Here is a 56,613-nt window from a genome sequence, read left to right as displayed (position 1 = left end):
GCCAGTCGGGCATCTCCAGCGTGCCGACGGAAAGCGGCATGCTGACGCGCAACCGGCCCGACGGCTTGCGCCGCTTGTCGGTCACGTCTTCCGCGGCGGATTCCACGCGTTCGAGGATATCGACGCAGGCCGCGTAATAGCGTTCGCCGGCAGGCGTGAGCGAGAAGTGCCGCGTGTTGCGGTTGACGAGCTGGACGCCGAGCTGCGCTTCGAGCAGCTTCAGCTGACGCGAGACGGTGGAGTGGGTCGTGTCGAGACGCGCGGCCGCGGCGGAAAATCCCTTCGTGTCGACCAGGCATCGATAGATGCGCATCGCGAGCAATTGATCCATGCTGAAACCGCGTCCGGATGGGCCGCGCCCGCGACGGCGGGCACGGCGGGGTTCGTGATCAGCGAACCAGCCTGACGATCCGGTCGGTCGTCATCACGTCGCCGAAGGTGTCCTCGATTTCCGCGAGCGCCGCGCGATGCAGCGTGTCCTTGTCGATCGACTGACCGTCGTCGCGGACGATGCCGCGCGTCGCGGAAGCGTCGGATGCTACCACGACCTTGTAGCCGAGCGGCACCGCGTCGCGCGCCGCGCCGGCAACGCATGCATGCGTCATCAGGCCCGCGATCACGAGCGTATCGATGCCATCGGCCTTCAGGCGCTTGTCGAGATCCGTGCTCGCGAACACGCTGACGGTCCGCTTCTGCAGCACGGTGTCCGTGGCGCGCGGCCTCATCTGCGGCACGAACTCGACGGTCTTGCCGCCGAGCGCGAACAGCGGCGAATCCGCGGGCGCGACGTGCTGGATCTGGAACACGCGGATGCCGTGCGCGTCCGCGAATTCGATCAGCCGCTGTGTATTGGCGATCGCACGCTGGATGTCGGGGATCGGCATCTTGCCGTTCAGATATTCGTTCTGGAAATCGATGACGACGAGCGCGGTCGATTTCGGCACGAGCTGGTCGATCGGCTTCGCACCGGCCATCGCGCGGATCGTCGGCGTGGCGGGAAACGCGGGTGCGGCGCTTGCGGCCGGCATCATCGCGGCGGCCGACGCGAACAGGGCGAAGCGCGCGAAGTTGCGGATCGAGAAGGTAAACATCGATGTGTCTCCAGGGAGTCAAAGGGTGATCGAACTGTACGTTCGATCGGCGACCATGGCGACATCGAGCCAGGCACAGTTCCTGTGTGTACGGTGCACAAGTCACGAACGCAGGACTATCTCGGCCCTGCGATAAAAGATACGGAAAGCGGTGCGAATTCAATAACAAGGGGCCCAGTCGCCTGGCCGCGAGTCGGTCAGGGGCGGCCCGGCCGAAGCGGTCGGCGAGCCGATGCTGAACGTGCAGATCCGTCGCCCCGGCGATTTGTCGCGAGTCGCGAACGGACCGCCGCGCGCGGATGTCTTGCCGGCCGGTATGACGTTTGCCGATCGAACTTACTACATCCTGCGCGGGTCGACGGCGTCTGCCGGACGATTTCGTGATCGGCCGCGTCCACCGGCCATCGCCGCACGGATCCCGTATCGTTTTCACGTACGGCAACGCGTGCGGCGATCAACCCGACCCCGGGGTTGCGCCGGAGTGACACAACCCCATCACTCCACCGTCACCGATTTCGCCAGGTTCCTCGGCTTATCGATATCCGCTCCGCGCAAACACGCCGCGTGATACGCAAGCAGCTGCAACGGCACCACATGCAGGATCGGCGACAACAGTCCGTAGTAATCCGGCATCCTCAACACCGACACGCCTTCGCTGTTGTCGATCCGCGTATCGGCATCGGCGAACACGTAAAGCTGCCCGCCGCGCGCCCTCACTTCCTGCATGTTCGACTTCAGCTTCTCGAGCAGCGCATCGTTCGGCGCGATCGTCGCGACGGGCATCGTATGGGTGACGAGCGCCAGCGGCCCGTGCTTCAGCTCGCCCGCGGGGTACGCTTCCGCGTGGATATACGAAATCTCCTTCAGCTTCAGCGCGCCTTCGAGCGCGATCGGGTAATGCAGCCCGCGCCCGAGAAACAGTGCATTTTCGTGCTGCGCGAATTCCGCCGCCCAGCGCTCGATCTGCGGCTCCAGCCTGAGCACGTCGTCGAGCGCATCGGGCAGTCGCCGCAACTGCATGGTGTAGCGTGCGAGCTGCGCATCGTCGACATAGCCGCGCAGCCGCCCGAGCGTCACGGCGAGGATGAACAGCGCGACGAGCTGCGTCGTGAACGCCTTGGTCGACGCGACGCCGATTTCCGGGCCGGCCCGCGTCAGGAACCGCAGGCCCGTCTGACGCATCATCGCGCTGGTCGGCACGTTGCAGATCGCCAGCGTGTCGATATGGCCGAGCGCCTGCGCGTACTTGAGCGCGGCAAGCGTGTCGGCGGTCTCGCCGGATTGCGACACGCTCACCACCAGCGTGTTCGGTGTGGCGAGCGCGTCGCTGTAACGGTATTCGCTCGCGATTTCGACCTGCGCGGGCACGCGCGCGATCGTTTCGAGCCAGCGGCGCGCGGTCAGGCCGGAATAGTGGCTCGTGCCGCACGCGAGAATCAGCACGTTGTCGATCTGCCCGAACGCCCGCGCGGCGTCAGGGCCGAATACGGCCGGATCGAACAGCCCCGCATCCGGGATGGTCGCGGCCACCGCCTGCGGCTGTTCGAAAATCTCCTTCTGCATGAAATGCCGGTACGGCCCGAGTTCGACCACGCCTTGCGCGGAGGAAACGGTTTGTATCGCGCGCTCGACCAGCGCGCCGCTGCGATCGAGTACCCGCACGCCGCCCGTCGTCAACTCGACGACGTCGCCTTCCTCGAGAAAGATGAAGCGGTCGGTGATGCCGGCGAGCGCGAGCGCGTCGGACGCGAGAAAGCACTCGCCGTCCTTCACGCCGACGACGAGCGGGGAGCCGGCCCGCGCGCCGATCAGCCGCTGCGGCTCGTGTTTGCTGAACACCGCGATCGCATAGGCGCCGTGAAGCTGCGACGTCGCATCGCGCACGGCGGCGAGCAGGTCGCCGCGATACTTGCTGTGGATCAGGTGAGCGACGACCTCGGTGTCGGTCTGGCCGTCGAACTCGTAGTGCTTGTCGGAAAGTTGCTTGCGCAACGTTTCGTGGTTCTCGATGATGCCGTTGTGTACGAGCGCGATTTCGTCGCGCGAGAAGATCGGATGCGCGTTGCAGGTTGCCGGTGCGCCATGCGTCGCCCAGCGGGTGTGCGCGATGCCGGTGCTGCCGGTCAGGCCGGTGCTGCGCACGTGCGCGTCGAGATCGGCGACGCGCGACATGCTGCGTTCGCGGCGCGCCTGGCCGTCGACGACCGTTGCGACGCCGCATGAATCGTAGCCGCGATATTCGAGGCGACGCAAACCTTCAATCAGAATCGGGACGATGTCCCGTTGCGCGACCGCGCCGACGATGCCACACATTAGACTTCTCCTTCCCTTTTGATCATCATGAACCGCGCACCCTTGCATCAGCGCGACGCGGTTGCCGTTGCCGCCGCCGTCGTGAATCCGCATCGAGCGGGTGTGACGGGCTCCGCCATCCGGCTTTCGAAGGCCAGATAAAGCGATTCCTCCAGTACGTTCCAGTGTGCGCCGTGACGGTATGGGCCCGATCGCGCATGCCAGCAGGCGACCGTGCTCCAGTCGTTCATCTTGAGCGCGACCAGCGCGATCAAGCCCCACGGATAATCGGTGCCGGCGAGTTGATGCCATGTCCTGCCGTACTTCTGCATCCATTGCGCATAGATCATCTCGTTGGATTGTTCGGGAACCTTGATATCGGACAGGAGCGGGAAAATCTGCGCGACTTTCGCCGGATAAAAACTCGTACCGCCGACTTGCTGCGTGCTGGCGCGAAAGCCGGATTGCGCGCCGCGCCAGAACACCTTCAGGATCGCCGACGCGAGCTGGTCGGCACGCTGGCTCCACGGGCCCGCGTGCATGTAGTCGGCGCGCCGTACGTAGTACGCCGCGAGCGCCCGGAACGCGCCGTGCACCTCGACGTTGTCCATCAGCAGCGCGACGTGCAGCGACGACGAGATCTGATAGATGCCGGCAGGCTTGTCGAGCAGGGTGTCCAGATGCGCGCCTGCGCGGCTCAGGCTGAGTTCCCATGCGGCGGGCATGCCGTCGGGCGGCGCGAAGCGGGCGAGCAGTTCGATCCAGGTCGCCATCATCGCGTCGTCGGCGTCCGCTTCAGCGCATGCGCTGTACTGGCCGTTCTGCACACAGTAGCGATCGAAGCCGCCGTCCAGACGCTGGCGCGGCAACAGCCAGGCGATCCATGCGAGTGCGGCCTGATGTGCGTCGAGTCGCGCATCGGACGCGGCGAGCAGCGCCTTCGCCGCGAAATAAGGATCGATGCCGGCACCGTTCAGGCGCACGGTGATCGCTCCGTCGGGGCGTTGGTACAGCCCGTTGAGCAGGAGCTCGGCGGCGCTCGCGTGCAGCGCGAAGCCGCACGCGGCGACACAGCAGGCGATGCGCCACAGGCGGCGCAGCCGGGCGGTGGCCACCGCGCATGCGCGTGCAGCCGGGAAAAGCGCGGGCCGGTTCATGATCGGGGGCTCCTGCGCGGTAGTCCTTCGCAATCGTCGCCGGATGCGGCGTTGGCCGCGTCGCGCCCGGCGAGCGTGTCGACGTTGTGGCTCAGTGCACCGTGGTGCCGGTGAACTTGAGGCTGGTGCCGCCATTCGCGCTCACGGGCCGGTTCGTCGCATGAGCGCTTGAAGGCGGCCCGCGGATCGCGCGGATGTCGACGGGAAACGACGGCGCGTTCGTCGCGCGGGGGCGGCTGTCTTTCGCCCCGGGCGGACGCGTCGCGTCCCGGCTTCGTTGCTTCGGCGCCTCCGTCTGTCCGCTGTCGTGCGAGTACTTCGGGACACACCTGTCCGGTATTAAGCAAGGCGTGAGCCATCGGCCGCGATGCACCGTGCAGCAAGGGGCGGGAGGGCGGGCTGAGAATGCGGACCGGGGGCGGCGGCGGGTTTTGATTCACCGACGAATCAGCTCATGCGCAATCGGTGCGATCGCACGCGGTCGACGTTGCGGCCCGCACGCGCCATGCGGCGGGCGATTTGTCTGCCGAACCGGTGCCACCTTGCGGGGGGCGGCTTTGCGAGGTCGGCGCATCACGCGCTATTCGCTGCATATGCATAGGTCGGGAGGCCGGGGCGATGCCCGCTACCGCGAGCGCAGGATGGACCGGACTCGGATGTAACCGCCGGTTCCGGATTTGCGTTACACATTCGCAACATTTCGCTCTCGCGGACTCATGCGGCGCAAACGACGCCGCATGTCGGGAAATCCTCCGTGCGCGACCGTGGCCGAGCGGTCGATTGCACGCCGCGCACTGCACGGACAAAGGTTGCGAAGCGAGGCGACGCAAAGCGTTTCGAAAGATGCGCGAGGTCCGGGGCGCAATGGGTGCTCGACATGAATTCGTTATTTATCGGACGACGTCGCCGGATGGATCGTGCGACCGACCGGATGTTTATCCATGCCGCGCTCGCCGGGCGATGCGACGCTCGTAGCAGTTGTGAAACATTCCGCACGCGCGGCATGTGCGCCGCGCGCGCCGAACGAACCGGACCCGGCCGCAGGGCGGTTGGTTTGATTATTGCTGTAGTGGTTGTGGCGTGACGAACAGACGTGACGCACGGCCCGGCGAGGAACGACTCATGACGTGACCGATCAAGTGCAACGGGACGCCGGTAGTACGACGATTCGCGTGGCGGAGACCGCGCGGACAGGATGGCGCGCTCGCCCGCGACACCGCTGCACCGCGTGCGCGGACGGGAGGCGCCGCCTGAATACATGCTTCGCGCCACGAGCAGGGTCATTCGGCGCGAGGCGGCTAAACGAGGATAACGATGAAAAAGATCTTGCTTGTGTTCGGGACTCGGCCGGAGGCCATCAAAATGGCGCCGCTGGTGCGCGCGCTGAAGGCGCAGACGGATGTCGACGTCAAGGTATGCGTGACCGCGCAGCATCGGGAAATGCTCGATCAGGTGCTGACGTTGTTCGACATCAAGCCAGACTACGATCTCGACCTGATGCGTCAAAGCCAGACGCTGACCGACGTGACGACCAGTATTCTTCAGGCGATCGGCTCGGTCTTCGACGAATTGCGCCCGGACGTCGTGCTGGTGCACGGCGATACGACGACCACACTCGCGGTCAGTCTCGCGGCGTTCTATCGCTACCTGCCGGTCGGGCACGTGGAGGCCGGTTTGCGCAGCGGCGACATCTGGTCGCCGTGGCCGGAGGAACTGAATCGCCGCGTGACCGATGCGGTATCGTCGTGGCATTTCGCGCCGACCGGGAAGGCGCGCGACAACCTGCTCAGCGAGGGCGTGCCGGGGGCCGCGGTCGTGCTGACCGGCAACACCGTGATCGATGCGTTGCACGAGGTCAAGCGCATGCTGGACCACAACGACGAGCTGACGGAAAAGGTTGCCGCGAGTTTTCCGTTCCTCGAACCGTCGCGTCGTGTCGTGCTGATCACCGGCCATCGCCGGGAGAGCTTCGGCGAGCCGTTCCGGCATTTCTGCGAGGCGTTGTGCGCGCTCGCGAACCGCTATCGCGATGCGCAGTTCGTCTATCCGCTGCATATGAATCCGAACGTGCGGGAGCCGGCGCGCGCGTTGCTTGGCGGCGTGCGGAACATTTACCTGATCGAGCCGCAGGAATATCTGTCGTTCGTATTCCTGATGTCGCGCGCGCATTTCATCATCACCGATTCGGGCGGCATTCAGGAGGAAGGGCCGGCGCTGGGCAAGCCGGTGCTTGTCACGCGCGACACGACCGAGCGGCCTGAAGCGATCCAGGCCGGCACCGCACGGCTCGTCGGCACCAATCAGGAGCGGATCGTCTGGGAGGCGTCGCGGCTGTTCGACAACGAAAGGGCATACGAGGAAATGTCGCGCGCGAGCAATCCGTATGGCGACGGGCATGCGAGCGAGCGGATCGTTCACGCGCTGATGCGTACGCCGGGGGCGACCGCGAAGACGACGAGTTTTTCGATGGGGGCCGCGGAAATGCCATATAACGCGCTCACGCTGGGGTTGCAGGCGTTGAGGTCGCGTTGAACGTGATCGCGCGGTTCGGGCGGTAGTGTCCGAACCGTTCGATGCGGTCGTGCGAAGGTCCGGTCCGGCCGGGAGGCCGGCCGGACCTTTGCATTTGTGCGATTTCGCGATCGACCATTTCCGGGTCCTCGGCCCGTTGATCGCGCCGGGCGGCGTGCGAGAACGAGAAAGAAACGCCTTCCGCCGCGCATCGGGACGCCGACACGCAAGCCGCCGGCAACATCGCCGACAGGCATGACCCATCGCAACCTCCCTTTCCAGGCTGAACCTCCTTCCCCCGATTGCCTAAAACTCTCGAATCGCCTCGATCCGACGGCAAATTCGAAATGGTTCGATAATGCGATCGGCGATCCATGCGGACGAGCGGTTGACCGGGATGTCATCGAAAGGTTGCGAAGGCAACCGGAAGACAGCGTCGTTTGCGGCATCGGCCCGAGCGTGTCTGCAGGCGACACGGTCCACGAAACGGCGCCACGCCTGCCTGGTTGTTCGGAATGTGCGCCGCGCCGTTCGAATCCCCACTCGATGCCTGCCGGACGCGGGCGTCGCAACCAGGAGGTGAACGATGATCACGCTGACCGTCAACGGTAGCGAACAGCATTTCGACGGCAATCCCGACATGCCGTTGCTGTGGTATCTGCGCGATGTCCTCGGCCACACCGGCACCAAGTTCGGCTGCGGCATGGCGCTGTGCGGCGCGTGCACGGTGCATCTCGACGGCGTCGCGATCCGTTCGTGCATCACGCCCGTCGCGGCCGCTTCCGGCAAACGCGTGACGACGATCGAGGGACTGTCGACGGACCTGACGCACCCACTGCAGCAGGCATGGCAGGAACTGAACGTCGCGCAATGCGGCTACTGCCAGTCCGGGCAGATCATGCAGGCCGCGTCGCTGTTGAAGACGAATCCGCATCCGAGCGACGCCGACATCGACGATGCGATGTCCGGCAACATCTGCCGCTGCGGCACCTATACGCGCATCCGCGCGGCAATCCGGCTGGCCGTGCGCCGCGGAGGTGCCGCATGAGCGCGCCCGAACTCTCCGTCCACAACGAAAGCCGCCGCGCGCTGCTGCTCGGCTTCGCATCCGGCGGGCTGCTGCTCGCGTTCGGCGTGCCGTCGCTCGCGCGCGCGGCCGCGCCGGTGCAGCCGCCCGTCAGCGCGAATCCGCAGTACGGTGGCGCCGGGATGCCGCACGGGTTGCGCGACGATCCGCACCTGTTCGTTGCGATCGCACCGGACGGCACCGTCACCGTGACCTGCATCCGCTCCGAGATGGGGCAGGGCGTGCGCACGAGCGTCGCGCTCGTGGTGGCCGATGAACTCGGTGCGGACTGGGCGCGCGTGAAGGTCGCACAGGCAGTCGGCGACGAGCCGCGCTACGGCAACCAGAACACCGACGGCTCGCGCAGCCTGCGGCAGAGCTTCGCCGCGCTGCGCCGCGCGGGCGCGGCCGCGCGCACGATGCTCGAGCAGGCTGCCGCGACGGCGTGGGGCGTCGACGCGCGCCAGGTCAAGGCGACGGTGCACGAGGTCGTCGATACGAAGAGCGGGCGCAAGCTCGGCTTCGGCGAGCTCGCGGCGAAAGCGGCCGCGCTGCCGGTGCCGGATCCCGCCACCGTGATGCTGAAGGCGCCGGCCGAATTCCGCTATATCGGCAAGGGCAAAACCGCATTGATCGACGGCCGCGACATCGTCGGCGGCCGTGCGCACTACGGGATCGACACGCGGCTCGACGGCATGCTGTATGCGGTCGTCGCGCGACCGCCGGCCTATGGCGACACGGTGGCGTCGTTCGACGCATCGGCCGCCGAGAAGCTGCCGGGCGTCGTCAAGGTCGTGCAGCTCGCGTCGACGGCGCTGCCGTCCGGCTTCCAGCCGCTCGGTGGCGTAGCCGTCGTCGCGCGCGACACGTGGACGGCCATCCAGGCGCGTGCGCAATTGAAGATCGACTGGAAGCACGGGCCCAACACGAACTACGACTCGGCCGCGTATCGCAAGACGCTCGAAGCGGCCGCCGCGCAGCCGGGCGACGTGATCCGCAACGACGGCGACGCGGCCACGGCGCTCGCCGGTGCCGCGAAACGCGTGCGCGCGACGTACTACATCCCGCATCTCGCACACGCGACGATGGAGCCGCCCGCGGCCGTCGCACGAGTGGCGGACGGCCGCTGCGAAGTATGGACCTGCACGCAGGCGCCGCAGACCACGCGCGACGAGATCGCGAAGGCGCTCGGGCTGCCGGCGGAGCACGTGACGGTCAACGTGACGCTGCTCGGCGGCGGTTTCGGCCGCAAGTCGAAACCGGACTACGTGGTGGAGGCGGCATTGCTGTCGAAGGCGGTCGGCGCGCCGGTCAAGCTGACGTTCACGCGCGAGGACGACATCGCGCACGACTATTTCCACGCGGTGTCGCTCGAAGCGTTCGACGGCGGGATCGATGCGTCGGGGAAGGTGGTCGCGTGGCAGCATCGCACGGTCGCGCCGTCGATCCAGTCGACGTTCAGGGCCGGCGTCGTGCACGAGCAGCCGGGCGAGCTCGCGCAAGGGATCGCGGATCTGCCGTTCGCGATTCCGAACGTGCGGATCGAGAATCCGGCCGCGCAAGCGCACACGCGGATCGGCTGGTTCCGCTCGGTCTACAACATTCCGCATGCGTTCGGAGTCCAGAGCTTCGTGTCGGAGCTTGCACACGCGGCCGGCCGCGACCCGAAGGATTTCCTGCTCGAGCTGATCGGGCCCGCACGGCGTTTCGAGCCGCACATCACGGTGAAGAACGTGAACTACGGCGAGGACCCCGCGCTGTATCCGGTCGACACCGGGCGGCTGCGGCGCGTGGTCGAGACGGTCGCGCGCGAAGCCGGCTGGGGACGCAAGCTGCCGAAGGGGCACGGGCTCGGGATCGCCGCGCATCGCAGCTTCGTGTCGTACACGGCCGCGGTGTGTGAGGTGCAGGTCGGCGCGGACGGCAAGCTCTCGGTGCCGCGCGTCGACATCGCGATCGACTGCGGGCCGCAGGTCAATCCGGAGCGCGTGCGCTCGCAGCTCGAGGGGGCGGTGGTGATGGGGCTCGGCATCGCGCTGCACGGCGAGATCACGTTCAAGGACGGGCATCCTGAACAGAGCAACTTCAACGGCTTCCAGGTGCTGAGAATGAACGAGGCGCCGCGCGAAATCCGCGTGCATCTCGTCGCGCCGGACGACTTCGCGACGCCGCTCGGCGGCGTCGGCGAGCCGGGCCTGCCGCCCGTCGCGCCGGCGCTGACCAACGCGATTTTCGCGGCGACCGGCACGCGCATCCGCAGCCTGCCCATTGCGGATCAGCTTGTGAAGCAAAAGGCGGGCTGATGAACCGGTGCGCGCCGGTTCGCGATCGTCCGGCGCGCAGTCGTGACAATCCCCTCGGCGGATGCCGCGGCGCTTATGCGCGCCGTGGCAGCGTCGCCGTATTCGCGGGATCGCTGAGGCCGTTCGCGGCCCGCGCCGGCGCGTCGCCCGGCAAGTCGGGCAGTGTCAGCGCCGGCAGCGTGATCACGAAGCGCGCGCCGCCGAGCGGCGAATCGTCGAGCCGGACGTTGCCACCATGCACGAGCGCGACGCGCCGCACGATCGCAAGCCCGAGGCCGAATCCACCCGTCTGCCGGTCGCGGCTCGAGTCGAGCCGCTGGAACGGTTCGAACACGCGCGCGCGCTCGACGGCCGGAATGCCGGGGCCGTCGTCGTCGACGCTCAGCACCAGCATGCCGGACGCGTCGCTCGTCGCGGACAGCCGTACCGTGCGCGTCGCATAGCGCGCGCCGTTGCGGATCAGGTTCAGCAACGCACGCGCGACGAGCTTCGGATCGCATACGTAGGTGGCGGGCGCACCGCACGTCGACACGTCGAGCGTGATCCCGCGATCGGCGATGTCGTTCGCGACGTTGCCGGCGACGCTGTCGATCAGCGCATCGACGCCGATCTCCATCGGCGCGAGCTGGCTCGCGCCCTGTTCGAGCCGGCCGATCGTCAGCAGCTCGGTGACGAGCTCGTCGAGTTCGCGTACGTCGTGCCGCAGCGCGTCGCGGCGTTCGCGCATCCGTCCCGTTTCGTCGGGTTCCGCGAGCAGCGCGAGCCCGAATTCGAGCCGCGCGAGCGGCGTCTTCAGTTCGTGCGAGATGCCGTGCATCATTTCGCGCTGCTGCTTGATCGACGCCTCGATGCGCTCGGCCATGTCGTTGAACTGCTGCGACAGTTCGTAGATGTTCGACCGGCCCGACAGCTTCACGCGCGTCGACAGGTTGCCCGCGCCGAACGCGCGAGCGGCCTCCTGCAGCCGGCGCAGGTCGCGCCAGTGATACGAGGTCCACAGTGCGACGGCGAACAGCGCCGCGAGTGCGATCACCAGGTACGCATAGATCTTGATGTCGAGGTCGGCGGGTTCGATCGGGCGTGCATGGAGCACGGACCCGTCGGCGAGCGGCATGTAGTAGTTCTTGCCGTTGTAGCTGATCGCGATCCTGCCGGCGTCGAGGTCGCGCAGCGGCGCACCGCTCAACTGGCTGCGGGCGTCGGCCATCGTCACGAAACCGAATCGCTCGTTGCCGTGCTGCGCGAGTTCACGCAGCGCGAGCGTGCGCTGCGCGCCGGGATGGCGTTCGAGGTAGTCGTTCAGCACGAACGCGTAGGTGGTCAGCGAATCGCGCTGTGCCTGCGCCACACGCTCATAGAAGATTCGGTTGAACGAGTATTGAATCAACATGATCGATGCGGCGCAGCACACGATCACGATGAGATACAGCTTGATCAACGGGCGCAGCATTTACTCGTCCCACGCGGAAGGGCTGAACAGGTAGCCTCGGCCCCAGATCGTCTTGATCCGGTGCGGCTCCGACGAAGCATCCTCGAAGCGGCGGCGCAGCTTCGAGATGCCCGAGTCGACCGAGCGGTCGAGCCCGTCGAACTCGATCCCGCGCAGCTGCTTCAGGATGTCGTCGCGGCTCAGCACCGTGCCGGCCGCACGCGCGAGGATCAGCAGCAGATTGAATTCGGCGGTCTTCAGGTCGACGAGTTCGCCGCGCCACGTGACCGTGCGGTTCGGCGGCGAAATCGTCAGCTCGCCGAACACGAGCGCGTGCGCCGGCGCATCGGCCGGCGATTCCGGTGCGGCGGGCTGCGCGCGCCGCAGCAGCGCACGCGCACGGGCGACCAGCACGCGCGGCTCGATCGGCTTCGTCACGTAGTCGTCGGCGCCGAGTTCGAGGCCGGCGACCTGGTCGTAGACGTCGGCGCGCGCGGTGAGAATCAGCACCGGGACGTTGGTGAATGCGCGAATGCGCCGGCACACTTCCATCCCGTCGAGATTCGGCAGCATCAGATCGAGTATCACCAGCGCGGGCCGGTGTTCGCGCACCGCGGCGACCGCGAGATCGCCGCGTCGCACGACCGTCACCGCGAATTCATAGCCGTCGAGATATTCGCGCACGAGCTGCGCGAGGCGGTCGTCGTCCTCGATCAGCAGCACACGGTATTTGAGCGGATTGTCGTTCATGGTCTTCCCGAAATGCTCGCGTCGTCCGGCACTCCGGCGGGCGGGCGCGCGACGCGGCACTCGAATTCTATCCGCGTTGCCGCGGCCTGAGCCACCGCTAGACAATCGGGAACACTCGAACACAATTGGGCACAGATTCACCGCAGATTCCGGACAGTTCCGCCGCGCGGCCGCACCTAGACTTCGGGCTTCGTCATTCTTATCTCGATATTGTGCGTCCATTCCTCCACTTCTCCCGCTATTGCATGCCGCTTGCCGGCCTGACCCTGGCCGCCGTCGCCCACGCCGAAAACCAGTACGCGATATCGCTCGGCGGCGGCGTCGCGCCGCGCTACCAGGGGAGCAACCAGTATCGCGGCGTCGTTGCGCCGTCGTTTTCGGCGATGTTCGGCAACGGCTTTTTCATCGGCACCAGTGGGGGGGCCGGCTACCGGCTGAACCTGCCGAACGGCGCGTTCGTGTCGGCGGCGGTGGGCTACGACCCGGGCCGTGCGGACGAAAACCGCTTCGATCTGCCGGGCTCGGACCACCTGAAGGGAATGGGCCGCGTTCCGGGCTCGGTGCTGGTCGGCATGCGTGCGGGCGTGAAGTTGCTGGACGGCGGCGAACTGAGCGTCACGGTCGACGCGCCTGTCACGCATACGTCGCGCGGCCTGTCCGGGCACCTCGATCTCGCGGTGCCCGTGTTCAAGGCCGGGCGGCACGAGATCGTCGTGACGGGCAGCGTGCACGCCGGCACGGGACGGTATATGCAGACGTTCTACGGCGTGACCGATGCGCAGTCGATGACGAGCGGATTCCGCCCCTACTCGACGAGCGGCGGCGTCGACAGCGCGACGATGTCGGTCGCTTGGAACTGGGACGTGTCGCGGCACTGGTCGGTGCACGCGACCGGCAGCTTCACGCGGCTGCTGGGGCGCTACGGCGACAGCCCGATCGTGCAGACGCGCAGCAACTATTCCGGAATGACCGGCGTGACGTACAAGTTCTGAGCGCGGCCGACGCCGATGCGCTGCGCGGTTCGATCGCGCACGCGCGGGCGAAGCGGGATTCGGCGTCGCGTCGTCATGGTCAATCGCGTGCGGTAACATGCTCGAGGCTTCGGCATCGCGCCGGACCCGTGACGGTGCCGCTTCGGCAATGCAGGTTGCGCGCGCAACCGGTCACGGATGGAACAGGCCCGGTTGGCCGGAACGTCGCGCGTTCGCCGGCCGGGCATAACGGAGAAATCGATGAAGAAAGCGATCACGATGATGGTTGCGCTCGTTGCGGGCGCAACGTTTGCGGGATGTGCGGACATGAACACGAAGAACGCGAATGGCGGCGGCGCTTCGGCGAACGCCGGGCAGCCGGGCGTGTCGCGCGCATGCAAGGCAGACGCGGGGCCGGACGACGCGCTGATCGGCAAGAGCGAGGCCGAAGCGGCCGCATTGCTCGACGGCTGCCTGTGGCGCGTGCTCGAGCGTGACGGCAAGTCGTTGCCGGGCACGATGGATTATCGGGAAGAGCGTCGCGATCTCGGCATTCGCGACGGAAAGGTGGTGTGGGTGCGGCGCGGGTGATCGACGCGGTCGGCGGGAGGCGCGTTCGCTGCCGGCATCGCTCACACTATCCGCGTGTGATCCGGATGAACCACGGCACGGCGGAACGGCAACCGGCGGACCGCATGAGCGCCATCGAATGGCGGCCGGCCATCAAGCGGCGATCGCCGCGACCAGTGTGCAGCCGGCAGCGCGGGTGCGCTATTTCGAGATGTACCACAGCGCATCCGTGCTGACGCGCGCCGGCTGAGCGGCCGCAGCCGGCGCCTTGGTCGTTGGGGTCGGCGGCGGCGTATTCGACGTCACCGCAGTCGGCCACGTAGCGGCCGTATTCGGCATATTGGCCGTACTCGGTGTATTCGACGCCGTCGCCGTCGCGCCCGACGTCGACGACGTGTTCAGATACCACAGCGCATCGGCCGACGCCGTACGCGGCGCCGGCTTATTCGCAGCCGTTTTCGATGCGGACTGCGCCGAAGTCGAAGCCGCAGCCCCGGGCCGCTGCGTCCCGGCCGCCTGTGCCGTCATCCCGGCCGCGCCACGCTGCGCGCGCGCCTCGAACGGTCCGAGCTGGAAGATCAACGTTTGCGCGGGGCGCGTCAAGACGGCATACGGAAACTGCAGCTCCCACGACATCAGCACGCGGCCCGACGACGTTTCGGTGAAGATCGCCGGCACGTGCTTCATGTCGCTGAACTGCACGTAGATCCGTGCACCGTCGTCGAACACCTGGGTCGGCTTCGCCTGGTCCGCGCCCGTGACCGTCCATCCGAAGTTGTACGTACCGGCCGGACCGGCAGGCCCGCCTTGCGGCGGAGGAGGAGGCGGGGCCGGCGATACCGTGCGCGCTCGCGTGACCTGCGGCGCCGCGACGCTCAGGCTCGCGAACGGGTTGTACGCCTGTTGCTGTTGCGGCGGCGTAAAGGAAGGCGGAAGGATGGGCATGGGAGTATCCGGCGAATCCGGCATGGTCCGGATTGCATCATAGACTTTGCGCGCATACGCGAGGCGCTTGTCGGGCGACGCGGAGTTGTACGCGCCGATCGCGTTCCAGTTGGGGCCGAGCTGGCGGATGTTCTGCGACAGGATCCACGCGCCGACATACGCGTTCGTGCATGCATCGAACAGGCTCTCCCGCGTGATGCCTTCGCGCGCGAGCGTCGGCAGCCACGTGCTGTTGATCTGCATCAGGCCGATGTCGACCGTGCCGTTCGTATTCGTATTGACGGCGTTCGGATTCATCCCCGATTCGACCTGCGCGATGCCGCGCATCAGGGCGACGCTCACGTGCTGGAACGCGGCAGCGTCGTCGAGGCAATCGGCGCGCGCGACGCCGTGCAGTACGCACGACATCGCGATCGTCGAGGCGACCTTCAGCGTTTCGCGGCTGATCGAACGGGTTGTCTGACGCGGCATGGCAGGATGGGGCGGAATCCGGCCGCCCGGTGCAAGGAAATGACGAGAGACGCGAAGTGTGCCATAGCGAGCAGACAAATGGCTCGCGTCAAACTTTCCTTTGCAATTGCCCAGGCGCTCGCCCCGCATTTTTATCGCGTCGGATCATCGGTCGCGATGACGGTGGATCGGTAAAAATGGCCGCCATTTCTGCGAATGCCGGTGCAATGGTGATGCGCTGAATACTGACGTATCGCGTCAGTCATGCCGGGAGAACCGCGCTGAATCAAGCGGAATGGAAATCGCCCGGCAATCGGTGTCCGGGCCGGAAAGGGCGATGAAAAGACGACCGAAAGACGACGGCGGCCGAAGCCGCCGTGCGGGTGCATGCGGTTCCGGCCGGCCGCGCGGCGCGCAACCGGCCGCTTCGCATCAGAAGCGGTGACGCAGGCCGAGGTTGACCATCGTCTGGGAGCTCGTGCCCGCATAGCCGTACGAACCGATCGATGCCTGTGCGGCCATCGAGCCCCCGTTGCCGTCGCCGGTCTGGCCGCTCGCGTGCTGGTAGGCGGCGGTCAGGTAGACGTCGGTGCGCTTCGACAGGTTGTAGTCCGCGCCGGCCGACACCTGGTGATAGGTGGCCGACGTGTCGCCGCCCGAGCGCGTGTAGCTGTAGCCGACGCCGACGAGCAGCGCGTTCGTCGCCTGGTAGTTCACGAAGCCTTGCCCTGTGTTGTAGTGCTCGTTCGAGCCGAACACCGAGCTCGCGTCGCGGCGGTACTGCGCGTTGCTGTAGCCGAGGCCGAACGTGAACGGGCCGGCGACGTACTGGCCGGCGATGCGCGCGATGCCGATCGAGTGCGCGCTTGCATAACCGTTGTTGATCGGGCCGTCGAACGTGCCGTCCGACGAGCTGGTCCAGCCGCTGCGCAGGCCGTTCGACGCGGGGCTGTTGGTCGCGTGGAAGTAGCCGCCCGCGACGCTGAACGGGCCGTTGTTGTACGACACGGCGGCCGAATACGACTGCGCGGAGCCCGTGCTGCCGGCAATGCCGCCGAACGAGTACATCGCCGCGAACTGCAGGCCCGAATAGACGGCCGACGTGTACTTCACCGCGTTGTCGACGCGGAAGCTGTTGTCGTAGTTGTCGACGTCGCCCGGCGTCGCGAATACGCTGCCGAGATAATTGTCGGCGGTGATGCCCTGCACGAGGTCGACGAGCGGATCGTACTGGCGGCCGAACGTGAGCGTGCCGTAGCGGTCGCTCGTCAGGCCGACGAACGCCTGGCGGCCGAACAGGCGGCTGCCCTGGCCCTGCCGGCCGTTGCTCGGGTCGAAGCCGTTCTCGAGCTGGAACAGCGCCTTCAGCCCGCCGCCGAGATCCTCGGTGCCTTTCACGCCCCAGCGGCTGCCGGCCAGGTTGCCCGCGCTGCTGTTGCCGAGCATCCACGCGTTGTCCTTGCCCTGCGCATGGTTCACGTAGGTGATCGACGTGTCGATCACGCCATACAGCGTGACGCTCGACTGCGCATGCGCGACGGGCATTGCCGCGAACGACGCGACGGAAATCAGCGAGAGGGTCGTGCGTTTCATTTCATCTCCTTGCGCATTGGCTTGTGTTCGTGATCCGAATGGCAGGAGACTACAGATCCGGAATAAAACGGTAAAAATGAAATTCTCTTTTGTGGCCTGAGGCAGACAGATACGTACTGCGGAATTCATTATTGAGGGATCTGAATTATTCGGAATCACGTATCAATTGGTTGCAATTTCGAAATTTCGTTACTTCGTTGTGCGGATTTCGTTAATAATTTGCGGCGATTCTCAGGGAGATTGCGGCGATCGGGACATTGTTATTGATCCGTCAATTAATTATTTAATGAATTGAATTGGTTGGGCTGTAACGAATGTGTTAACGCAGCGCCGTTCGTGGTTCGACGCGGCCGTCGACTGGGCGGCCGGGCGGCGCTGATCCGCAACGGCTACGCCGTCGCCGGGCGTGCGACTCAGGCCGCCTGCGACGGCGGGCGCCGCCGCGACGCCTCTTCAATCAACCGGGCCAGCATCTGCGCCGGCTCCGACATCGTCCGCCGTGCGCGATGCACGAGCCCGATGTCGCGGTGGAACGTGTGGTGTCCGAGGTCGATCGCGCGCACGCCGGCCGGCCAGCGGCGATACACGGCGGTCTGCGGCACGATCGCGATGCCGACGCCGTTCTCGACCAGCTTGACGATCGCGTCGAGCTCGTCGAGTTCGCAGGTGTCGCGCACCGCGATGTGCATCTTCCGCAAAAAACGATCGACCTGGCGGCCGCCGAACGACGCGCGGTCGTAGCGCACGAACGGCTCGTTCGCGAGCAGCGCGGCCCAGTCCTTGCCCTTCACGCCGCGCGGCACGATCAGCCGGAACGGCTCCTGCGCGAGCGTCGTCCAGTGCAGGTCGCTCTGCAGCGAAAACGGCGGCCGGATGATCGCGGCCATGTCGATCTCGCCCGCGTCGACGCGGTTGACCAGCTCGATCGACAGCCCCGGTATCACGCGTGTGCGGCACGCGGGATGCCGGCGATGGAAATCGGCCAGCGCGGCCGGCAGCAGCGCGCTCTGCACCGACGCGATCGCGCCGATCGTCACGCGCACGGCGGCCGGCGAGCCGGGCGCGGTCGAGCTCAGGTTCTCGTACAGGCCGATCAGCGCCTGCGCCTGGTCGAGCACGTGATGGCCCATCTCGTTGAGACGGGCCGAGCGGCCTTGCCGGTCGAACAGCGCAAAGCCGAGCTCGGCTTCGAGACGCTGCATCTGCGCGCTGACGGCCGCCTGCGTCAGCCCGATACGGTTGCCCGCAGCCGCAAACGTGCCTTCACGGGCGACGGCGACAAGGGTTTTCAGCTCGCGGATCATTGATCAATTCCGTTTGTGAATCGCAAAACTATATATTGATTTAATTTTTGCCTGGCGTTGTCTACCATGGTGCGATCCTCGCGCCATGCGAGCGTACCTTCACGAGGCAACCATGAGTCTTTCCCCGTTTCACCTGGCGATTCCGGTCTACGACCTGCCGGCCGCGCGCGATTTCTACGGCCGCGTGTTCGGGCTGGAAGAGGGGCGTTCGAGCACGCAGTGGGTCGACTTCGACTTCTACGGGCACCAGCTCGTGATTCACGAGCATCCGAAGACGGCGTCGCAAGAAGGCGCGCATACGAATGCCGTCGACGGTCACGACGTGCCGGTGCCGCATTTCGGGATCGTGCTCGACTGGGCGAGCTGGGAAGCGCTGGCCGAGCGGTTGAAATCGTTCGGCGTGACCTTCGCGATCGAACCGTACGTGCGGTTCAAGGGGCAGGTCGGCGAACAGGCGACGATGTTCCTGTTCGATCCGTGCGGCAATGCGCTCGAGTTCAAGGCGTTCCGCGACATTGGGCAACTGTTCGCGAAGTGACGGATCGGGCGAGTCTGCGCCGATTGAAAATGGGTGCGAGAATGCGGCCTCATGCCGGGCCGCGTGCAGGCGCGCCGGCCTGCGCCGCGCCGCACGGCATCCGTCCGTGCGAGCCGTTCTCCAAGGAACCCGTATGGACAGTCACATCGCTCCGGTGGAGCTGAAGAAAGCCTACCGTCTCCTCAACCACGGCCCGACCGTGCTCGTGTCGGCCCGCCACGACGGCGTCGACAACGTGATGGCCGCCGCGTGGGCGTGCGCGCTGGACTTCCTGCCGCCGAAGCTGACGGTCGTGCTCGACAAGTCCGCGAAGACGCGCGAGCTCGTCGAGCGCAGCGGCACGTTCGTGATCCAGGTGCCGACGGCCGCGCAATTGCAGCTCACGCACGCGGTCGGCAGCCACAGTCTTGCCGAGCGGCCGGACAAGCTGCGCGAAGCGGGCGTTACGCTGTTCGACGTCGACGGCCATGACCTGCCGTTCGTCGCCGGCTGCTCGGGCTGGCTCGCGTGCAGGCTGATTCCCGAGCCGCACAACCAGCAGACCTACGACCTGTTCATCGGCGAGGTGATTGGTGCGTGGTCCGACACGCGCGTGTTCCGCGACGGCCACTGGTATTTCGAATCGGCCGACCCGGCGCTGCGCAGCCTGCACTACATCGCGGGCGGCAATTTCTATGCGATCGGCGAGTCGCTGCACGTCGATCCGGACGTGCAATAAGCGTTACGCAGGCTTTCTTTCCCGGTCCGGGCGCGCGGTTCACTCGCGCTTTTTCAATTCCGCCAGCATCGCTTCGGCGAACGCCTGCGCGACGCGCGGCAGCGTGCGCCCGCGTTTCGTGACGAGCGCGATCGGCCGCACGAACGCGGGATCGTCGATCGGCTTCGCGACCAGCTCCGGTTCGGCGCGCACCTCGCGCGCGGTCGCGGGCAGGATCGTCACGCCGAGGCCGCCGCGCACCATCGCGACGGCCGTCATCATGTAGGTCGGCTCGCACGCGATGTCGGGCGTGCAGCCGGCCGCTTCCAGCGCGGCGTCGACGACGCTGCGCACGCTCGTGCCCTGCGCGGTCAGCACGAGCGGCACGCCCGCGACGTCGGCGGTGCTTACGCGGCGCTTGCGCGCGAGCGGATGATCTTTCGGGCACACGACGACGAGCCGGTCGGCGCCCGTGTACAGCACTTCCAGCGATGCATCGAACGCATCGCCGCCCGTCAATCCAAGATCGGCTTCCTCGTTGCGTACGAGCGCGGTGACGAGGCTCGCGACGCCGTCGCGAATCTCGAAGCCCGCGCGCGGCACGTCGCGCCGGAATGACTGGATCAACTCAGGCAGCACGCTGGACGCGAAGGTCGGCAGGCACGCGAGCCGCACCGTGCCGCTCGTGCCTTCGCCGAGCGCGCGCGCATCGCGCAGCACGCGCTCCATGTCGTCGAGCGAGCGCTGCAGCAGCGGCAGCAGCTCGCGCCCGGTCTGCGTGAGCGCGACGCTGCGGCTGTTGCGGTCGAACAGCCGCGCGCCGACGATTTCCTCGAGCCGGCGGATCTGCACGGTCAGCGCCGGCTGCGACAGGTGCAGCCGCGCGGCCGCGCGCGTGAAGTTGCCGGCGTGCGCGACGGTGACGAAGGCGCGGATGTCGCGAAGATTCAGATCCATAACGATTCGTGATTGCTGCGATCAAATCATTTCAATTGTGCTATCGCTGCGCCGACCTTACGCTCGTCTCCAACAAAAGACAAGGTAGGAGACACGGATGCTGCCGTTACTCGGGCTTGGCACGATCGTCGTGCTGCTGGCCGCGATTCTGTCGAAGCGGATGTCGCCGCTCGTCGCGCTGATCGTCGTGCCGATCGCGGCGTCGCTGATCGGCGGTTTCGGGCTGCACACCAGCAAGTTCGTGATCGACGGGCTGAAGGGCCTCGCGCCCGTGGTCGGGATGTTCGTGTTCGCGATCCTGTATTTCGGGACGATCACCGACGCCGGCACGCTCGACCCGATCATCGACCGCATCCTGCGTGCGGTCGGCACGCGGCCCACGCGCATCGTGATGGGCACGACGCTGCTCGCGCTGCTGATCCATCTCGACGGCTCGGGCGCTGTCTGCTTTCTCGTGACGATACCGGCCGTGCTGCCGCTGTACGACCGGCTGAAGATGGATAGGCGCGTGCTGGCCGCGGCCGTGTCGATGGCCGCGGGCATCAACTTCCTGCCGTGGACGGGGCCGATGATCCGCGCGTCGGCGTCGCTGCACCTGCCGGTGTCGGCGCTGTTCAACCCGCTGATCCCGGTTCAGGCGATCGGGCTCGTGTTCGTGTTCGGCGTCGCGTGCTGGCTCGGGCGGCGCGAGGAGAAGCGGCTCGGCCTCACGCGCGACGATGCATCGATCCCGCTGCCGAAGCGCGAACTGACGCCCGACGAGCAGGCGCTGCGCCGGCCGCACCTGTTCTGGTTCAACCTCGTGCTGACGCTCGTCGTGCTGGGCACGATGGTCGTGATGGGCGAGAAGATCCCGCCGGCGATCATGTTCATGGTCGGGCTGTGCATCGCGCTGATGGTGAATTACCCGGACGTCGACATGCAGAGGAAGCGGGTCGACGCGCATGCGCGCGCGGCGCTGATGATGGCCGGCATCCTGCTCGCGGCCGGCGTGTTCACGGGGATCATGCAGGGCAGCGGGATGCTGAAGGCGATGGCGCAGGCGGCGGTCGGCTTCGTGCCGCCGTCGATGGCCGGCCATATTCCGGTGGTGCTCGGCCTTGCGTCGATGCCGCTCAGCATGCTGTTCGATCCCGATTCGTTCTACTTCGGCGTGCTGCCGGTGATCGCGGAGGTGGCCGGCCAGCTCGGCGTGCCGGCCGTGCAGGTCGGGCAGGCCGCGTTGCTCGGCCAGATGACGACCGGGTTCCCGGTCAGCCCGCTGACGCCCGCGACGTTCCTGGTCGTCGGCCTGTGCGGCATCGAGCTGGCCGAGCATCAGAAATTCACGTTCCCGCTGCTGTTCGGCGCCTCGATCGTGATGACGATCGCGTGCGTCGTGCTGGGCATCTTTTGATTTTTCCCGGCGGCGCGCCCGCCGGACGACGGTACGGACATGACAGCAAAGCAACCTGAACGGCGCGTGCGCATCGGCGCGGGCGCCGGCTACTCGGGCGACCGGATCGAGCCCGCGGTCGAGCTGGCCGAACACGGGCAGCTCGACTATCTCGTCTTCGAATGCCTGGCCGAGCGCACGATCGCGATCGCGCAGCAGGCGCGCCGCAAGGATCCGGCGCTCGGCTACGACCCGCTGCTCGACGCGCGCATGCGTGCGGTGCTGCCGGTCGCCGTGCCGAAGGGCGTGCGCATCGTATCGAACATGGGCGCGGCGAACCCGCGCGCAGCGGCAAGACGTACCGCGCAGATCGCGCAATCGCTCGGTATTGCTCAATTGAAAGTCGCGGCTGTCGAAGGCGACGACGTGCTCGACGTCGTGCTGCGCGGTGCATTCCGTTTCGAGGAATCGGGCGACGAAGTCGCCGCGTATCGCGACCGTATCGTGTCCGCGAACGCGTACCTCGGCGCCGCGCCGATCGTCGACGCGCTCGCGGCCGGCGCGGACGTCGTGCTGACCGGGCGCGTCGCCGATGCGTCGCTGTTCGCCGCACCGCTGATCCACGCGTTCGGCTGGCGGATGGACGACTGGGACACGCTCGGGCAGGCGACGGTCGTCGGCCATCTGCTCGAATGCGCGGGGCAGGTGACGGGCGGCTATTTCGCCGATCCCGGCTACAAGGACGTGCCGGATCTCGCTCGCCTCGGGTTCCCGATCGGCGAAGTCGCGGCCGACGGCTCGGTCGTGATCACGAAGGTGGCGCACGCGGGCGGCCGCGTGAGCGCGGCGACCTGCAAGGAACAACTGCTCTACGAGATTCACGACCCGGCGCGGTATCTGCAGCCCGACGTCGTCGCGGATTTCACGCGGGTCGCGGTCGCGGAGGAAGCAACGGACCGTGTGCGCGTGACGGGCGGGCGCGGCACCGCGCGGCCCGATACGCTGAAGGTGTCGGTGGCGTACGTCGACGGCTACATCGGCGAAGGGCAGATCTCGTACGGCGGCCCCGGCGCGCTCGAACGCGCGCGTCTCGCGCTCGACATCGTCCGCGAGCGGCTGGCGCTGACCGGCGTCGCCGCGACCGAGTTGCGCTTCGACCTGATCGGCGTCGATTCGCTGTATGGCGACGCGACGCCGGCCGTGCGCGGCGAGCCGGCCGAGGTGCGCGTGCGGGTGGCCGGCCGTGCGGCGAGTGCCGACGAAGCGGTGCGGATCGGCAACGAAGTCGAGACGCTCTATACGAACGGGCCGGCCGGCGGCGGCGGCGCGTTCAAGTCGACGCGCGAGGTGATCGCGGTGCAGTCGGTGCTGCTGCCGCGCGCGGCGGTGACGCCGTCGTTTTCATTCGTGGAGGCATGATGCAACTGCGTGAACTCGCGCACGCGCGCACCGGCGACAAGGGCAATACGCTGAACGTGTCGGTCATCTGCCGCGATCCGCGTCATTACGACCATCTGCGCACGCATCTGGATGCCGGCAAGGTGAAGGCGTGGCTCGCGGGCATCGTGCACGGCGACGTCGTGCGCTACGAATTGCCGGCGCTGGGTGCGTTCAACTTCGTGCTGCGCGATGCGCTCGGCGGCGGCGTGACGCGCTCGCTCGCGCTCGATGCGCACGGCAAGTCGGTCAGTTCGGCGTTGCTGGCGATCGAGGTGCCCGACCCGGCGTGACGGACGGCGTCGGCGCCGGGGGGGCGGGCACAAGGTCACGGAATCAGCAGCTCGCGGCGCCCGTCCGCGTGTTCGATGCGCTAGCCGGCGATGTGCAGGCGCTGATCCTTTCGATAATCGTAGATTGCGCGCGACGCGGCGAGCTGGTCGAAATCGAGTTCGACCGCGTGACGCGATTCGGTGTTGCCGGCTTCGAAAATCACGTTGCCGAACGGATCGACCGCGAGGCTGCCGCCCGCGAACACGACGTCGTGCGTGCTTTTGCCTGCCCGGTTTCGCTTTTTTTCTCCGGTCCGACCAGTCCGACCTCAAGTTGCGTCTCGCGCGGTCGTTAAGGACGATTGAGTGCCCATTTGACCAATCGAAAACAACGCGGCAACCGGAGATCACCGTCATCATGCTGTCATCGATTCGCGCCCGAATTCTGGCGACCTGCGTCGCCATCGTGGTCACGGCCCTGGCCGTGACAGGCGGCCTTGTTTACTACGTCGTCAAGCAGCACAACGACGCAACCATCGACCAGAACCTGCAGTCCGTCCTGACCGGCCACGCGCTCGCGCTCGACGAATGGGTCGCGAGCCGCGCTCAGCAGACCCAGGCGCTCGCGGACACGCTGGCGCCGGGCGAAGGCGATCCGCTGCCGGCGCTGACGCTGCTCGGCAAATCGGGCGGCTTCCAGGTGCTCACGCTCGGCCTGCCGGACCGCACGGCGTTCTCGAACGTCCCGCTCGCGGCCGGCTACGATCCGACCGCGCGCCCGTGGTTCAAGCAGGCGGTCGAGGCCGGCCGGCTCGTCGTCACGGCGTTGTACCGCGACGCGTCGACCGGCAAGCCCGCCTTCGCGTTCGCCGCACCGATCGTGCGCGGCGGCACGCTGAAGGGCGTGCTCGCGGCGAGCCTCTATATGGAGCGCGCGAGCGCGATCGTGGCATCGATGCACCCGACGCCGTCGAGCTTCGCGTTCCTGGTCGACAAGAGCGGGCGCCTGATCGCGGGCGCGAAGACCGATCTGATCATGAAGCCGGCCGTCGAACTGTCGCCCGAACTGACGCCGGAGCGCCTCGCCGGCCTGCAGGCGGCGACCGAACCGGTGGCGATCGACGTGGACGGCGTGACCAAGCTGCTCCGCGCGCGCCCGATCGCCGGGACGGACTGGTCGCTCGTGATGGCGCTCGACCGGTCGGACGTGACGGCCGGCATGCGGGCCGTCGCGACGACGACGCTCGTTGCGATCCTCGTCGTCGCCTGCGTCGCGGCAGCGCTCGTCGGCGCGCTGACGAACGCGGCGTTCAAGCGCGTGCTGCTCGTGCGCGACGCGCTGACCGACGTCGCGAGCGGGAGCGGCGACCTGACGAAGCGGCTGCCGGCCGACGGCCGCGACGAGGCCGCGCAGATCGCGCACGCTTTCAATATGTTCGCCGAAAAGATCAGTGCGATCCTGCTGCAGATTCGCGGCTTCAGCGAATCCGTGAACGTGGCGAGCGCGGAGATCGCGCAGGGCAACCAGGATCTGTCGAGCCGCACCGAACTTGCGGCATCGAGCCTGCAGGAGACGGCGGCCGCGCTCGAGGAGATCGCCGGCACGGCGCGCAACTCGGCCGATGCGGCCACGCAGGTGAGCCGGCTGGCGGAATCGGCGTCGGGTGTCGCCGTGCGCGGCGGCGAGGTGGTGAGCGAGGTGGTCGCGACGATGGACGAGATCACGAAGGCGTCGGCCGAGATCTCGAACATCATCGGCGTGATCGACGGCATCGCGTTCCAGACCAACATCCTCGCGCTGAATGCGGCCGTCGAGGCGGCGCGCGCGCACGAGCACGGGCGGGGCTTCGCGGTGGTCGCGGGCGAGGTGCGCACGCTCGCGCAACGCAGCGCGGTGGCGGCCAGGGAAATCAAGCAGTTGATCCAGTCGTCCGTCGAGAAGATCGAGGGCGGTTCGGGGCTCGTGCAGACGGCCGGTGCGACGATGGACGAGATCGTCGAGGGCGTGCGCGGCATCACGAGCGTGATCGCGGAAATGACGGTCGCGGCGAACGAGCAGAGCACCGGGCTCGCGCAGGTGAACCAGGCCGTGTCGCAGCTCGATCACTCGACGCAGCAGAATGCGGCGCTCGTCGAGGAATCGGCCGCCGCCGCGGCGCTGTTGCGCGAGCAGGCGGCGCAGCTCGCGCAGACGGTCGGCGAATTCAAGCTCGCGGGTTCGCACCGGGCCGAAACGGTATCGGCGTGATCCGGCCGCGGTCGCCGAAGGCTGCGAGAGGGATGCACGAAGGGGGAGCGGCGGAACGGGCGCCGTGCGTGTACGCTACGGGCTCGCGGGTGCATGCCCGCGCGCGCGGCGCGGGCCGCGCGCATCGACCGGGTCCTGCAATGAAGAACGAAATCGTAACGCCGGCCGGCGCGAATGGCGAGGCCGGGCGTCGTCGCCGGTTCGCGGCCGTCGCTGTGCTCGCCGCGCTGGCGTGCATGGGCGTGACGGTCGCACAGGCTGTTGCTGCCGCGCAGCCGGCATCGTGCGACGAGCAGTTGACGCAACTGATCGTGCCGGCGCTGCGGCAGACCGCGATGGACCGGCGCGCGATCCACGCCAATGTGGATGAGCGCGACGGCAACATCTTGCGCATTCGCTTGTTCGTCACGCCCGACCACCCAGGCACGCCGAACCGCGATGCGACGATCGGCTGGGTGACGCTCGATACGCAAGCGATGCGTGCGCTCGACGTTACGCGCGACCCCGACCGGCCGGACGTGCTCGTGATCGACCGGCGCGCGTTGGCGCGCTTCGTGTCCGCGTGTGCTGCACCGGCCGCACCCCTGCACGGCGCCGTCGATTGCGACGCATTGAATCGCCGTGCGCAAGCGCAGGGCGATTACGTGACGGGCAGCGATGCGGGCCGCGTCGTGACGGGCAAGGGGCGCCTGCCGTTCTTTTCCGCGCCTGATGACGCATGCCGGATCGACGGATTGTTCATCCGTAGAGCATGACCACGTCGATGCGCGAACCGACTACGGCCGTTTCACGTCGGTCGTCTATTTGAATCCGCGCACGAACGGCATTGCCGAAGGGTGGGTGCAAACCGCGCGGCTGAAGCCGGACGGCAACGGCAGCGTGCCGCGGCGACCCTGATCGTGTGCGCCCGCAACCATCCGTTACACGCTTTTCCAATCCGACCGGACCTCGTCATGACTGTCCAGCACCGAAAAAAACGCGGCAAGCCGTTCGCGGCTTCGCCAGCCGCATTTGCCGCACTCACGGTGCTCGCCGCGCTCTCCGCGTCGTCGCCTGTCTCCGCGGCCGATCCGGTTCATCCGGACCGTCAGTTGCAGAAGTTCATTAGCGACAGCTACGGCACGTGGCGCGCGGACCGCAAGGGCTGGCAGTCGGACGCGGGGGATTCGATATATTCGCCGTGCGGCTCGCTGCGCGTTGCGACTGCCGACGGCCCGCGGTATCTGCTCGCGATGTGCGGCGAGACCGAAGCGGCCGTGCAGAACGGAATGCCGGGCATGGACAGCGATGCCACGCCGGGCACGGTCGATCTGTACGTGCTGCGGCCTTCGCCGGACGGCAAGGGGCTCGAAGCGGTGTCGAAGAAGACGGACATCGCGTCCGGCACGCGCGGCGAGCCGGGCACGCCGCGCATCGAGCGGCTCGGGCCGCACCTGTTCGGTTTCGTCATCGGCGACGGCGATTCGCGACAAGGCTATACGCAACGTATCCGCTCGATCTGGCTGCCGTACGGCGATGCGCTGGTGCTTGCGGCGGCGCGCATCAACGAGGCGCTCGACAATGCAGAGTCGAACGAATGCGCGAACGCCCCGGTGCGCTGCGAGGCGCTGCGCTTCGAGATCACGCCGGACCTGACCGGCACCGGCGCCGTCTATCCGTTGATCGTGACCGAAACCGGCACGCGCGGCGATCGCGCGGTCCGGGCGCGCTACGTGGTGAAATTCGACGCGGCGCGTGGCCGCTACGTCGTGCCGAAGGCGGTGCGGGAAGGGTATTGAGTGGTTGCGGCGCGACGCGAAGGCCGCGTCACACCCTCCGCGCATCACACGTACAGGTAACGCACCAGGTGGAAGAACACCGGCGCGGCGAAGCAGATCGAGTCGACGCGATCGAGCATCCCGCCGTGGCCCGCGATCATCGAGCCCCAGTCCTTCGTGCCGAGCGAGCGCTTGACGGCCGACAGCACGAGCCCGCCGACGAAGCCCGCGATCACGATCGCGAGCGAGATCCCGAACGCCGCGCCGAAGCTGAACGGCGTCACGCGATACAGCGACGCGCCGCACAGCGTCGCGAGCAGGCCGCCGCCGACGAAGCCTTCGACCGTCTTCGACGGCGACAGCTGCGGCGCGATCTTGCGGCGCCCGAACAGCTTGCCGACGACGTACTGCAGCACGTCGCTGATCTGCACGACGACCAGGAAGAAGAACAGCAGCAGCGCGTTCTGCCCCGCGTAGCGCGGAATGTCGAGGATCAGCACGGCCGGCGCGTGGCTCAGCCCGTACACGCATACCATCAGCGCCCAGTTGATCTTCGCGTTGCGGCTCAGGAATTCGCGCGTGTCCTGCGTGAGCGCCGACACGAGCGACATCGCGAAGAACAGGTGCACGGGCACGAAGATCGAATACATCCCGTACCAGTTGATCCCGAGCAGCAGGTACTGCACGGGGATCGCGACGAAGAACGCGATGAAGAGCGTCGTGTGGTCGCTCGCGGTGGTCGGCGTGAGCGTGATGAATTCGCGCAGCGTCAGGTACGACAGCAGCGCGAATACGAGATACGTGACGTTGTTGCCGAGGCCGATCGCGATGGCCATGATCGCGATCATCGCCCACCACGCGCGGATGCGCTGGTTCAGGTTGACGATGGTCGAGCTCGTGCCGCCGCTGCGCGCGCCGAGGATCGCACCGATCACGGTGGCGACGACGAGCACGCCCGTGACGCCCGCGACCAGTTCCCAGAAGAGAGTTCGCATGGGGATATCCGGAAAAAGGGAGAGGAGGGCGCCGCGTTCAGCCCGCGGGCCGCTGCGGCGCGAGCGCGACGATCGCGTCGCGCATGCGGGCGAGGAACGTCGGCTTGTCTTCCTGGTCGCCGAGCGCATCGTTCGCGCCGAAGTGCACCTTGCAGATCAGCGGCACGGGCCAGATCGCGCCCTTCGGCATGATGCGCTGCAGGTTCTCGAGGTAGACCGGCGCGAGCGCGACGTTCGGGAACTCGGTCGCGAGATGGAACAGCCCGCTCTTGAACGGCTGCGGCAGCACGTCGGCGCCGCGCGTGCCTTCCGGGAAGATGATGATCGAGTGGCCTTGCCGCAGCGCGTCGCGCACCGGTTCGAGCGGGTCGCCGCCGGATTCGCGGTGACGGTCGATCAGCACCACGTTCAGCAGCTTCTGCGCGATATGGCGCTTCATGTCGCTGCTGTCCCAGTAGTCGCGCGCGGCGACCGGCCGCACGACCGCGCGCACGTCGCGCGGCAGCGCGGCGAGGATCGCGAGCGTGTCGATGTGGCTCGTGTGGTTCGAGAAATAGATTTTCTGCGTCGGGGACGGCGGCGCCTGATGCCAGACCGGATACGCGCCGGCGACGAGCCGCACGATGGACAGCAGGAAGTCGCGCTGCCAGACGTTGACGATGTTCATCGGCGCGGTGCCTCCTGCCTGCATGCCCGGCCTGCCGCGCATGCGCGGCGGGCGGGATCCCGGAGTGCCGGCGCGGCAGGATGCGCGCCGGACGGCCTTTGTTTAAATTTTTTCAAGTTCGTGGCTGCCTGTCGCAGGTCCGCGATAATCGGACGGTTCGCCGTCACGCCACGCTGCGTAGCGGCGAATGTGCCGGTCGGCGGCGTGATGATCGGCCATTGCACGAGCGCCCGTTTGCAGTTCGAATGGATTCTCGCTGCGATCGGGCCAGCGGATTATCGCGAGTTTCCGCCAAAAACGCCAGATTGGCGCCGCGCGGGCGGCCCCGTGGCGTGCTTGACGCATCGGAGCGGCTCGGCGACGATGAGGGCCGTCCATTGAAGGCCGACGAAGGCCGTTTCGCCGCCCGGGGCATGGCGGCGGGAAACGTGTCCGACTGTGCCGCGCGAAAAATACGAATACGAAACGATGAGCCTCTACGCACTCAAACCCAAATTCCAGGACCGTCTGCGCCCGTTCGCGAATTCGCTCGCCGAACGCGGCGTCACCGCCAACCAGGTCACGCTGTTCGCGGCCGGCGGCTCGATCGTCGTCGGCGCGCTCGCCGGGCTCGGCGTATTCGCCCGCGTGCTGTTTCTGCTGATTCCGTTGTGGCTGTTCGCGCGGATGGCGCTCAACGCGATCGACGGCATGCTCGCGCGAGAACACGGGCAGAAGAGCACGCTCGGCGCATACCTGAACGAGCTGGGCGACATCGTGTCCGATGTCGCGCTCGTGCTGCCGTTTCTCGCCATTTCCGCGTTCGCTCCGGCGGACGTCTGGCTGTTCGCGCTGACGGCGGTGATCGTCGAATGCGCAGGGCTGATCGGGCCGCTCGTCGGCGCAACGCGCCGCTACGACGGCCCGTTCGGCAAGAGCGACCGCGCGCTGGCCCTCGGCGCGTTCGCGCTGTGGATCGGCTTCGGCCTGCCGGTCGGCAGCATCGCCGCGTGGCTGTGGCGGCTGCTGATCGTGCTGTCGATCGTGACGGTGGTGCGGCGCGTGCAGGCCGGCATCGCCGAAAAGGGCGGTTGACCGACGAGGCGCCGGAGGGCGGCGCCACATGATTCGAATAACGAAACGAGAGAGATCACATGAGCGCACGCACGGCCCGCGAGGCCGGCTTCATCACGCACGACGGCGAAACGCTGTTCTATCGTCACTGGCCCGCGACGGGCCCGCACTGCCGCGGCGCAATCGTGCTGCTGCATCGCGGCCACGAGCATTCGGCGCGCGTCGCGCACCTCGTCGACGAGCTCGACCTGCCGGATTTCGCGTTTTTCGCATGGGACGCGCGCGGCCACGGCCGCTCGCCCGGCGCGCGCGGCTATAGCCCGAGCGCGGCCGCATCGGTGCGCGACCTGCAGACCTTTGTCGAGCATATCCGCGACACGCACGGCATCGCGATCGAGGACATGGCCGTGGTCGGCCAGAGCGTCGGCGCCGTGCTCGCCGCGACCTGGGCGCACGACTACGCGCCGCCGATCCGCTGCCTCGTCGTCGCGTCGCCGGCATTCCACATCAAGCTCTACGTGCCGTTCGCGCGGCCGGGGCTGCGGCTGATGCACAAGCTGCGCGGGCTGTTCTACGTGAACAGCTACGTGAAGCCGAAATTCCTCACGCACGATCCCGAGCGGATCGCGAGCTACGCGTCCGATCCGCTGATCACGCGGCCGATCGCGGTCAACATGCTGCTCGACCTGCACGACACCGCGCAGCGGATCGTCGCCGACGCGGCCGCGATCACCGTGCCGACGCAACTATTGATCTCGGGCGCCGACTGGGTCGTGCATCGCGGCCCGCAGGACCGCTTCTTCGAACGGCTCGGCTCGGCGCGCAAGGAGCGCATCGTGCTGCCGGGCTTTTATCACGACACGCTCGGCGAGCGCGACCGCGCACAGGCGCTCGCGCCGCTGCGCGCGTTCGTGCTGCGCGAGTTCGATACGCCGAGCCCGCGCGTGTCGCTCGCCGACGCCGACCGGCGCGGCGCGTTCCACGACGAATACGCGGCGCTCGGCCGCCCGCCCGCGAACGTGTTCGCGCGGGCGTACTGGGCGCTCACGCGCGCCGGCCTGAAAGCAGGTGGCGCGCTGTCGGACGGCATCGCGCTCGGGCTGCGGCTCGGTTTCGATTCGGGCTCGACGCTCGATTACGTGTACCGCAACCGCGCGCAGGGGCGGCTCGGCGTCGGCTCGCTGATCGACCGCACGTACCTCGATTCGCCGGGCTGGGTCGGCATCCGCCAGCGCAAGGTGCATCTGCAGGAACTGATCGGCGCGGCGATCGGCCGCCTGCGCAGCCACGGCACGCCGGTGCGGATCGTCGACATCGCGGCCGGGCACGGGCGCTACGTGCTCGACGCGATCGCGACGGCCGCCGAGCGCGACGGTGCGGCCCCCGACGACATCACGCTGCGCGACTACAGCCCGCCGAACGTCGAGGCCGGGCGCGTGCTGATCGCCCAGCGCGGGCTAGAGCCGATCGCGCGCTTCGAGCGCGGCGACGCGTTCGACGAGGCGTCGCTCGCGACGCTCGAGCCGCGTCCGACGCTCGCGATCGTGTCGGGTCTCTACGAACTGTTCGGCGAGAACGCGCTGATCGAACGTTCGCTGCGCGGGCTCGCGCAGGCCGTGCCGCCGGGCGGTTATCTCGTCTATACGGGGCAGCCGTGGCATCCGCAGCTCGAATTCATCGCGCGCGCGCTGAACAATCACCGCGGCGAGGCGACCTGGGTGATGCGCCGCCGCTCGCAGGCCGAGATGGACGAACTCGTCGCGCGCGCGGGCTTCCGCAAGCTCGACCAGCGGATCGACGAGATGGGCATCTTCACGGTCAGCCTCGCGCAGCGGCTCGACGCGTCATGAGCGCGCTCGGCGGCGGCGCGAGCGGCCTCGCCGAGCCGGCGGCCGGCGCGCGCGACGCGTCGTTCGCGCTGCGCTTCGGCTGGCTCGCGGCGATGGGCGCCGTGTTCTTTTCGACGTACGGCTTCGCGAACTGGCTCGCCGCGCGCCGCGCGGCAGTGCCGACGTTCGCGTTCGGCTGGGAGCACGCGGTCCCGTTCGTGCCGTGGACGATCGTGCCGTACTGGTCGATCGATCTTCTGTATGCGCTGTCGTTCTTCTTCTGGACGCGCCGCGACGATCTGCTCGATCACGTGAAGCGGTTGCTGACCGTGCAACTAGTGTCGGTCGCGTGCTTCATCGCGTGGCCGCTGCGCTTCGGTTTCGAGCGACCCGACCCGGGCGGCGCGGCCGGCGCGCTGTTCACGCTGCTGATGGGCTTCGACAAGCCGTTCAACCAGGCGCCGTCGCTGCACATCGGGTTGCTCGTCGTGCTGTGGGCCGTCTATGCGAAGCATCTGCGCGGTACGGTCGCGCGCGTGGTGCTGCATCTGTGGTTCGCGGCGATCGGCGTGTCGGTGCTGACGACCTACCAGCATCACGCGATCGACGTGCCGACCGGCGCGGCCGTCGGCTGTCTCGCGCTGTTCCTGTTTCCGCTGCGCGATGCCGCGGGCCGGCTGCCGGGCGCCGATGCGTCGCCGGGCGCGGCCGGCCGCGCGCTCGCGCGTCGTTATGCGCTCGGTGCGGTGCTGGTCGCGCTCGTGGCGCTGTGGTGCGTGCCGCGCGCGCCGGGCTGGGCGCTGGCGGCGGGGTGGATCGCGCTGGCGCTCGCGTGCGTCGCGTGGCTCTACCGGCGCGGTGCACCCGGCGCCTTTCAGAAGGATGCGCACGGGCGTTTGCCGGTCTTCATCCACTGGCTGCTCGCGCCGACGATCGCCGGCGCGTTCGTCAATTCGCGGCTGTGGACGTTTCGGCAGCCGGCGCCGGTGCGGATCGACGAGCGCGTGTCGATCGGCCGCACGCCGACGACGCGCGACGTGCGGCGCCATGGCTTCACGGCGCTGGTCGACCTGACCGCCGAGATGCCGCGCTGGGCGGCGGCCGATGCGTCGCTCGCGTATGCGGCCGTGCCGCAGCTCGACCTCGTCGCACCGACCGCAGCGCAACTCGCGGAGGCAGTCGCTTCGCTCGAGCGCCTGCACGGCGAAGGGCGCGACGTGCTGGTCTGCTGCGCGCTCGGTTACGGGCGCAGCGTGCTGTGCGCGGCCGCGTGGCTCGCCGCGCGGCGCGGGCTCGGCGATGCGCGCGACGCGCTTGCCGCGGTGCGCGCGGTGCGGCCGCACGCGGTGTGGTCGGACGACGGCGTGGCCGTGCTGCAGCACTGGATCGATCGCCGTCGCAGTGCGGGAGGCGTGTGATGCGCGATCCGTCCGCACCGTTCCGGATTGCCGCCGCGCGCGGCGCGCTCGATGCGGGCGTGTGGGCGATCGCGGCTGCGCTGGCCGCGGCCGGTGCGGGCTGGTGGATTGCATCGGGCTGGGCGCCGGCGACGATCGCGCGCGTGCTGCTGGCCGTCGTCAGCACGGGGTCGGGGATCGCGGCGCTGTGGTACGCGGTGCGCATCGAGATCGACCGCCGGCTGTTCGCCGCGTTGGCGCGCGCGGCGGCGGGCGATGCGTCGGTCGACGACGGGCTTGCGGCGCTCGACCGCGCGCTCGCCGATCTCGGCTGGATCGACGCAGCGAAGGCCGGGCGCGCGCTCGACGCGCGCGTGCGCGGCGCGGTCGGGCTGTGCCGGGCCGGCGTGCTCGTCGCGGTTGTGCAGTGGCTCGTGGTCGGGCTCGCGATCGCGATGCCGCAGGTGGGGTAGCGCCTGCTCACGCTCGCACCGGGCTGGCGATCGAGGCTTTCCGCGCGCCCCTCGAGGGGATTTCCTTCGGGCCGGCGTTATACGCGCGCCGCACGCTGCGATCGCGCCCGCTTGGCTTCGTACATCGCCTGATCCGCATGCTCGATCAGCGCGTTCATGTCGGTGCCGTCGTCGGGCAGCATCGCGATCCCGACGCTGACGCCTAGCCGCAGCGCGTGTCCCTCGAATTCGAACGGTTCGCCGACCTGCCGCGCGAGCCGCGTGCTTTGCGTGTGCGCATCGTCGCGGTTGCCGACGTTCGGCAGGATCACCGCGAATTCGTCGCCGCCGACGCGCGCGACCGTATCCGAACGCCGCACCGCACCGATCATCCGCGTGGCGATCTCGCGCAGCGCGGCATCGCCCGCGCGATGGCCGAAACCGTCGTTGATCGGCTTCAGCCCGTCCATGTCGATGTTGAGGATGCCGAGCCGGCCGTTCGCGCGCAGCGCCGTATGCATCGACTGCCGCAGGCGGTCGTAGAACAGCGCGCGGTTCGGCAGGCCCGTGAGCGCGTCGTGCGTCGCGCGCAGGTACAGCTCGTTCGCCTCGTTGCGCGCTGCATGGAACATCGCGGCGGCGATCAGCCCGGCCGTCAGCCGCAGCGTGCCGGCGTCGGCCTGCGAGAAGCCGTCGACGTCCGGCGACATCACCTTCAGCACGCCGACCGTCGTGTCGGCATGCGTGAGCGGCATCACGAGCATCGAGCGCAGGCCGACCCGGCGGCACGCGTCGCGATCGACGCGCGGATCGGTTTCCGAATCGACGCAGTGCAGCAACTCGCCGCGCTGCACGCACAGGCCCGACAGGCTGCCCGAGCGCCGCAGCCGCAGGCCGAGCATCCCGGCGGCCGTGCCCGACGCGGCGCGGTACACCATGTCGTCGCCTTCGGCGAATTCGACCGCCGCGGCGCTCGCGCCGGTGAGCAGCGGCACCTGCTCGGCCACATGGGCCATCACGCTGCCGAGGTCGAGACCGAGTTTCGCGATTTCGGTTTGCACGGCGATGATGCGCAGCAGCGTGTCGGGGGATGGGGTGGCAGTGTCGACGATTTGATCCAAGTCGGTTTTCCGCGAAGAAAGATCATCAGGCGGTGCGGGAGTGCGGTAGCATACGCGCCGCCCCCGCGGCAGTGTCTTGCGGGCGGTCTGCAACGGACCGCCGCCGGCATGCCGGTCCGGCCGGCCGCGTCGGCAGTATGCCGTTCGGTCCTGCCGGCAGCAATGGCGAAAATTTTGCCATTCACTCCTTTTGCGCAGCATTTCCGACCGGATTGAGGTTTTTTTCGCTTCACTGTCGCGAATCGGGGTAAGTTTTGTCCTATTTTTGAGATGGTGTGACGAATGAGCGCGTGCCGGTGCCAGGCGTGCGCGCAAACACGACGACAGCCGATTAAAGAATGTGCCGCTTCGTTTCGATAAATGAATCGGGCCAGTTAATTGATATGAGGGAAGCAGTGGGGATGTTCACTCACGGGCATGGCTGCTTTGCGCGCGTCGGGTTCGATGCGACGGACGACCGGATGACTCTGACGAAATGGAGCGGCGCATGAAGCCGGCCGCGTCGCTGCTGGTCCTGTCGATCGCCATGGCCGGCGCTTTTCACGCGGCCGTGTTGTCGGCCGCTCCGATGCCGGCGGCCGTTGCGGCGTCCGGCGCCGGTAATGCGGCGGCGCCCGGCGATGCGCCGGTGCTCGCGGCCGCGCCGGCGGCGGCCAGCGCGCCGTCCGCCGGGCTGCCTGCGACGACCGTGCGCGTGCCGTTCGCGTCGCTCGGCGCGTTCGAACCGCTGCGCCTGCGCGGCGCCGACGACGCGCGCACGATCCACGCGGGCGTGCGGCTCGACCGCGTGGTCACGGGCGCGCGGCTGCGCCTGACCTACGCGTATTCGCCGTCGCTCGTGTTCCCGATGTCGCACCTGAAGGTGTCGGTGAACGGCGAGGTCATCGCGACCGTCCCGTTCGACGCCGCGCGCGCGGGCCGCACGGTCACGCAGGACATCCCGATCGATCCGCGCTACTTCTCGGATTTCAACCAGATCGGCCTGCGCCTGATCGCGCACTACACGCTCGACCATTGCGAGGATCCGTCGAATTCGGCGCTGTGGGCCGACGTGAGCCCGACGAGCGAACTGATCCTCGACGAATCGCCGGTCCGCCTGCCGAACGATCTCGCGCTGCTGCCCGCGCCGTTCTTCGACCGGCGCGACAACGGCCACGTGCGGCTGCCGTTCGTGCTGCCGGGGTCGCCCGATTCGGCGACGCTGCGCAGCGCGGGCGTGCTCGCGTCGTGGTTCGGCGCGCTGGCCGACTACCGGCATGCGCGCTTCCCGGTGTCGTCCACGCTGCCGGCCGACGACCAGGCGGTGGTGGTCGGCACGGCCGCGACGCTGCCGGCCGGCCTCGTGCTGCCGTCGGTCAACGGTCCGCTGCTCGCGGTTGCCGACAACCCGGCCGCGCCGGGGCACAAGCTGCTCGTCGTCACGGGCCGCACGGCGGCCGAGGTCGACGACGCGGTCGCGACGCTCGTGCTCGGCCGCGCGGCGCTGTCGGGGCCGGCGGCGACGGTCGCGCACGTCGATCTCGGCGCGCCGCGCAAGCCGTACGACGCGCCGCGCTGGCTGCCGGTGAACCGGCCGATCGCGTTCCGCGAACTCGTGTCCGATCTGCGCGAGCTGGAAGCGCGCGGCACGACGCCCGACGCGATTCGCCTGAACCTGCGCGTGCCGGCCGATCTCCATTCATGGAACGGCTCGGGCGTGCCGATCACGCTGCGCTACCGCTACACGGCGCCGACCGTGCAGGACAACTCGACGCTGGCCGTCGAGATCAACGACCAGCTCGTGAAGTCGTACCGGCTCGGGCCGGCCCATGCCGAGGACGCGCGCGGCCGCATGCAGCTGCCGCTGTTGTCGGTGCCGGAAGGGCGCGTGACGAGCGACGTCGACATCCCGGCGTTCCGCGTCGGCAGCGGCAACCAGCTGCAGTTCCGCTTCACGCTCGATTCGCAGAAGACGGGCCTGTGCTCGAGCACGGCCACCGAGCCGCAGCGCGCGGCGATCGATCCCGATTCGACGATCGACTTCTCGCACTTCGTCCATTACGCGCAATTGCCGAACCTCGCGTATTTCGCGAACAGCGGTTTTCCGTTCACGCGCTTCGCCGACCTGTCGCAGACGGCCGTCGTGATGCCCGACCGGCCGTCGCCGCAGGAGCTCGAGGCCTACCTGACGATGCTCGGCCACATGGGCGAGTGGACCGGCTTCCCGGCACTGCGCGTGCAGGTCGCGCGGCCCGGCGACGTCGCCGCGTTGTCGGGCAGCAAGGATCTGCTCGTGATCGACGGCTCGCCCGCGTCGCCGCTGCTCGCGCACTGGCGCTCGGCGCTGCCGCTCGCGATCGGCGAGCAGGGCGGTGCGGGCGGCGACGGCGCGACGCGCGTCGCGTTCACGGTCAAGGAGCGCTGGCGCAACGGCGTCGGCCTTCCCGACGGCGGCGCGCATATCGAGCAGACGGGCCCGCTCGCGGCGCTCGCCGGTTTCGAACTGCCGGGCAGCCATGGCCGCAGCGTCGTCGCGCTGACGGCGACCGACCAGCCGCACCTCGGCGATCTGCTGAACGTGTTCGAGAACTCGGGCCTCGTGTCGCAGTTGCAGGGCGACCTCGCGCTGGTGCGGCCGGGGCAGGTCGACAGCCTGCGCGTCGGCGAGCCTTACGTGGTCGGCTTCGTGCCGTGGTATGCGCGCGTCTGGACGCAGGCGGCGCGGCATCCGGTCGTGCTCGGCGCGGTCGGTGTCGTCGCGGGGCTGCTGCTCGCGCTCGGCGTGTTCAGCGTGCTGCAGAGAATCGCCGCGCGTCGACGGGGGATGTAACGGATGGCGCGGGTTATGGCGAAGCGACGGGCAACGCGGCCGGCGCGGCGCGTCGGCGCGGCACTCGCGCTGGCGGTTGCGATGGCGTGCGCGGCAACCGACATGGCCGCTCGCGCGCAGGCCGCGGGCGCCAGCGCGACCGATGCGGCCGCTGCCGGATGCAGCGCGGCGTGGCCGCGCTGGGACGCGTTCAAGCGCGATTTCATCTCGGCCGACGGCCGCGTGATCGACGTCGGTTCGGCCGATTCACGCACGGTGTCGGAGGGGCAGGCGTATGGGCTTTTCTTCGCGCTGGTCGCGAACGACCGGCGCATGTTCGACACGATCCTCGCATGGACCGAGAACAACCTCGCGCAGGGCGACTTGAGCGCGCACCTGCCGGCGTGGCTGTGGGGCCGTGCGCCGGACGGCGCGTGGCGCGTGCTCGACGCGAACGCGGCGTCGGACGCCGACCTGTGGATCGCGTACACGCTCGTCGAGGCCGGGCGGCTGTGGCACGAGCGCAGCTACACGGCGCGCGGCGCGCTGCTCGCGAAGCGCGTGCTCGACGAGGAAACCGCGACCGTGCCGGGCCTCGGCGTCACGCTGCTGCCGGGGCCGACCGGCTTCAGGCTGCCCAATGGCCAGTGGCGCGTGAACCCGAGCTATTCGCCGCCGCAGGTGATCCGCGCGCTCGGCGCGCGCCTGCCCGACGACCGGCGCTGGGCCGCGCTGGCGTCCAGCACCGGGCGCGTGCTGCTCGACACGGCGCCGAAGGGTTTTTCGCCCGACTGGGCGCTGTATCGCGCGGGCACGGGCTTCGGGTCCGATCCGCAGACGCATGCGCAGAGCGCGTACAACGCGATCCGCGTGTACCTGTGGGCCGGCATGCTCGACCGCGCCGATCCGCTCGCCGCGCCGCTGCTCGCGCGTTTCGCGCCGTTCGCCGACCATATCGCCGCGCATGGCGCGCCGCCGGAGAAGGTCGATACGACGACGGGCGTCGCGGGGCCGAACGACGGCAACGCCGGGTTCTCCGCGGCGGCCGTGCCGTTTCTCGACGCGCGCGGCCAGCGCGCGCTCGCGGATGCGCAGGCGGCCCGCGTCGAGTCGCTCGCGCGCCAGTCGGCGCCCGGTTATTACACGAGCGTGCTGACGCTGTTCGGCCTCGGCTGGCGCGACGGACGCTACAGGTTCGGCGCGGACGGCACGCTCGACGCCCGCTGGGGAGGCCATTCGTGCGCCGCCCGCTGAAGTGCGCCGCGCCGCATGTCGCGGGGGTCGCATGGCTCGCGTCGTCGGTGTGCGCGGCGGCGCCGGGCACCGCAGCCGACGCGGCGATGCCGAAAACCGCCATGCCGGCGGCCGCCGCTTCCGCCGATGCGCAGCGTCAGCTCGATACCGCGCGGATGTGGGGCGTCAAGCATCGCGACGACCTCGCGCACGATGCGCTGCGCAAGGGGCTGCTGATCGCGCCGGGCGATCCCGAACTGCTTGCCGAACAGGTCCGTGTGCTGCTGCGGCTCGGCGACGCGAAGGGCGCGCAGGCCGCGCTTGCGCGCCTGCAGGCGCGGTCGCCGAATGCGCCCGCGACGCGGCGGGTGGCCGACGAATACCGCGTCGCGACGAGCGGGCGCGGCGAGATGGCGCAGATTCGCCTGCTCGCGCGCAGCGGCCGCGCCGACGAGGCAGCCCGGCGGATCGTCGCGCTGTTTCCGAACGGCGCGCCGTCGGGTGCGCTCGGCGCCGAGTATTACCAGATCGTGTCGAATGCGCCGCGCGGTCGCGAGCCGGCGATCGCCGCGCTGCGCCGCGCGGCCGCGGCCGATCCGCAGGATACGAGCGCGTCGATGGCGCTCGCGCGGCTGCTGAACCAGCGTGCCGACACGCGCGCGGAGGCGAACCGGATCGCATGGTCGCTCGCGAAGCGGGACGACGCCGACCATACGGAGGCGATGGCGCTGTGGCGGCGCGTGCTGCAATCGGCCGGCAGCGATCCCGCGTATCTCGACGCGCTGCATGCGTATCTTGCACTCGTGCCGGACGACACCGAATTCCGCGACCGCGCTGCCGAACTGGACAGCCGGCGCGATGCGCAGCGCCGGCTCGAACGCGATCCCGGCTACATCGCGCAGCAGCGCGGCCTGCAGGCGCTCGCGCGCGGCGACCTTGCGGCCGCCGATCCGCTGCTCGCCCGCGCCGCACGTGCGCGCGCGGACGACGCCGATGCGGTCGGCGGGCTTGGCCTGCTGCGCCTGCGCGAAGGGCGGCACGACGAGGCCCGCGCGCTGTTCGCGCGGGCCGCGACGCTCGCGACCGACCAGCGCGGCAAATGGCAGAGCCTGGCGCGCACCGCGCAGTTCTGGGGGCTGCTCGCGCAAGGCCGCGCGGCCGCCGCCGCGGGCCGGCCGCAGGATGCCGAGCGCGCGGCGCGTGCCGCGCTCGCGATGCAGCCGGACAGCCCGGACGCGAAGCTGCAGCTCGCCGATGCGCTGCTGGCGCAGCGCGACTGGGCGCGCGCGGAGCCGTTGCTGCGCGAATTGCTGGCCGTGCGTTCGCCGAACCCGTCGGCCGTGCGCGGCACGGCGACGCTGTATGAAAACACCGGCCGCGCGGACCGGATCGGCCCGCTGCTCGACGCGCTGCAAGGGCGCGTGACGGGCCGCGACGATCGCCGCGCGCTCGACGGCATGCGCGCCGACCTGCTCGCGAACCAGGCGCGCGCGCTCGCGGACAAGGGCGAACGCGGGCCCGCCGCGCAACGCTACGAGGCGGCCGTGCGTGCGGCGCCCGACGCGCCGTGGACGCGCTTCGCGCTCGCGCGCCTGTATCGCGACATGGGGCTGCCGCAGCTTGGCCGCACGGTGATGGACGAAGGGCTCGCGCAAAGCGATACGCCCGAGATGCGCTATGCAACGGCGCTGTACCGCAATTCTCTCGACGACGTCGCGGGCGCGCAGGCCGCGCTCGCGCCCGTCGACGACGCGCACCGCTCGGACGGGATGCGCGCGCTCGCGCACAAGCTCGACGCGGAAAGCACGCTGGCCGACGCGCGCGGCGCGCTCGGGCGCGGCGATCGTGCGGCATTCGCGGCATCGCTCGCGCATGCGCAGGCGAGCGCGCCGGACGATCCCGACATGCTCGCCGCGATCGGCGCGCAGTGGATCGACGCGGGCGAACCCGAGCGCGGCCTCGCGCCGTTGCGCGACTGGATCGCCGCGCACCCGCGCGAAGCCGATGCGGACGTGCGGCTGCGCTACGGCGACCTGCTCGGCAGCGCGGGGCGCGACGACGCACTCGCCGCGTGGCTCGATGCGCTGCGCCGCGAACCGTCGCTGACGCCCGCGCAGACGGCGAGGCTCGAGGACCAGTCGCTGCGGCTCGTGCTGCGGCAGACGGACGATGCGATCGCGCGGCAGGACTACGCGCAGGCGCGTGCGCTGCTCGATCGCGCGAGCCCGGCCGGCCGCGCGGACAAGCGCCATGCGCTCGAACTGGCTGATCTCGAACGTGCGCAGGGCCATTACGGCGCGGCGCGCGACGCGCTTGCGCCGGTCGTCGCACGCACGCCGGACGATGCCGATACGCAGCTCGCGCTTGCGCGGATCGACGAGGACAGCGGCAACCGTGCGGCCGCGCTCGCGCGGGTGCAGGCCGTGCTCGCACGCACGCCGGACGACGACGTCGACACGCAACTGTCGGCAGTGCGCCGCCTGAACGCGCTGCGCCGTCCGGACGAAGCCGCGCAGGTGACCGGCCGGCTGCAGGCCGCGTATCCGGCGCGTGCGGACGTGACGGTCGCGACCGGGCGCGTGGCTGAGGCACAGGGCCGCTATGACGACGCGGCGTCGCTGTACCGGCTGTCGCGATCGCAGGAACGCACGGCGGGCGTGAGCCCGGGCCGCGACGGGCTCACGCCCGCGCAAGCCGCGTTCGCGGATCTCGAACAGCGGCGGAACCCCGAGATCGAGACCGGCTGGATGCCCGCGTACAAGTCGGGCGACGAAGGCATCTCGTCGTATCGCGCGCAGCAGGTGCCGATCTACCTGCAGATGCCGATCCGCTACGACGGGCATGTGTTCGCGCAGATCGACACCGTGCATCTGGATCCGGGCACACTCGATACGAGCGACCCGAACGCGTATTCGCTGAAGACCTTCGGGACCTACGCGGCGCTCAGGGCTTCGAACGGGCTGCCGCCCCCGTTCCAGTCGAATCAGCCGGCCGCCGCGCTGATCGCGAATCCGCCGGGCTCGCTGCACCAGTCGACGACGGGCGTCGCGCTCGGCGCCGGCTATCGCACCGATGCATGGCGCTTCGATCTCGGCACGTCGCCGCTCGGTTTCCCCGTGCATTACCTCGTCGGCGGCGTGCGCTACCGTTTCGACGCCGGCCCGGCGAGCTTCAGCGTGAATGCGTCGCGGCGGCCGGAAACGAGCAGCGTGCTGTCGTACGCGGGGATGCGCGACCCGTGGACGGGCGCGGTCTGGGGCGGCGTGCGCCGCGACGGCGTGAACCTGCGTGCGTCGGTCGACGTCGGCCGCACGAACCTGTTCGCGGAACTCGGCGCGGGCGTGCTGTCCGGCCGCAACGTCGAACGCAACGCGGAAGTCACGCTGCGCACCGGGTTCACGGTGCCCGTGTACGAGCGCGCGACGATGAAGGTCAGCACCGGGCTCGTCGGCAATGCGTGGCACTACGCGCAGAACCTGCGCTACTACACGTACGGGCAGGGCGGTTACTACAGCCCGCAGCGCTACCTGTCGCTCGGCGTGCCGATCGAATGGGCGGGGCGGCGCGACGCGCTGTCGTGGGACCTGACCGTCACGGGCGGAATCTCGAACAGCTACGAGAAGGATTCGCTGTTTTACCCGACGTTTTCGGACCAGCGGGCCGCGCAGGTGGCGGCCGGGTTCGTGTACGCGGGCAGCTCGACACGCGGCGTGTCGTTCTCGTACGGCGTGAACGGCATCGTCGAGTACCGCGTGAACCCGCACCTGAGCGTCGGCGCGCAACTGCATGTCGACCGGTCGCACGACTACGCGCCGAGTTCGGCGCTCGTGTACCTGCGCTATGCGTTCGATGCGCGCGCGCAGCCCAGCTGGCTCGTCACGCCGACGCCGGTGCGGCTTTATTCGGATTACTAGGGGAACGTCGTGAATACGGAAATCGATGCCACCCGTCCCGCGCTCGGCGCCGCCGGCCTGCTGGGCCGCCTGCGTGCGCTGCTGCGCACGGGGCCGGCCGGCGGCCGCGTCGGCACGCTGAGCCGGCTCGCGATCGACGGCCTGCCCGACGCATGGACGCAACTGGAAGCGGGCGGCCTGTACGCGATCTACGCGGCCGGCGGCACGCCGGCGTGCGATGCGCTCGTGTGGGAGAGCGCGCGGCAGGCGCGCACGCGCGACGTCACGGTCGTGCTCGCACGCGACGCGGCGCGCGTCGTCGAGCAAATGGAGGCGCGCGGCTTTGCGGGCGGTGCGCAGCCGGCCGGCTGGCCGCGCAACCTGAGCGTGCTGGCGATGCCGGCGGCGGCCGAGCCGGCCGATGGAGAAGGCGCCGGCGCCGCACCGCGCCACGCGGCGCCGGGCCCGTTCGCGCGGCTGACCGGCGGCTTGCGCGCGATGAAGCGCTATGGCTTTCGTGCGCGTTCGCTGTATTTCGTCGAAGGCGCGCAGCGCTGGTTCAGCTGGGACGATCCGGTCGCGCTCGCCGACGAAGCGCGCGCACTCGCCGACTGGTGCCGCACGCACCGCATCGCGCTCGTGCTGCTGCTCGATCCCGAAGCGGCGCGTGCGGGCACCGATGCGCGCACCGACGATCCGCCGCTCGTGCGCGGTGCGGATCGCGCGCCGCGCAGCGGTTTCCACGGCGTCTTCTCGGGCGTCGCGCAGATGCAGCGCACGCACGGTGAACTGTTGTGGATCGTCGATTTCTGGCGCGCGGGCGACACGCTCGCGGCCGGCGAGGTGCGGCCGCTGCGCTTTGCGCCGGGCGGCCGGCTGTCGGCAAGCATCGATGGCGGCGCGACCGAGCCGGCGCGCCGGATGAAGCTCGCGATCGACGAGGATCGCGTCGTCGTCAGCCGCGCGGTGCTCGACGGCGTGAACCGCGCGCCCGGCGACTGGGAAATCGTCGACGACAACGCGGCCGTCGTCGCGGCCTGCGCGCATGCCCAGGCCGCGACCGCGGTGCTCGCGTTCCGCTCGCATGCGCAGCTCGAAGCGTTGTGCGCGGACGTGCACGCGCTGCGCCGGCAGTGCGGCGGCGCGCTGAAGATCGCGGTCGTCGAGCGCGGAGGCGAGGTGCTGCGCCAGCAGTTCGAGATGCTCCTGCTGAGCGTCGGCGCGAACCGCGTCGTCGCGCGCGACCTGCCGGTGTCGCGGATGCAGGCCGCCGTGCACGCGCTGCGCGGCCAGCTCTATGCGCGGCCCGTCGCGGCGGACTATCGTGCGGCGCTCGCGGCCGCGCTCGGCGATTCGGTGCTCGGCTATCTGCCGGTCGGCGCGTTCTGCCTGCGGATTCGCGCGGTGCTCGATCGCGGCGCCGTGCTCGCGCTGCCGCACACGCTCGCGAAGATCGCGCTGCTGCCGGGCGTGTCGCACGTCGACGCGCTGCGGCACTGCCAGCCGCGCCGCGCGGGCGACGTCGTGACGGCCGATCCCGGGCACCTGTACATGTTCCTGTTCGCGTGCGAGCCGGTCGATGCCGACGACGCGCTCGCGCGCATCTTCGACGTGCCGGTCGACACGCTGTCCGATCGCGTCGTGTGCCTCGGGCGGGGCAGCATCGACACGGAGCTCGATGCGCTGAAAGCCGAGAACCGGCGCGCGCCGATCGCCGACTACAGCGACCTGTTCGCGGTCAAGCAGCCGCCGGGCGCCGCGCGTGCGCCTGCGGCGCGCGCCGATTCCGGCGCGGCGTCGGACGAAGCGAGCGAAGTAAGCGATGCGATCGACGCGATCGATACGATCGTCGCGCTCGAGGCGATCGGTGCGACGCCGGCGCCCGCGGGCGTCGACGCGGCGCCGCCGCAACCCGTGATTCCCGCCGCGCGAACGCGCAGTGCCATCCGCAGCGCGATGCCGCTGCGCAAGCCGGAGGGCGCATGATCGCCGAACTCGTCATCGGATTCATCGTCGGCATCGTGGTCGCGGTGCCCGTCTGGATCGTCGCACAGCACCTCGGCATCGGCCGCGGCTTTCAGGCGCCGCGCGGGATCGACCGGCGCGACGCGGTGCCGTGCGAACTGGTGCCGGTCGCGCTGCGCGGGCGGCTGCTGCCCGGCGCCGAGCGCGGGGACGAGCGCGGCGGCGAGGCGACGCGATGAAGACGATCGCCATTACATCGACGACGGGCGGCGCGGGCCGCACGACGCTCGCGGCCGCGCTCGCGGTGCTGCTCGCGCGCCGCGGCCGGCAGGTCGTGGCCGTCGAGTTCGATGCGCAGAACCTGATGGGCGCGACGCTCGGCCTCGACTCGCTGGCCGGGCACGGCCTTGCGCAGAGCGTGCTCGGCGGCGCCGAGCCGTGGCACGCGCATACGTGGCGCAATGCCGACGGTGTGCTGTTCGTGCCGTACGGGCAGGTCGACGCGGCCGGCGCGGCCGCGTGCGATGCGCGGCTTGCGGCCGACCCGGCATGGCTGTCGCGCGCGCTCGACGAGATCGCGCTGCCGGCCGACGGCGTCGTGCTGGTGGACACCGCGCGCTATCCGTCGCCGCAGGCCGAGCAGGCGATTCGCCGTGCGGACCTGACGCTCGTCGTCGTGCCGCCCGAACCGATCGCCTGCGCGACGGCGGCCGCGCGGCTCGGGGCGCTGCGTGCCGGCGGCGGCGAACTGCAGATCGTCGTGAACCGGCTGAATCCGGCACGCGACATGCAGCGCGATGCGATCGCGATGCTGCGCGCGGTCGCGGGGCCGGCATCGATGCTCGAACAGCGGATTCACGTCGACGCGGCCGTGCCCGAAGCGCTTGCGCGCGGCAGCTGGATCTTCGACGACGCGCCGTATTCGCAGGCGTCGCACGACCTGAACGGCATCGCGAACTGGGTCGATGCGTGGCTGGCGGCGGCAGTCGCCGGCCGCACCGGAGCGGCGCGATGAAGGCCGCCTTCGTGCCGCGGCTGCGCGCGTTCGGCCGCCGCGCGACCGACTGGTTCGCGCGCGGCATCGGGCTGCCGGCGGAGCGCACGCTGCTCGACTGGGTCGTGCGGCTGTTTTTCCACGCGCCGCCGCCGGGCCGGCCCGATCCCGTGCGCCGCCGGGCGCGCGCCGCGTTCCTGCGGCTCGCGCACGAGTGGGGCGTGCTGCAGCCGCTCAGTCCGCGCGAATGGCTGTGGCGCGCGATCGTGCGCGCGCCGCGCGCGGCCGACGGCCGGCCCGCACGCGATCCGCTCGCATGGTTCGACACGTTCGTCGTGCCGGTGTATGTGGCCGGGCGCGCGGTCGGCCGTCGCATCGACGCGATGCTCGAACGCCTGCCGTGGGCGCGCTGGGGCGGCTGGCTCGATGCGCGCGCGAACGGCGTCGGCCGCCACCGCTGGCTCGCGCCGCTGCTGCTCGTGGCCGGCGCGCTGCTGTGGGCCGCGGCCGGGATGTCGCCGCTGATGCCCGGCGCGCAGTTCGCGTTCTTCGCGATCGTCGCGGTGCTGGCGCTCGCGCTGCGCCGCCTGCCGGGCCACCTGCCGACGCTCGCGCTCGCGTCGCTCGCGCTGCTCGCGGCAGTGCGCTACGTGTGGTGGCGCACGACGCAGACGCTCGACTTCCGCAGCCCGGTCGAAGCGGTCGCCGGCTACCTGCTGTACGGCGCCGAAGCCTATACGTGGATGATCCTGCTGCTCGGTTTCGTGCAGACCGCCTGGCCGCTCGACCGGCCGATCGTGCCGCTGCCCGACGACCCCGACACCTGGCCGACCGTCGACATCTACATCCCGACCTACAACGAGCCGCTGTCGGTCGTGAAGCCGACGGTATTCGCCGCGCAAAGCATCGACTGGCCGACGGCGAAGCTGCGCGTCTACCTGCTCGACGACGGCCGGCGCCCCGAGTTCGCCGCGTTCGCGGCCGAGGCCGGCATCGACTACCTGACGCGCGACGACAACCGCCACGCGAAGGCCGGCAACATCAACCGCGCGCTGCCGAAGACGCACGGCGAATACATCGCGATCTTCGACTGCGATCACGTGCCGACGCGCTCGTTCCTGCAGACGACGATGGGCGTGTTCCTGCGCGACCCGAAGTGCGCGCTCGTGCAGACGCCGCACCATTTCTTCTCGCCCGATCCGTTCGAGCGCAACCTCGGCACGTTTCGCGAGATCCCGAACGAGGGCAACCTGTTCTACGGCCTCGTGCAGTCGGGCAACGACCTGTGGAACGCGACGTTCTTCTGCGGCTCGTGCGCGGTGCTCAAGCGCAGCGCGCTGGAAGAGGTCGGCGGCGTCGCGGTGGAAACCGTGACCGAGGATGCGCATACGGCGCTCAAGCTGCACCGGCGCGGCTATACGTCGGCGTACCTGCCGACCGTGCAGGCGGCCGGCCTCGCGACCGAAAGCCTCGCGGGCCACGTGAAGCAGCGCACGCGCTGGGCGCGCGGGATGGCGCAGATCTTCCGCATCGACAATCCGTTCCTCGGGCGCGGGCTCGGCCTCATCCAGCGGATCTGCTACGGCAACGCGATGCTGCATTTCTTCTACGGGATTCCGCGGCTGGTGTTCCTGACGATCCCGGTCGCATACCTGTTCTTCCACCTGTACTTCATCAACGCGTCGTCGCTCGCGCTCGCGAGCTACGTGATCCCGTATCTCGTGCTCGCGAACGTCGCGAACTCGCGGATGCAGGGGCGCTACCGCCATTCGTTCTGGGCCGAGGTCTACGAATCGGTGCTCGCGTGGTACATCGCGCTGCCGACCACCGTCGCGTTCTTCAGCCCGAAGCACGGCAAGTTCAACGTGACCGACAAGGGCGGCAAGATCGACGAAGGCTATGTCGACTGGTCGACGTCGAAGCCGTATCTCGTGCTGTTCGCGCTGAACGTGCTCGCGATCGTCGCCGGCCTGTGGCGGCTCGCGGCCGACCAGGGCGACGAGGCGTCGACGATCCTGATCACGCTCGGCTGGACCGTGTACAACCTCGCGATGCTCGGCGCGGCGCTGGCCGTCGCGCGCGAGACCAGGCAGGTGCGCGTCACGCACCGGATCGCGATGCGCGTGCCGGCCACGCTGCTGCTCGCCGACGGAACGACGGCCGCATGCTTCACGAGCGACTACTCGACCGGCGGCCTCGGCCTCGAGGCCGTGCCGGGGCTGCCGATCGCCGTCGGCGACACGCTGACGGTGTGCGTGACGCGCGGCGACCGGCCGTTCCCGTTCCCGGTGCGCGTGAGCCGCGTGACGCCGACCCACGTCGGCGTGAGTTTCGAAGCGCTGACGCTCGAACAGGAGCGCCAGCTCGTGCAATGCACGTTCGGCCGCGCGGATGCGTGGCTCGACTGGCACGAAGGCACGCGCGTCGACACGCCGCTCGGCGGGCTGAAGGGCGTGCTGCGCATCGGCGTGGACGGTTATGTGCGGATGTGGAAGGGTGCGGCGCGCGGCCTGCAGGCCATGCTGGCGCCGAAGCTCGATCGGGCGCGCGACTGACGCGGCGCTCATCATGGAGTGGGTTAGATGGCGTTCTGGAATCTGTATTTCATCCTGAAGTTCGCGCTGTTCGCGACCGGGCACCTGCAGCCGCTGTGGCTCGCGAACCTCGCGTTCGCGGTGGCGCTCGCGGCGAGCGCGCCGGTGCGGCGGCGTGCATGGCGCATCGTCCGGCAGCTCACGGCGATCGCGATCGCCGTGCCGCTGCTCGCGCGCGAGATGCATGCGCCGCCGCTCGCACGCCTCGTCGAGGCCGCGCGCGAAATGAGCACGTTCCGCGTCGACTACTGGATGGAACTGCTGCCGCGCCTGCTGCCGCCCGCGCTCGTGCTGACGGTGGCCGGCGCGCTGATCGTCTATTTCATCGTCAACCGTTGGCTGCGCGTCGCGACGTTCGTGCTGGCCGTGCTGATCGTGATGCCGCTGTGGCAAGCGGGCAGCGGCCTGATGGCGCGCGTGGCCGCACCGGCCACGCAGCAGGCGAACGCGCAGGGCACGACGACGATCGGGCGCGCCGACCAGCCCGAGGACCGCAACGCCGCGCTCGCGACGTTCCGTGCACAGGAGTCGCAGCGGCAGGTCGCGTTCGGCCATCTCGGCAACGATCCGGCCGCGCAGTTCGACGTGATCGTGCTGCACGTCTGCTCGCTGTCGTGGGACGATCTCGATGCGGCCAAGGTGCGCAATCACCCGATGCTGAGCCACTTCGACTACCTGTTCTCGAACTTCAGCACCGCCGCGAGCTACAGCGGCCCGGCGGCGATCCGCGTGCTGCGCGCGAGCTGCGGGCAGGAGGCGCACGCGGACCTGTACAAGCCCGCGCCGCAACAGTGCCAGCTGTTCGCGCAACTCGCGGGCGCCGGTTACACGGTGCAGTCGCTGCTGAACCACGACGGCCACTTCGACAACTTCCTGCAGGTGATCCACGACAACATCGGCGCGGCCGACGCGTCGATGGTCTCGAACGCGGCCGCGCCCGTCGCGATGCACGCGTTCGACGGCTCGGCGATCAAGGACGACTACGGAACGCTCGCGAACTGGTATGCGCAGCGCGGGGCGGTGCAGGGGCCCGTCGCGCTGTACTACAACACGATCAGCCTGCACGACGGCAACCGCGTGGTCGGCAGTTCGCTGACGAGCATCGACTCGTATCCGCAGCGCGCGACGAAGCTGATGAGCGACTTCGACCGTCTCGCCGACCTGATCGCGCAATCGGGCCGCCGCGCGGTGATCGTGTTCGTGCCCGAGCACGGCGCCGCATTGCGCGGTGACAAGAACCAGGTTGCGGGCCTGCGCGAAATCCCGACGCCGCGCATCGTGCACGGGCCGGTAGGCGTGCGGCTCGTCGGCTTTGCCGGCAACCACGGCGCGACGACCGTGATCGAGCAGCCGACCAGCTTCCTCGCGCTCGCGCAGCTGCTGTCGAACCTCGTGTCGAACAGCCCGTTCAAGCCGGGCGCGACGCTCGCGCAATATGCGGCGGACCTGCCGCGCACGCGGATGGTCGGCGAGAACGAGGGTACGGTAACGATGCAGACGGCCGCGGGCTACGCGGTGAAAACTCCGGATGGCGTATGGATCGACGAACAGTAATCCTTCCCGGCGAAGGCGACGACGATCGCCTGTCGCAGCCGAACGACGTGCTCGGCCTCGCGCGGCATCTGCCCGCGCTCGACCCGGAGCGCTATGTCGACGAGCAGGCGCGCCGCGCGTTCATCGAGTCGCTCGAGCGCTGGCCGACGCTCGCGAAACTGATGGGATTGAAGCGGTAAACGAACGACGGCCGGCATGCTTGCCGGCCGTCGCCTGCTTGCGGGCGAACCTGCCTATTCTGCCGGTCGCGCCCTGCGTTCCGGCTGGCGCGTCCATTCGTCTTCCTCGCCCGGCACCTTGCCGAAGGTCTGCGCGGCCCACGCTGCGCGCGCCGCTTCGATCTTCGCGCGCTCGCTCGATACGAAATTCCATTCGATGAAACGCTCGCCCGGCAGGTGTGCGCCGCCGAGCAGCATCACGCGCGCGCCGTTCGCGCTGGCGAGCGCAACGGTCGCGCCCGGTTCGAGCACGGCCATCGTCGCGGGGGCGAGCGGCGTGCCGTCGATGGTGAGGTCGCCGTCGACGAGATACACGCCGCGCTCGTCGTGCTCCGCATCGAGCGCGAGCTGGCCGCCCGCCGCGAATTCCGCATATGCATAGAGCGTCGGCGAGAACACGGCGACCGGCGACGTAAGCCCGAACGCGGTGCCCGCGATCACGCGCACGCTCGCGCCGTCGCGCGCGAACGACGGCAGCGTGTCGGCCGGATGATGGACGAATGCGGGCGCGGTGTCCTCGTGCTCGACCGGCAGCGCGACCCAGGTCTGGATCCCGTGGACCGGCTGCTCGCGCGGGCGGTCCTCGTCGGGCGAGCGCTCCGAATGCACGATGCCGCGGCCGGCCGTCATCCAGTTCACGTCGCCCGGTACGATCTTCTGCCGGAAGCCGAGGCTGTCGTGATGCATCAGCGAGCCGTCGAACAGGTAGGTGACGGTCGCGAGCCCGATGTGCGGATGCGGCAGCACGTCGATGCCGCGGCCGGCCGGCAGCACGGCCGGGCCCATCTCGTCGAAGAAGATGAACGGGCCGACGAGGCGTGCGGCGCGCGCGGGCAGCACGCGGCGCACGACGAGGTTGCCGATGTCGCTTTCGCGCGGCGTGAGCAGGGTCTTGATCGATGCGGTCATGATGGGGAGCTCGTGTTCGGTGCGGTGGGCGGTCAGGCGATCGCCGTGTCGATCGTGATCGGATGCGTGAGGATCTTGTGTACCGGGCACGCGTTCGCGATCTGCAGCAGGCGCTCGCGCTGCTCGCCGGACAGGTCGCCTTCGAGCGTGATGCGGCGCACGATCGTGCTGCCCGCGCTGCCCGATTCGTGCGCGAGCTTCACGTGTACTTCGGCGAGCGGCCAGCCCTTGCGCTGCGCATACATCTTCAGCGTGATCGCGGTGCAGGCGCCGAGGCTCGACAGCAGCAGCGCGACGGGCGTCGGCGCCGCATCGCCACCGCCGAGCGGCGCCGGTTCGTCGGCACGCCACTGGTGGACGCCATCGCTGAAGTGGACCAGGTAATCGACCGAGCCGATGCTCGCTTCGACGGACAGTTCGCTCATTGCAGTTCCATGGGGGAAAGGGGGAGGGCCGGCGGCTTGGCCGGACGTTACGGTTCGAGCAGCCGCTGCAGCCGCAGTTCCTCGAAATCGAGCTCCGATTCGATCCGGTGCAGCACCGTGTCGTCGACCTTGCCGTCGCGATGCAGGTCGAGCAACGCCTGGCGCGACACGCCGACGAGTTCGAGCTCGACGCGCAGCATCCGCGCGCGCATGTCGGCCGGCTCGGCACCATGCCGATGCGCGCGTTCGTTGAACATGACGCGGTTGCGGTATTCGGCGAGCAGGCGGTCGAGCGAAGGGCGCTCGAGGTTCGACCCGCGCTGCTCCAGCGCGTCGAGTTCGGCGAGCGCCGCGCCGAACGTATGCGCGCGCACCGCGTGCTCGGACATCGTATGCCGCGCGACGGGCCGCAGCTTCAGCACGCGGATCAGCGGCGCAAGCGTGCCGCCCTGCACGACGAGCGTCGCGATGATCAGCAGGAACGTGCTGAACAGGATCAGGTCGCGGCCGGGAAAGTTGCTCGGCAGCGCGATCGCGGCCGCGAGGCTCACGACGCCGCGCATGCCCGACCAGCCGAGCACGACGGCCTCGCGCCACGACCACCGCGCGTGGCCCGCGCGCGGTGCGCGCAGGCGGTCCGGCAGCCACATCGCGACGAATACCCACACGACGCGCGCACCGATCGCGGCGGCGGTGGCGGGCAGCGCGACGCGCAGGCCGGCCATCAGCACCGCGCCTTCGTGGTTCACGCGCACGAGGATCGCGTGCAGCGCGAGACCGATCAGGATGAACACGAGCGCATCGAGCACGAACACGATCGCTTCCCACGTCGCCTTCGCCTTGATCCGCAGGTCGGCGTCGAACACGCGATGCTGGCGCACGCCGAGCACGAGGCCGCAGGTCACCACCGACAGCACGCCCGAGCCGTCGACGGCTTCCGCGATCCCGTAGCTGCCCCACGCCATCGCGAAAGTCACGACGATGCCGAGCATCGGGTCGCGCAGGCGCGGCAGCACCCAGCACATCGCATGGCCGCACGCGAGGCCGACCGCGATGCCGATCAGCGTCAGCGAGAAGAACAGGCCGGTGGCGCTCGCGGCCGTGATCGACACGGCGAGCGCGGCCGATACGGCCATCTGGTACAGCAGCAGGCCCGACGCATCGTTGACGAGGCTTTCGCCTTCGAGCACCGCGACGAGCCGCGCGGGCAGCGGGTAGCGCTGCAGGATCGCCTTCGCGGCCACCGCGTCGGGCGGCGACACGATCGCCCCGAGCGTGAAGCACGCGGCCCACGGTAGCGCTGGGTTCGCGGCACGCACGGCCACGGCGACCGCGACGGTCGTGAACGCCACCGCACCGAGCGCGAGCGACGCGATCGATGCGAGCTCCTGCCTGAATTCCTTCCATGCGGTGTAGAACCCGCTCGACATCAGCAGCGGCGGCAGTACGGCCGCGAGCAGCAGCGCCGGGTCCATGTCGGGCACGCGCTTGCCGGCGATCGCCACCGCGCAGCCGCCGAGCAGCAGCACGACGGCCGGCGGAATCGAGATTCGTTCGGCGAGCCACGTGAGCGCGCCCGCGCCGCAGATCAACAGCAGCAGGTAGTGGAACAGCTCGACGTTGGTCATGCGCGGCCTGCGGCGACGGCGTGCATCACGACGGCTTGCGGTCGTTCGCGGCGCCACCCGGCAGCGCGCCGAACATGTGCTGGCTGCATTGCGCGTCGCGCCATGCGGTATTCAGCCGGTGTCCGGAAAGCATCCGGCGCGCGACGGGCAGGATCTGTTCGCCGGCCAGCATGCCGAGCAGGCCGGTGAGCGCGATGATGGGCGGCGCCGGCGAATTCACGCCGAGCGCGCCGTAGATGACACCGGCGAGAATGCCGGCGAGCAGCGACAGAAAATACGGTTTCATGATGAAAACCTCTCGTGATAGGCTGGTCGGGCGCGAAGGGTGCGCCTTCAATGTGCTGGAAGCGTATCGGGTTTACGTGTGGAAAAAAAGGGCGGATTGCCCTTGAGAGACCCCTCTTTCGGAATTCGATCGATTCCGTTTCTTGGATGTTCGAGCTGCGACTTTTCCGATTAAATGGCTGCAACCGGAAGACGCAAATCCGGGGCAACGCACAGTCGGCTCCTCGTACTTTCCGATCGAGGCAAGCCTTAAACGTTTCCTGTCCAAAGGATGATTCGCGCCATGAGCAACCCCAAGCTTGAAGTCCTCACTCCCCAGAACAGCCAGTTGATCTTCATCGACCAGCAGCCGCAGATGGCATTCGGCGTGCAGTCGATCGATCGCCAGACGCTGAAGAACAACGTCGTCGGGCTCGCGAAGGCAGCGAAGGCATTCAACATTCCGACCACGATCACGACGGTGGAATCGGAGAGCTTCTCCGGTTACACCTATCCTGAACTGCTCGACGTGTTTCCGAACCAGAAGACGCTTGAACGCACGTCGATGAACTCGTGGGACGACCAGAAGGTGCGCGACGCGCTGGCCGCGAACGGCCGCAAGAAGGTGATCGTGTCGGGCCTGTGGACCGAAGTCTGCAATACGACGTTCGCGCTCTGCGCGATGCTCGAAGGCGACTACGAGATCTACATGGTGGCCGATGCATCGGGCGGCACGTCGAAGGACGCGCACGACTTCGCGATGCAACGGATGATCCAGGCCGGCGTGGTGCCCGTCACGTGGCAGCAGGTCGCGCTCGAGTGGCAGCGCGACTGGGCACGCCGCGACACCTACGACGCCGTGATGGCGATCGCGAAGGAGCACTCGGGCGCGTACGGGATGGGCGTCGACTACGCGTACACGATGGTCCACAAGGCCGAACAGCGCACCGCGACGCCGCACGAGTCGCTCGCGCCGGTGCCGGCGAAGTAACGGGCCGCGTGCCGCCGCGCGTTCAAACGGGCGGCAGTGCCCACGGCGCGTGTGTCAGGTTCTCGACGAGAAAGTCGAGCAGGGCCGTCACACGCGCCGCACGCAGCATGCCGGGCGGCGTGACGAGGTTGACGTTGATGTCGGGGATTTTCCAGTCGTGCATCACTTCCTCGAGCTCGCCGCTTTGCAGCGCATCCCACACCAGGAACGCCGGCTGCAGCGCGAGGCCGTGGCCGGCGATCAGCGCGGGGCAGAGAACGTCGGCGTTGTTGGCGCGAATGCGCCCGCGCACGGGCACGCCGAATTCGTCGCCCGACGCCGTGTGGCGAAAGCGCCAGTATTCGGGTGTCGGTATGTTCGTGTAGGTCAGGCACACGTGCTGGTCGAGTTCGCTCGGATGGGTCGGCCGGCCGCGCCGGTCGAGATACGCGGGCGATGCGACGAGCGGCCGGCGCACGGCGCAGAGGCGGCGCGCGCGCAGCGACGAATCGTTCAGTTCGGCGATCCGGATGGCGACGTCGAAGCCGCCGGACACGATGTCGACGAAGTTGTCGGTGAGCACGAGGTCGACGTCGACGCGCGGGTAGCGCTCGAGAAACGCGGGCAACAGCGGCGCGAGATTGCACAGGCCGTAGGACATCGGCGCGTTCACGCGCAGCAGGCCGTGCGGTTCGAGCGCGTGCGCGGACGCCTCGCCTTCGATCAGCTCGGCGTCGGCGAGCAGCCGGATCGCGCGATCGCGCAGCAGTTCGCCGGTCGGCGTGAGCGACAGCTTGCGCGACGTGCGGTACAGCAGCATCGAGCCCAGGCGTTTTTCGAGACGCGCGATCGCTTTCGACACCGTTGGTTGCGATATGCCGAGCAGGTCGGCGGCCTTGGCGAACGAACCGGTTTCCGCGACGCGCGCGAAGATGGCCCAGGCTTCGAGATCGGGAAGATGTTGCATGGCTGGAAGGCGTGGCAGGGAAGCGAAGCGGATTCGGCGGCAGCGGATCGCGCCGATGGCGCGCGGCAATGCGAGTCATTCTAATCCAGTCGGGAGGGAGCATATGGAATCGTATGTCGTTTCACTGGGCGCCGGCGTGCTGATCGGCGTCGTATACAGCGTGATCAAGGTGCGCTCGCCCGCACCGCCGCTGATTGCACTGGTCGGGCTCGCCGGCATGCTGATCGGCGCAGGGGCCATCGCACCGGTTCGTCACTGGCTCGGCTTCTGATTGCATCGAGGACCCAATTGATGAGCGCAACCGACACTCAACCCGATCTCATCCTGCACAACGGGCGCATCACGACGCTCGATCGTGCGAACCCCGTCGCCACCGCGGTCGCGATCAAGGACGGCCGCTTCGTCGCGGTCGGCGGTAACGCGGACGTGATGCCGCTCGCGGGCCGTGCGACGAAGGTCGTCGACCTCGACGGCCGCACCGTGCTGCCGGGCCTGATCGACAACCATACGCACGTGATTCGTGGCGGCCTGAACTACAACATGGAACTGCGCTGGGACGGTGTGCCGTCGCTCGCGGTCGCGATGGACATGCTCAGGCGGCAGGTCGCGATCACGCCCGCGCCGCAATGGGTGCGCGTGGTCGGCGGCTTCACCGAGCACCAGTTCGCCGAGAAGCGCCTGCCGACGATCGAGGAGCTCAACGCCGCCGCGCCCGATACGCCGGTGTTCATCCTGCACCTGTACGATCGCGCGCTGCTGAACGCGGCCGCGCTGCGCGTGGTCGGCTACACGAAGGACACGCCCGAGCCGCCGGGCGGCACGATCCTGCGCGACGCCGCGGGCAACCCGACCGGGCTGCTGCTCGCGAACCCGAACGCGACGATCCTCTACGCGACGCTCGCGAAGGGGCCGAAGCTGCCGTTCGAATACCAGTACAACTCGACGCGCCACTTCATGCGCGAACTGAACCGTCTCGGCGTGACG

Annotated in this window: 49 protein-coding genes (1 of these 49 only partly in view); 29 read left to right on the top strand and 20 right to left on the bottom strand. The window is 69.0% G+C overall.

The features are described 5' to 3' along the window. The 4 genes from BT264_RS00245 to BT264_RS00230 form a co-directional block, all read right to left on the bottom strand. Positions 1–331 carry the beginning of a LysR family transcriptional regulator gene (locus BT264_RS00245; RefSeq protein WP_072435815.1) on the bottom strand. 572 nt of this gene lie to the left of the window's left edge, so the window shows 331 of its 903 coding nt (coding positions 1–331); the start codon lies at positions 329–331; its stop codon lies off the left edge, out of view. A 58-nt stretch (positions 332–389) separates the two neighbouring features. Beyond that, the gene (locus tag BT264_RS00240; RefSeq protein WP_083533866.1) at positions 390–1,091 is read right to left on the bottom strand and encodes a cysteine hydrolase family protein; all 702 of its coding nucleotides are present in this window, start codon (positions 1,089–1,091) and stop codon (positions 390–392) included. A 495-nt stretch (positions 1,092–1,586) separates the two neighbouring features. Continuing rightward, a complete protein-coding gene (gene glmS, locus BT264_RS00235) occupies positions 1,587–3,404 on the bottom strand; it encodes a glutamine--fructose-6-phosphate transaminase (isomerizing) (protein WP_072435814.1) in 1,818 nt (605 codons plus the stop codon). Positions 3,405–3,451: 47 nt separating this feature from the next. Then, positions 3,452–4,540 carry a hypothetical protein gene (locus BT264_RS00230; RefSeq protein WP_072435812.1) on the bottom strand — a complete coding sequence of 363 codons (1,089 nt, stop codon included), beginning with the start codon at positions 4,538–4,540 and terminating at the stop codon, positions 3,452–3,454. A 1,314-nt stretch (positions 4,541–5,854) separates the two neighbouring features. Here BT264_RS00230 and wecB point away from each other — a divergent pair. From wecB to BT264_RS00215, 3 genes are all read left to right on the top strand, one after another. Continuing rightward, positions 5,855–7,072: a non-hydrolyzing UDP-N-acetylglucosamine 2-epimerase gene (wecB, locus tag BT264_RS00225; protein WP_072435811.1), complete on the top strand. Its 1,218-nt coding sequence runs from the start codon at positions 5,855–5,857 to the stop codon at positions 7,070–7,072. A 565-nt stretch (positions 7,073–7,637) separates the two neighbouring features. Next, complete coding sequence (locus BT264_RS00220) at positions 7,638–8,099, top strand: (2Fe-2S)-binding protein (protein ID WP_059573824.1); 462 nt, start codon at positions 7,638–7,640, stop codon at positions 8,097–8,099. After that, positions 8,096–10,420, top strand: coding sequence for a xanthine dehydrogenase family protein molybdopterin-binding subunit (locus tag BT264_RS00215; RefSeq protein WP_072435810.1), 2,325 nt, complete (start codon positions 8,096–8,098; stop codon positions 10,418–10,420). The genes BT264_RS00220 and BT264_RS00215 overlap by 4 nt, the downstream gene beginning before the upstream one ends. A gap of 73 nt (positions 10,421–10,493) precedes the next feature. Here BT264_RS00215 and BT264_RS00210 read toward each other — a convergent pair whose 3' ends face one another. Together BT264_RS00210 and BT264_RS00205 are read right to left on the bottom strand one after the other, a co-directional pair. Beyond that, the gene (locus tag BT264_RS00210; protein ID WP_072435809.1) at positions 10,494–11,870 is read right to left on the bottom strand and encodes an ATP-binding protein; all 1,377 of its coding nucleotides are present in this window, start codon (positions 11,868–11,870) and stop codon (positions 10,494–10,496) included. Further along, positions 11,871–12,599, bottom strand: a complete 729-nt coding sequence (locus BT264_RS00205) for a response regulator (RefSeq protein WP_072435807.1) — start codon at positions 12,597–12,599, stop codon at positions 11,871–11,873. Positions 12,600–12,844: 245 nt separating this feature from the next. Between BT264_RS00205 and BT264_RS00200 the strand changes: the two genes are divergently transcribed. Together BT264_RS00200 and BT264_RS00195 are read left to right on the top strand one after the other, a co-directional pair. Continuing rightward, entirely contained in the window at positions 12,845–13,591 is a 747-nt protein-coding gene (locus BT264_RS00200; RefSeq protein WP_072435806.1) for a MipA/OmpV family protein, read from the top strand. 240 nt (positions 13,592–13,831) lie between these two features. Further along, on the top strand, positions 13,832–14,161 hold the full coding sequence (locus BT264_RS00195; RefSeq protein WP_072435805.1) for a hypothetical protein: 330 nt from the start codon (positions 13,832–13,834) through the stop codon (positions 14,159–14,161). Positions 14,162–14,341: 180 nt separating this feature from the next. Here BT264_RS00195 and BT264_RS00190 read toward each other — a convergent pair whose 3' ends face one another. From BT264_RS00190 to BT264_RS00180, 3 genes are all read right to left on the bottom strand, one after another. Continuing rightward, entirely contained in the window at positions 14,342–15,556 is a 1,215-nt protein-coding gene (locus tag BT264_RS00190; RefSeq protein WP_072435803.1) for a lytic transglycosylase domain-containing protein, read from the bottom strand. 411 nt (positions 15,557–15,967) lie between these two features. After that, positions 15,968–17,128, bottom strand: a complete 1,161-nt coding sequence (locus BT264_RS00185) for a porin (RefSeq protein WP_072435801.1) — start codon at positions 17,126–17,128, stop codon at positions 15,968–15,970. A 413-nt stretch (positions 17,129–17,541) separates the two neighbouring features. Continuing rightward, complete coding sequence (locus BT264_RS00180) at positions 17,542–18,432, bottom strand: LysR family transcriptional regulator (protein ID WP_072435800.1); 891 nt, start codon at positions 18,430–18,432, stop codon at positions 17,542–17,544. A 112-nt stretch (positions 18,433–18,544) separates the two neighbouring features. Between BT264_RS00180 and BT264_RS00175 the strand changes: the two genes are divergently transcribed. Continuing rightward, a complete protein-coding gene (locus tag BT264_RS00175; protein WP_034183320.1) occupies positions 18,545–18,970 on the top strand; it encodes a VOC family protein in 426 nt (141 codons plus the stop codon). Between the two features lie 133 nt (positions 18,971–19,103). Further along, entirely contained in the window at positions 19,104–19,688 is a 585-nt protein-coding gene (locus BT264_RS00170; protein ID WP_072435799.1) for a flavin reductase family protein, read from the top strand. A 39-nt stretch (positions 19,689–19,727) separates the two neighbouring features. Here the strand turns inward: BT264_RS00170 and BT264_RS00165 are convergent, their stop codons facing one another. Beyond that, positions 19,728–20,624 carry a LysR family transcriptional regulator gene (locus BT264_RS00165; protein WP_072435798.1) on the bottom strand — a complete coding sequence of 299 codons (897 nt, stop codon included), beginning with the start codon at positions 20,622–20,624 and terminating at the stop codon, positions 19,728–19,730. Between the two features lie 97 nt (positions 20,625–20,721). Between BT264_RS00165 and BT264_RS00160 the strand changes: the two genes are divergently transcribed. Genes BT264_RS00160 through BT264_RS00150 form a run of 3 tightly spaced genes read left to right on the top strand, consistent with a single transcriptional unit; the run spans position 20,722 to position 23,729 of the window. Further along, the gene (locus BT264_RS00160; protein ID WP_072435797.1) at positions 20,722–22,020 is read left to right on the top strand and encodes a CitMHS family transporter; all 1,299 of its coding nucleotides are present in this window, start codon (positions 20,722–20,724) and stop codon (positions 22,018–22,020) included. A 39-nt stretch (positions 22,021–22,059) separates the two neighbouring features. Then, positions 22,060–23,418 carry an acyclic terpene utilization AtuA family protein gene (locus tag BT264_RS00155; RefSeq protein WP_072435795.1) on the top strand — a complete coding sequence of 453 codons (1,359 nt, stop codon included), beginning with the start codon at positions 22,060–22,062 and terminating at the stop codon, positions 23,416–23,418. Beyond that, a complete protein-coding gene (locus tag BT264_RS00150) occupies positions 23,418–23,729 on the top strand; it encodes an AtuA-related protein (RefSeq protein ID WP_034183467.1) in 312 nt (103 codons plus the stop codon). Before BT264_RS00155 ends, BT264_RS00150 begins: the two co-directional genes overlap by 1 nt. Positions 23,730–23,809: 80 nt before the next feature. Here BT264_RS00150 and BT264_RS39515 read toward each other — a convergent pair whose 3' ends face one another. Continuing rightward, positions 23,810–23,974: a hypothetical protein gene (locus BT264_RS39515; RefSeq protein ID WP_256260548.1), complete on the bottom strand. Its 165-nt coding sequence runs from the start codon at positions 23,972–23,974 to the stop codon at positions 23,810–23,812. A gap of 152 nt (positions 23,975–24,126) precedes the next feature. Here BT264_RS39515 and BT264_RS00140 point away from each other — a divergent pair, with 152 nt between their 5' ends. The 3 genes from BT264_RS00140 to BT264_RS00130 all read left to right on the top strand — a co-directional run bounded on the left by BT264_RS00140 (position 24,127) and on the right by BT264_RS00130 (position 27,734). After that, complete coding sequence (locus BT264_RS00140) at positions 24,127–25,956, top strand: methyl-accepting chemotaxis protein (RefSeq protein ID WP_072435794.1); 1,830 nt, start codon at positions 24,127–24,129, stop codon at positions 25,954–25,956. Between the two features lie 140 nt (positions 25,957–26,096). Beyond that, positions 26,097–26,711: a hypothetical protein gene (locus tag BT264_RS00135; protein WP_256260547.1), complete on the top strand. Its 615-nt coding sequence runs from the start codon at positions 26,097–26,099 to the stop codon at positions 26,709–26,711. 198 nt (positions 26,712–26,909) lie between these two features. Beyond that, the gene (locus BT264_RS00130) at positions 26,910–27,734 is read left to right on the top strand and encodes a topoisomerase IV (RefSeq protein WP_072435793.1); all 825 of its coding nucleotides are present in this window, start codon (positions 26,910–26,912) and stop codon (positions 27,732–27,734) included. A 44-nt stretch (positions 27,735–27,778) separates the two neighbouring features. Here BT264_RS00130 and BT264_RS00125 read toward each other — a convergent pair whose 3' ends face one another. The 3 genes from BT264_RS00125 to BT264_RS39760 all read right to left on the bottom strand — a co-directional run bounded on the left by BT264_RS00125 (position 27,779) and on the right by BT264_RS39760 (position 29,720). Then, entirely contained in the window at positions 27,779–28,708 is a 930-nt protein-coding gene (locus tag BT264_RS00125; protein WP_034183328.1) for a phosphatidate cytidylyltransferase, read from the bottom strand. A 37-nt stretch (positions 28,709–28,745) separates the two neighbouring features. Further along, entirely contained in the window at positions 28,746–29,375 is a 630-nt protein-coding gene (locus BT264_RS00120) for a lysophospholipid acyltransferase family protein (protein WP_034183469.1), read from the bottom strand. A gap of 102 nt (positions 29,376–29,477) precedes the next feature. After that, entirely contained in the window at positions 29,478–29,720 is a 243-nt protein-coding gene (locus tag BT264_RS39760; protein WP_256260546.1) for a hypothetical protein, read from the bottom strand. A gap of 123 nt (positions 29,721–29,843) precedes the next feature. Between BT264_RS39760 and BT264_RS00110 the strand changes: the two genes are divergently transcribed. From BT264_RS00110 to BT264_RS00095, 4 genes are read left to right on the top strand one after another with little or no spacing between them, the layout of a single operon-like run. After that, positions 29,844–30,449: a CDP-alcohol phosphatidyltransferase family protein gene (locus BT264_RS00110; protein WP_072436404.1), complete on the top strand. Its 606-nt coding sequence runs from the start codon at positions 29,844–29,846 to the stop codon at positions 30,447–30,449. Positions 30,450–30,508: 59 nt separating this feature from the next. Then, a complete protein-coding gene (locus BT264_RS00105) occupies positions 30,509–32,278 on the top strand; it encodes a bifunctional alpha/beta hydrolase/class I SAM-dependent methyltransferase (protein ID WP_072435791.1) in 1,770 nt (589 codons plus the stop codon). After that, entirely contained in the window at positions 32,275–33,675 is a 1,401-nt protein-coding gene (locus tag BT264_RS00100; RefSeq protein ID WP_072435790.1) for a phosphatase PAP2/dual specificity phosphatase family protein, read from the top strand. Before BT264_RS00105 ends, BT264_RS00100 begins: the two co-directional genes overlap by 4 nt. Next, entirely contained in the window at positions 33,675–34,127 is a 453-nt protein-coding gene (locus tag BT264_RS00095; RefSeq protein WP_072435789.1) for a hypothetical protein, read from the top strand. Before BT264_RS00100 ends, BT264_RS00095 begins: the two co-directional genes overlap by 1 nt. Before the next feature lie 77 nt (positions 34,128–34,204). Here the strand turns inward: BT264_RS00095 and BT264_RS00090 are convergent, their stop codons facing one another. Then, a complete protein-coding gene (locus tag BT264_RS00090) occupies positions 34,205–35,227 on the bottom strand; it encodes a sensor domain-containing diguanylate cyclase (RefSeq protein WP_072435787.1) in 1,023 nt (340 codons plus the stop codon). A gap of 487 nt (positions 35,228–35,714) precedes the next feature. Between BT264_RS00090 and bcsB the strand changes: the two genes are divergently transcribed. From bcsB to BT264_RS00045, 9 genes are read left to right on the top strand one after another with little or no spacing between them, the layout of a single operon-like run. Next, entirely contained in the window at positions 35,715–38,036 is a 2,322-nt protein-coding gene (gene bcsB / locus BT264_RS00085) for a cellulose biosynthesis cyclic di-GMP-binding regulatory protein BcsB (protein ID WP_072436403.1), read from the top strand. 3 nt (positions 38,037–38,039) lie between these two features. Beyond that, a complete protein-coding gene (gene bcsZ / locus BT264_RS00080; protein ID WP_072435786.1) occupies positions 38,040–39,269 on the top strand; it encodes a cellulose synthase complex periplasmic endoglucanase BcsZ in 1,230 nt (409 codons plus the stop codon). Continuing rightward, positions 39,254–43,162: a cellulose synthase subunit BcsC-related outer membrane protein gene (locus tag BT264_RS00075; RefSeq protein ID WP_072435784.1), complete on the top strand. Its 3,909-nt coding sequence runs from the start codon at positions 39,254–39,256 to the stop codon at positions 43,160–43,162. Before bcsZ ends, BT264_RS00075 begins: the two co-directional genes overlap by 16 nt. Before the next feature lie 9 nt (positions 43,163–43,171). Continuing rightward, positions 43,172–45,127, top strand: a complete 1,956-nt coding sequence (gene bcsE, locus BT264_RS00070; RefSeq protein ID WP_072435782.1) for a cellulose biosynthesis protein BcsE — start codon at positions 43,172–43,174, stop codon at positions 45,125–45,127. Then, the gene (locus BT264_RS00065) at positions 45,124–45,345 is read left to right on the top strand and encodes a hypothetical protein (protein WP_072435781.1); all 222 of its coding nucleotides are present in this window, start codon (positions 45,124–45,126) and stop codon (positions 45,343–45,345) included. The genes bcsE and BT264_RS00065 overlap by 4 nt, the downstream gene beginning before the upstream one ends. Next, positions 45,342–46,121 carry a cellulose biosynthesis protein BcsQ gene (gene bcsQ, locus BT264_RS00060; protein WP_072435780.1) on the top strand — a complete coding sequence of 260 codons (780 nt, stop codon included), beginning with the start codon at positions 45,342–45,344 and terminating at the stop codon, positions 46,119–46,121. The genes BT264_RS00065 and bcsQ overlap by 4 nt, the downstream gene beginning before the upstream one ends. After that, complete coding sequence (gene bcsA, locus BT264_RS00055; protein WP_072436402.1) at positions 46,118–48,655, top strand: UDP-forming cellulose synthase catalytic subunit; 2,538 nt, start codon at positions 46,118–46,120, stop codon at positions 48,653–48,655. Before bcsQ ends, bcsA begins: the two co-directional genes overlap by 4 nt. A gap of 27 nt (positions 48,656–48,682) precedes the next feature. Then, complete coding sequence (gene bcsG, locus BT264_RS00050; RefSeq protein WP_072435779.1) at positions 48,683–50,248, top strand: cellulose biosynthesis protein BcsG; 1,566 nt, start codon at positions 48,683–48,685, stop codon at positions 50,246–50,248. After that, the gene (locus BT264_RS00045; RefSeq protein WP_072435778.1) at positions 50,230–50,427 is read left to right on the top strand and encodes a hypothetical protein; all 198 of its coding nucleotides are present in this window, start codon (positions 50,230–50,232) and stop codon (positions 50,425–50,427) included. Before bcsG ends, BT264_RS00045 begins: the two co-directional genes overlap by 19 nt. A 54-nt stretch (positions 50,428–50,481) precedes the next feature. Here BT264_RS00045 and BT264_RS00040 read toward each other — a convergent pair whose 3' ends face one another. Genes BT264_RS00040 through BT264_RS00025 form a run of 4 tightly spaced genes read right to left on the bottom strand, consistent with a single transcriptional unit; the run spans position 50,482 to position 53,714 of the window. Then, the gene (locus BT264_RS00040; protein ID WP_072435777.1) at positions 50,482–51,375 is read right to left on the bottom strand and encodes a pirin family protein; all 894 of its coding nucleotides are present in this window, start codon (positions 51,373–51,375) and stop codon (positions 50,482–50,484) included. Between the two features lie 32 nt (positions 51,376–51,407). Next, the gene (locus BT264_RS00035) at positions 51,408–51,800 is read right to left on the bottom strand and encodes an OsmC family protein (protein ID WP_034183342.1); all 393 of its coding nucleotides are present in this window, start codon (positions 51,798–51,800) and stop codon (positions 51,408–51,410) included. A gap of 47 nt (positions 51,801–51,847) precedes the next feature. Continuing rightward, on the bottom strand, positions 51,848–53,428 hold the full coding sequence (locus BT264_RS00030; RefSeq protein WP_072435776.1) for a cation:proton antiporter: 1,581 nt from the start codon (positions 53,426–53,428) through the stop codon (positions 51,848–51,850). 25 nt (positions 53,429–53,453) lie between these two features. Beyond that, a complete protein-coding gene (locus BT264_RS00025; protein WP_072435775.1) occupies positions 53,454–53,714 on the bottom strand; it encodes a XapX domain-containing protein in 261 nt (86 codons plus the stop codon). A gap of 282 nt (positions 53,715–53,996) precedes the next feature. On the opposite strand from BT264_RS00025, the gene BT264_RS00020 reads away from it, so the two are divergent. Continuing rightward, positions 53,997–54,683 carry a hydrolase gene (locus BT264_RS00020; protein WP_072436401.1) on the top strand — a complete coding sequence of 229 codons (687 nt, stop codon included), beginning with the start codon at positions 53,997–53,999 and terminating at the stop codon, positions 54,681–54,683. Positions 54,684–54,705: 22 nt separating this feature from the next. On the opposite strand, the gene BT264_RS00015 is transcribed toward BT264_RS00020, so the two are convergent. Beyond that, positions 54,706–55,629: a LysR family transcriptional regulator gene (locus BT264_RS00015; RefSeq protein ID WP_072435774.1), complete on the bottom strand. Its 924-nt coding sequence runs from the start codon at positions 55,627–55,629 to the stop codon at positions 54,706–54,708. A 103-nt stretch (positions 55,630–55,732) separates the two neighbouring features. On the opposite strand from BT264_RS00015, the gene BT264_RS00010 reads away from it, so the two are divergent. Next, on the top strand, positions 55,733–55,900 hold the full coding sequence (locus BT264_RS00010; RefSeq protein ID WP_072435773.1) for a DUF1427 family protein: 168 nt from the start codon (positions 55,733–55,735) through the stop codon (positions 55,898–55,900). A gap of 20 nt (positions 55,901–55,920) precedes the next feature. Further along, the coding region (locus BT264_RS00005) for an amidohydrolase family protein (protein ID WP_143156734.1) at positions 55,921–56,613 on the top strand (693 nt) is incomplete at its 3' end.

This window comes from Burkholderia sp. NFPP32 (assembly GCF_900119325.1).
GTDB lineage: Bacteria > Pseudomonadota > Gammaproteobacteria > Burkholderiales > Burkholderiaceae > Burkholderia > Burkholderia pyrrocinia_C.
The sequence above is the reverse complement of the archived record's forward strand: the minus strand, read 5'-3'. Positions and strand labels throughout refer to the sequence as shown.

What these genes read in the sequence shown, in the direction of transcription:
- BT264_RS39760 (WP_256260546.1), bottom strand. Translation starts at nt 29,720, where the DNA reads ATGCGTCAAGCACGCCACGGGGCCGCCCGCGCGGCGCCAATCTGGCGT.
- BT264_RS00040 (WP_072435777.1), bottom strand. Translation starts at nt 51,375, where the DNA reads ATGACCGCATCGATCAAGACCCTGCTCACGCCGCGCGAAAGCGACATC.
- BT264_RS00215 (WP_072435810.1), top strand. Translation starts at nt 8,096, where the DNA reads ATGAGCGCGCCCGAACTCTCCGTCCACAACGAAAGCCGCCGCGCGCTG.
- BT264_RS00095 (WP_072435789.1), top strand. Translation starts at nt 33,675, where the DNA reads ATGCGCGATCCGTCCGCACCGTTCCGGATTGCCGCCGCGCGCGGCGCG.
- glmS (WP_072435814.1), bottom strand. Translation starts at nt 3,404, where the DNA reads ATGTGTGGCATCGTCGGCGCGGTCGCGCAACGGGACATCGTCCCGATT.
- BT264_RS00220 (WP_059573824.1), top strand. Translation starts at nt 7,638, where the DNA reads ATGATCACGCTGACCGTCAACGGTAGCGAACAGCATTTCGACGGCAAT.
- BT264_RS00230 (WP_072435812.1), bottom strand. Translation starts at nt 4,540, where the DNA reads ATGAACCGGCCCGCGCTTTTCCCGGCTGCACGCGCATGCGCGGTGGCC.
- BT264_RS00045 (WP_072435778.1), top strand. Translation starts at nt 50,230, where the DNA reads ATGGATCGACGAACAGTAATCCTTCCCGGCGAAGGCGACGACGATCGC.
- BT264_RS00190 (WP_072435803.1), bottom strand. Translation starts at nt 15,556, where the DNA reads ATGCCGCGTCAGACAACCCGTTCGATCAGCCGCGAAACGCTGAAGGTC.
- BT264_RS00130 (WP_072435793.1), top strand. Translation starts at nt 26,910, where the DNA reads ATGACTGTCCAGCACCGAAAAAAACGCGGCAAGCCGTTCGCGGCTTCG.
- BT264_RS00195 (WP_072435805.1), top strand. Translation starts at nt 13,832, where the DNA reads ATGAAGAAAGCGATCACGATGATGGTTGCGCTCGTTGCGGGCGCAACG.
- BT264_RS00185 (WP_072435801.1), bottom strand. Translation starts at nt 17,128, where the DNA reads ATGAAACGCACGACCCTCTCGCTGATTTCCGTCGCGTCGTTCGCGGCA.
- BT264_RS00240 (WP_083533866.1), bottom strand. Translation starts at nt 1,091, where the DNA reads ATGTTTACCTTCTCGATCCGCAACTTCGCGCGCTTCGCCCTGTTCGCG.
- BT264_RS00180 (WP_072435800.1), bottom strand. Translation starts at nt 18,432, where the DNA reads ATGATCCGCGAGCTGAAAACCCTTGTCGCCGTCGCCCGTGAAGGCACG.
- BT264_RS00210 (WP_072435809.1), bottom strand. Translation starts at nt 11,870, where the DNA reads ATGCTGCGCCCGTTGATCAAGCTGTATCTCATCGTGATCGTGTGCTGC.
- BT264_RS00155 (WP_072435795.1), top strand. Translation starts at nt 22,060, where the DNA reads ATGACAGCAAAGCAACCTGAACGGCGCGTGCGCATCGGCGCGGGCGCC.
- BT264_RS00150 (WP_034183467.1), top strand. Translation starts at nt 23,418, where the DNA reads ATGCAACTGCGTGAACTCGCGCACGCGCGCACCGGCGACAAGGGCAAT.
- BT264_RS00125 (WP_034183328.1), bottom strand. Translation starts at nt 28,708, where the DNA reads ATGCGAACTCTCTTCTGGGAACTGGTCGCGGGCGTCACGGGCGTGCTC.
- BT264_RS00100 (WP_072435790.1), top strand. Translation starts at nt 32,275, where the DNA reads ATGAGCGCGCTCGGCGGCGGCGCGAGCGGCCTCGCCGAGCCGGCGGCC.
- BT264_RS00135 (WP_256260547.1), top strand. Translation starts at nt 26,097, where the DNA reads ATGAAGAACGAAATCGTAACGCCGGCCGGCGCGAATGGCGAGGCCGGG.
- BT264_RS00010 (WP_072435773.1), top strand. Translation starts at nt 55,733, where the DNA reads ATGGAATCGTATGTCGTTTCACTGGGCGCCGGCGTGCTGATCGGCGTC.
- BT264_RS00025 (WP_072435775.1), bottom strand. Translation starts at nt 53,714, where the DNA reads ATGAAACCGTATTTTCTGTCGCTGCTCGCCGGCATTCTCGCCGGTGTC.
- BT264_RS00170 (WP_072435799.1), top strand. Translation starts at nt 19,104, where the DNA reads ATGGACAGTCACATCGCTCCGGTGGAGCTGAAGAAAGCCTACCGTCTC.
- bcsB (WP_072436403.1), top strand. Translation starts at nt 35,715, where the DNA reads ATGAAGCCGGCCGCGTCGCTGCTGGTCCTGTCGATCGCCATGGCCGGC.
- BT264_RS00065 (WP_072435781.1), top strand. Translation starts at nt 45,124, where the DNA reads ATGATCGCCGAACTCGTCATCGGATTCATCGTCGGCATCGTGGTCGCG.
- bcsZ (WP_072435786.1), top strand. Translation starts at nt 38,040, where the DNA reads ATGGCGCGGGTTATGGCGAAGCGACGGGCAACGCGGCCGGCGCGGCGC.
- BT264_RS00205 (WP_072435807.1), bottom strand. Translation starts at nt 12,599, where the DNA reads ATGAACGACAATCCGCTCAAATACCGTGTGCTGCTGATCGAGGACGAC.
- BT264_RS00140 (WP_072435794.1), top strand. Translation starts at nt 24,127, where the DNA reads ATGCTGTCATCGATTCGCGCCCGAATTCTGGCGACCTGCGTCGCCATC.
- BT264_RS00030 (WP_072435776.1), bottom strand. Translation starts at nt 53,428, where the DNA reads ATGACCAACGTCGAGCTGTTCCACTACCTGCTGCTGTTGATCTGCGGC.
- BT264_RS00165 (WP_072435798.1), bottom strand. Translation starts at nt 20,624, where the DNA reads ATGGATCTGAATCTTCGCGACATCCGCGCCTTCGTCACCGTCGCGCAC.
- BT264_RS00120 (WP_034183469.1), bottom strand. Translation starts at nt 29,375, where the DNA reads ATGAACATCGTCAACGTCTGGCAGCGCGACTTCCTGCTGTCCATCGTG.
- BT264_RS00035 (WP_034183342.1), bottom strand. Translation starts at nt 51,800, where the DNA reads ATGAGCGAACTGTCCGTCGAAGCGAGCATCGGCTCGGTCGATTACCTG.
- BT264_RS00200 (WP_072435806.1), top strand. Translation starts at nt 12,845, where the DNA reads ATGCCGCTTGCCGGCCTGACCCTGGCCGCCGTCGCCCACGCCGAAAAC.
- bcsA (WP_072436402.1), top strand. Translation starts at nt 46,118, where the DNA reads ATGAAGGCCGCCTTCGTGCCGCGGCTGCGCGCGTTCGGCCGCCGCGCG.
- BT264_RS00175 (WP_034183320.1), top strand. Translation starts at nt 18,545, where the DNA reads ATGAGTCTTTCCCCGTTTCACCTGGCGATTCCGGTCTACGACCTGCCG.
- bcsQ (WP_072435780.1), top strand. Translation starts at nt 45,342, where the DNA reads ATGAAGACGATCGCCATTACATCGACGACGGGCGGCGCGGGCCGCACG.
- BT264_RS00105 (WP_072435791.1), top strand. Translation starts at nt 30,509, where the DNA reads ATGAGCGCACGCACGGCCCGCGAGGCCGGCTTCATCACGCACGACGGC.
- bcsG (WP_072435779.1), top strand. Translation starts at nt 48,683, where the DNA reads ATGGCGTTCTGGAATCTGTATTTCATCCTGAAGTTCGCGCTGTTCGCG.
- BT264_RS00015 (WP_072435774.1), bottom strand. Translation starts at nt 55,629, where the DNA reads ATGCAACATCTTCCCGATCTCGAAGCCTGGGCCATCTTCGCGCGCGTC.
- wecB (WP_072435811.1), top strand. Translation starts at nt 5,855, where the DNA reads ATGAAAAAGATCTTGCTTGTGTTCGGGACTCGGCCGGAGGCCATCAAA.
- BT264_RS00020 (WP_072436401.1), top strand. Translation starts at nt 53,997, where the DNA reads ATGAGCAACCCCAAGCTTGAAGTCCTCACTCCCCAGAACAGCCAGTTG.
- BT264_RS00160 (WP_072435797.1), top strand. Translation starts at nt 20,722, where the DNA reads ATGCTGCCGTTACTCGGGCTTGGCACGATCGTCGTGCTGCTGGCCGCG.
- BT264_RS00110 (WP_072436404.1), top strand. Translation starts at nt 29,844, where the DNA reads ATGAGCCTCTACGCACTCAAACCCAAATTCCAGGACCGTCTGCGCCCG.